Annotated in this window: 61 protein-coding genes and 1 pseudogene (1 of these 62 running past the window's edge); 36 read left to right on the plus strand and 26 right to left on the minus strand. The window is 72.2% G+C overall.

Translation table 11 applies throughout. The annotated features are described in order from the left end of the window. Positions 1-207 precede the first annotated feature (207 nt). Complete coding sequence (gene tnpA / locus Saso_RS37405) at positions 208-636, minus strand: IS200/IS605 family transposase (RefSeq protein ID WP_189927230.1); 429 nt, start codon at positions 634-636, stop codon at positions 208-210. Positions 637-659: 23 nt separating this feature from the next. Between tnpA and Saso_RS37410 the strand changes: the two genes are divergently transcribed. From Saso_RS37410 to Saso_RS37420, 3 genes and pseudogenes are all read left to right on the plus strand, one after another. Then, complete coding sequence (locus Saso_RS37410; RefSeq protein WP_189927231.1) at positions 660-1,982, plus strand: RNA-guided endonuclease InsQ/TnpB family protein; 1,323 nt, start codon at positions 660-662, stop codon at positions 1,980-1,982. A 38-nt stretch (positions 1,983-2,020) separates the two neighbouring features. Further along, positions 2,021-2,938: pseudogene (locus Saso_RS37415) on the plus strand (aldo/keto reductase); the annotation flags it as partial. Positions 2,939-3,830: 892 nt separating this feature from the next. Next, entirely contained in the window at positions 3,831-4,166 is a 336-nt protein-coding gene (locus Saso_RS37420; RefSeq protein WP_189927232.1) for a MerR family transcriptional regulator, read from the plus strand. Between the two features lie 89 nt (positions 4,167-4,255). Here Saso_RS37420 and Saso_RS37425 read toward each other — a convergent pair whose 3' ends face one another. Beyond that, entirely contained in the window at positions 4,256-4,459 is a 204-nt protein-coding gene (locus Saso_RS37425) for a hypothetical protein (RefSeq protein WP_189927233.1), read from the minus strand. 705 nt (positions 4,460-5,164) lie between these two features. On the opposite strand from Saso_RS37425, the gene Saso_RS37430 reads away from it, so the two are divergent. The 4 genes from Saso_RS37430 (at position 5,165) to Saso_RS37445 (ending at position 8,029) form a co-directional block, all read left to right on the plus strand. Beyond that, positions 5,165-5,368, plus strand: a complete 204-nt coding sequence (locus tag Saso_RS37430) for a cold-shock protein (RefSeq protein ID WP_189927234.1) — start codon at positions 5,165-5,167, stop codon at positions 5,366-5,368. A 328-nt stretch (positions 5,369-5,696) separates the two neighbouring features. Continuing rightward, positions 5,697-7,208: a DEAD/DEAH box helicase gene (locus Saso_RS37435; RefSeq protein ID WP_189927235.1), complete on the plus strand. Its 1,512-nt coding sequence runs from the start codon at positions 5,697-5,699 to the stop codon at positions 7,206-7,208. A gap of 52 nt (positions 7,209-7,260) precedes the next feature. Beyond that, positions 7,261-7,665, plus strand: coding sequence for a CBS domain-containing protein (locus tag Saso_RS37440; protein ID WP_189927236.1), 405 nt, complete (start codon positions 7,261-7,263; stop codon positions 7,663-7,665). 52 nt (positions 7,666-7,717) lie between these two features. After that, complete coding sequence (locus tag Saso_RS37445) at positions 7,718-8,029, plus strand: SCO5918 family protein (RefSeq protein ID WP_189927237.1); 312 nt, start codon at positions 7,718-7,720, stop codon at positions 8,027-8,029. 60 nt (positions 8,030-8,089) lie between these two features. Here the strand turns inward: Saso_RS37445 and Saso_RS37450 are convergent, their stop codons facing one another. Next, the gene (locus tag Saso_RS37450; protein ID WP_229901515.1) at positions 8,090-8,809 is read right to left on the minus strand and encodes an alpha/beta fold hydrolase; all 720 of its coding nucleotides are present in this window, start codon (positions 8,807-8,809) and stop codon (positions 8,090-8,092) included. 190 nt (positions 8,810-8,999) lie between these two features. Between Saso_RS37450 and Saso_RS37455 the strand changes: the two genes are divergently transcribed. From Saso_RS37455 to Saso_RS37475, 5 genes are all read left to right on the plus strand, one after another. Beyond that, positions 9,000-9,347 carry a GntR family transcriptional regulator gene (locus tag Saso_RS37455; protein ID WP_189927238.1) on the plus strand — a complete coding sequence of 116 codons (348 nt, stop codon included), beginning with the start codon at positions 9,000-9,002 and terminating at the stop codon, positions 9,345-9,347. Beyond that, positions 9,344-10,372, plus strand: a complete 1,029-nt coding sequence (locus Saso_RS37460) for a DUF1648 domain-containing protein (RefSeq protein ID WP_189927239.1) — start codon at positions 9,344-9,346, stop codon at positions 10,370-10,372. Before Saso_RS37455 ends, Saso_RS37460 begins: the two co-directional genes overlap by 4 nt. Positions 10,373-10,614: 242 nt before the next feature. Beyond that, positions 10,615-11,289 (plus strand): hypothetical protein, encoded by a 675-nt coding sequence (locus Saso_RS37465; RefSeq protein WP_189927240.1) that lies wholly within the window; start codon positions 10,615-10,617, stop codon positions 11,287-11,289. A gap of 183 nt (positions 11,290-11,472) precedes the next feature. Beyond that, the gene (locus Saso_RS37470; protein WP_189927241.1) at positions 11,473-12,003 is read left to right on the plus strand and encodes an SdpA family antimicrobial peptide system protein; all 531 of its coding nucleotides are present in this window, start codon (positions 11,473-11,475) and stop codon (positions 12,001-12,003) included. Then, positions 12,003-12,950 (plus strand): sporulation-delaying protein SdpB family protein, encoded by a 948-nt coding sequence (locus Saso_RS37475; protein WP_229901516.1) that lies wholly within the window; start codon positions 12,003-12,005, stop codon positions 12,948-12,950. The genes Saso_RS37470 and Saso_RS37475 overlap by 1 nt, the downstream gene beginning before the upstream one ends. 153 nt (positions 12,951-13,103) lie before the next feature. On the opposite strand, the gene Saso_RS37480 is transcribed toward Saso_RS37475, so the two are convergent. Further along, positions 13,104-13,871 carry a dienelactone hydrolase family protein gene (locus Saso_RS37480; RefSeq protein WP_189927242.1) on the minus strand — a complete coding sequence of 256 codons (768 nt, stop codon included), beginning with the start codon at positions 13,869-13,871 and terminating at the stop codon, positions 13,104-13,106. A 269-nt stretch (positions 13,872-14,140) separates the two neighbouring features. On the opposite strand from Saso_RS37480, the gene Saso_RS37485 reads away from it, so the two are divergent. After that, entirely contained in the window at positions 14,141-15,283 is a 1,143-nt protein-coding gene (locus Saso_RS37485) for a Fic family protein (protein ID WP_189927243.1), read from the plus strand. A 75-nt stretch (positions 15,284-15,358) separates the two neighbouring features. On the opposite strand, the gene Saso_RS37490 is transcribed toward Saso_RS37485, so the two are convergent. Next, a complete protein-coding gene (locus Saso_RS37490) occupies positions 15,359-15,649 on the minus strand; it encodes a hypothetical protein (protein WP_229901517.1) in 291 nt (96 codons plus the stop codon). Positions 15,650-16,050: 401 nt separating this feature from the next. Here Saso_RS37490 and Saso_RS37495 point away from each other — a divergent pair, with 401 nt between their 5' ends. Next, positions 16,051-16,902 (plus strand): SAM-dependent methyltransferase, encoded by an 852-nt coding sequence (locus Saso_RS37495; protein ID WP_189927245.1) that lies wholly within the window; start codon positions 16,051-16,053, stop codon positions 16,900-16,902. Between the two features lie 163 nt (positions 16,903-17,065). Here Saso_RS37495 and Saso_RS37500 read toward each other — a convergent pair whose 3' ends face one another. Beyond that, the gene (locus Saso_RS37500; RefSeq protein ID WP_189927246.1) at positions 17,066-17,656 is read right to left on the minus strand and encodes a TetR/AcrR family transcriptional regulator; all 591 of its coding nucleotides are present in this window, start codon (positions 17,654-17,656) and stop codon (positions 17,066-17,068) included. 83 nt (positions 17,657-17,739) lie between these two features. On the opposite strand from Saso_RS37500, the gene Saso_RS37505 reads away from it, so the two are divergent. The 7 genes from Saso_RS37505 to Saso_RS37535 all read left to right on the plus strand — a co-directional run bounded on the left by Saso_RS37505 (position 17,740) and on the right by Saso_RS37535 (position 25,239). Then, entirely contained in the window at positions 17,740-18,657 is a 918-nt protein-coding gene (locus tag Saso_RS37505; RefSeq protein WP_229901518.1) for an alpha/beta fold hydrolase, read from the plus strand. A gap of 245 nt (positions 18,658-18,902) precedes the next feature. Next, positions 18,903-20,213: an NAD(P)/FAD-dependent oxidoreductase gene (locus Saso_RS37510; protein WP_189927248.1), complete on the plus strand. Its 1,311-nt coding sequence runs from the start codon at positions 18,903-18,905 to the stop codon at positions 20,211-20,213. Next, the gene (locus Saso_RS37515) at positions 20,210-20,938 is read left to right on the plus strand and encodes a DUF1365 domain-containing protein (protein WP_189927249.1); all 729 of its coding nucleotides are present in this window, start codon (positions 20,210-20,212) and stop codon (positions 20,936-20,938) included. Before Saso_RS37510 ends, Saso_RS37515 begins: the two co-directional genes overlap by 4 nt. Before the next feature lie 269 nt (positions 20,939-21,207). Then, positions 21,208-22,398, plus strand: a complete 1,191-nt coding sequence (locus Saso_RS37520; RefSeq protein ID WP_359769389.1) for a cyclopropane-fatty-acyl-phospholipid synthase family protein — start codon at positions 21,208-21,210, stop codon at positions 22,396-22,398. Then, positions 22,395-23,708, plus strand: a complete 1,314-nt coding sequence (locus Saso_RS37525; RefSeq protein ID WP_189927250.1) for an SAM-dependent methyltransferase — start codon at positions 22,395-22,397, stop codon at positions 23,706-23,708. Before Saso_RS37520 ends, Saso_RS37525 begins: the two co-directional genes overlap by 4 nt. Beyond that, complete coding sequence (locus Saso_RS37530; RefSeq protein WP_189927251.1) at positions 23,705-24,529, plus strand: DUF1295 domain-containing protein; 825 nt, start codon at positions 23,705-23,707, stop codon at positions 24,527-24,529. The genes Saso_RS37525 and Saso_RS37530 overlap by 4 nt, the downstream gene beginning before the upstream one ends. Next, positions 24,526-25,239 carry an alpha/beta hydrolase gene (locus Saso_RS37535; RefSeq protein WP_229901519.1) on the plus strand — a complete coding sequence of 238 codons (714 nt, stop codon included), beginning with the start codon at positions 24,526-24,528 and terminating at the stop codon, positions 25,237-25,239. The genes Saso_RS37530 and Saso_RS37535 overlap by 4 nt, the downstream gene beginning before the upstream one ends. 42 nt (positions 25,240-25,281) lie before the next feature. Here Saso_RS37535 and Saso_RS37540 read toward each other — a convergent pair whose 3' ends face one another. From Saso_RS37540 to Saso_RS37565, 6 genes are all read right to left on the minus strand, one after another. Then, complete coding sequence (locus Saso_RS37540) at positions 25,282-25,872, minus strand: hypothetical protein (protein WP_189927252.1); 591 nt, start codon at positions 25,870-25,872, stop codon at positions 25,282-25,284. Next, positions 25,869-27,056, minus strand: coding sequence for a DUF6286 domain-containing Asp23/Gls24 family envelope stress response protein (locus tag Saso_RS37545; RefSeq protein WP_189927253.1), 1,188 nt, complete (start codon positions 27,054-27,056; stop codon positions 25,869-25,871). The genes Saso_RS37540 and Saso_RS37545 overlap by 4 nt, the downstream gene beginning before the upstream one ends. Further along, positions 27,053-27,238 carry a hypothetical protein gene (locus tag Saso_RS37550; protein WP_189927335.1) on the minus strand — a complete coding sequence of 62 codons (186 nt, stop codon included), beginning with the start codon at positions 27,236-27,238 and terminating at the stop codon, positions 27,053-27,055. The genes Saso_RS37545 and Saso_RS37550 overlap by 4 nt, the downstream gene beginning before the upstream one ends. Positions 27,239-27,288: 50 nt before the next feature. After that, positions 27,289-27,831 (minus strand): Asp23/Gls24 family envelope stress response protein, encoded by a 543-nt coding sequence (locus tag Saso_RS37555; protein ID WP_189927254.1) that lies wholly within the window; start codon positions 27,829-27,831, stop codon positions 27,289-27,291. Positions 27,832-28,036: 205 nt separating this feature from the next. Then, on the minus strand, positions 28,037-28,696 hold the full coding sequence (locus tag Saso_RS37560) for a fasciclin domain-containing protein (RefSeq protein WP_189927255.1): 660 nt from the start codon (positions 28,694-28,696) through the stop codon (positions 28,037-28,039). A gap of 73 nt (positions 28,697-28,769) precedes the next feature. After that, a complete protein-coding gene (locus Saso_RS37565; protein ID WP_189927256.1) occupies positions 28,770-30,464 on the minus strand; it encodes a molybdopterin-dependent oxidoreductase in 1,695 nt (564 codons plus the stop codon). A 243-nt stretch (positions 30,465-30,707) separates the two neighbouring features. On the opposite strand from Saso_RS37565, the gene Saso_RS37570 reads away from it, so the two are divergent. The 3 genes from Saso_RS37570 to Saso_RS37580 are packed head-to-tail and all read left to right on the plus strand — an operon-like array spanning position 30,708 to position 32,382. Continuing rightward, complete coding sequence (locus Saso_RS37570) at positions 30,708-31,364, plus strand: RNA polymerase sigma factor (RefSeq protein ID WP_372442553.1); 657 nt, start codon at positions 30,708-30,710, stop codon at positions 31,362-31,364. Further along, entirely contained in the window at positions 31,361-32,032 is a 672-nt protein-coding gene (locus Saso_RS37575) for an Asp23/Gls24 family envelope stress response protein (protein ID WP_189927257.1), read from the plus strand. The genes Saso_RS37570 and Saso_RS37575 overlap by 4 nt, the downstream gene beginning before the upstream one ends. Continuing rightward, the gene (locus Saso_RS37580) at positions 32,029-32,382 is read left to right on the plus strand and encodes a hypothetical protein (protein ID WP_189927258.1); all 354 of its coding nucleotides are present in this window, start codon (positions 32,029-32,031) and stop codon (positions 32,380-32,382) included. The genes Saso_RS37575 and Saso_RS37580 overlap by 4 nt, the downstream gene beginning before the upstream one ends. A gap of 87 nt (positions 32,383-32,469) precedes the next feature. Here Saso_RS37580 and Saso_RS37585 read toward each other — a convergent pair whose 3' ends face one another. The 3 genes from Saso_RS37585 to Saso_RS37595 form a co-directional block, all read right to left on the minus strand. Continuing rightward, a complete protein-coding gene (locus Saso_RS37585) occupies positions 32,470-33,225 on the minus strand; it encodes an anti-sigma factor (RefSeq protein ID WP_189927259.1) in 756 nt (251 codons plus the stop codon). Further along, positions 33,222-33,806, minus strand: coding sequence for a sigma-70 family RNA polymerase sigma factor (locus Saso_RS37590; RefSeq protein ID WP_189927326.1), 585 nt, complete (start codon positions 33,804-33,806; stop codon positions 33,222-33,224). Before Saso_RS37590 ends, Saso_RS37585 begins: the two co-directional genes overlap by 4 nt. Before the next feature lie 347 nt (positions 33,807-34,153). Then, positions 34,154-34,564, minus strand: coding sequence for an ATP-binding protein (locus Saso_RS37595; protein ID WP_189927327.1), 411 nt, complete (start codon positions 34,562-34,564; stop codon positions 34,154-34,156). A 265-nt stretch (positions 34,565-34,829) separates the two neighbouring features. Here Saso_RS37595 and Saso_RS37600 point away from each other — a divergent pair, with 265 nt between their 5' ends. Together Saso_RS37600 and Saso_RS37605 are read left to right on the plus strand one after the other, a co-directional pair. Further along, positions 34,830-35,198: an STAS domain-containing protein gene (locus tag Saso_RS37600; protein ID WP_189927260.1), complete on the plus strand. Its 369-nt coding sequence runs from the start codon at positions 34,830-34,832 to the stop codon at positions 35,196-35,198. 462 nt (positions 35,199-35,660) lie between these two features. Further along, on the plus strand, positions 35,661-37,391 hold the full coding sequence (locus tag Saso_RS37605) for a SpoIIE family protein phosphatase (RefSeq protein WP_189927261.1): 1,731 nt from the start codon (positions 35,661-35,663) through the stop codon (positions 37,389-37,391). A 106-nt stretch (positions 37,392-37,497) separates the two neighbouring features. Here Saso_RS37605 and Saso_RS37610 read toward each other — a convergent pair whose 3' ends face one another. After that, positions 37,498-37,902 (minus strand): DUF5994 family protein, encoded by a 405-nt coding sequence (locus Saso_RS37610; RefSeq protein WP_189927262.1) that lies wholly within the window; start codon positions 37,900-37,902, stop codon positions 37,498-37,500. Between the two features lie 551 nt (positions 37,903-38,453). Here Saso_RS37610 and Saso_RS37615 point away from each other — a divergent pair. Together Saso_RS37615 and Saso_RS37620 are read left to right on the plus strand one after the other, a co-directional pair. Beyond that, positions 38,454-38,798 (plus strand): hypothetical protein, encoded by a 345-nt coding sequence (locus Saso_RS37615; RefSeq protein WP_189927263.1) that lies wholly within the window; start codon positions 38,454-38,456, stop codon positions 38,796-38,798. Positions 38,799-39,366: 568 nt separating this feature from the next. Then, positions 39,367-39,816: a DUF5994 family protein gene (locus Saso_RS37620; RefSeq protein ID WP_189927264.1), complete on the plus strand. Its 450-nt coding sequence runs from the start codon at positions 39,367-39,369 to the stop codon at positions 39,814-39,816. A 380-nt stretch (positions 39,817-40,196) separates the two neighbouring features. Here the strand turns inward: Saso_RS37620 and Saso_RS37625 are convergent, their stop codons facing one another. Beyond that, positions 40,197-40,910, minus strand: a complete 714-nt coding sequence (locus tag Saso_RS37625) for a hypothetical protein (RefSeq protein ID WP_189927265.1) — start codon at positions 40,908-40,910, stop codon at positions 40,197-40,199. Positions 40,911-41,289: 379 nt separating this feature from the next. Then, positions 41,290-41,697, minus strand: coding sequence for an NUDIX hydrolase (locus tag Saso_RS37630; protein WP_189927266.1), 408 nt, complete (start codon positions 41,695-41,697; stop codon positions 41,290-41,292). 418 nt (positions 41,698-42,115) lie between these two features. Between Saso_RS37630 and Saso_RS37635 the strand changes: the two genes are divergently transcribed. The 3 genes from Saso_RS37635 to Saso_RS37640 all read left to right on the plus strand — a co-directional run bounded on the left by Saso_RS37635 (position 42,116) and on the right by Saso_RS37640 (position 43,264). Beyond that, positions 42,116-42,598: a hypothetical protein gene (locus Saso_RS37635; protein WP_189927267.1), complete on the plus strand. Its 483-nt coding sequence runs from the start codon at positions 42,116-42,118 to the stop codon at positions 42,596-42,598. Positions 42,599-42,705: 107 nt separating this feature from the next. Then, positions 42,706-42,828 carry a hypothetical protein gene (locus tag Saso_RS38870; protein ID WP_268253257.1) on the plus strand — a complete coding sequence of 41 codons (123 nt, stop codon included), beginning with the start codon at positions 42,706-42,708 and terminating at the stop codon, positions 42,826-42,828. 100 nt (positions 42,829-42,928) lie between these two features. After that, positions 42,929-43,264 carry a hypothetical protein gene (locus Saso_RS37640; protein WP_189927268.1) on the plus strand — a complete coding sequence of 112 codons (336 nt, stop codon included), beginning with the start codon at positions 42,929-42,931 and terminating at the stop codon, positions 43,262-43,264. Between the two features lie 89 nt (positions 43,265-43,353). Here Saso_RS37640 and Saso_RS37645 read toward each other — a convergent pair whose 3' ends face one another. Then, a complete protein-coding gene (locus tag Saso_RS37645) occupies positions 43,354-43,959 on the minus strand; it encodes a hypothetical protein (RefSeq protein ID WP_189927269.1) in 606 nt (201 codons plus the stop codon). Positions 43,960-44,254: 295 nt separating this feature from the next. On the opposite strand from Saso_RS37645, the gene Saso_RS37650 reads away from it, so the two are divergent. Both Saso_RS37650 and tnpB read left to right on the plus strand, forming a co-directional pair. Then, positions 44,255-44,830, plus strand: coding sequence for an IS607 family transposase (locus Saso_RS37650; RefSeq protein WP_189927270.1), 576 nt, complete (start codon positions 44,255-44,257; stop codon positions 44,828-44,830). After that, positions 44,827-46,284 (plus strand): IS607 family element RNA-guided endonuclease TnpB, encoded by a 1,458-nt coding sequence (tnpB, locus tag Saso_RS37655; RefSeq protein ID WP_189927271.1) that lies wholly within the window; start codon positions 44,827-44,829, stop codon positions 46,282-46,284. The genes Saso_RS37650 and tnpB overlap by 4 nt, the downstream gene beginning before the upstream one ends. Before the next feature lie 46 nt (positions 46,285-46,330). Here the strand turns inward: tnpB and Saso_RS37660 are convergent, their stop codons facing one another. The 7 genes from Saso_RS37660 to Saso_RS37690 all read right to left on the minus strand — a co-directional run bounded on the left by Saso_RS37660 (position 46,331) and on the right by Saso_RS37690 (position 51,998). After that, the gene (locus Saso_RS37660; RefSeq protein ID WP_189927272.1) at positions 46,331-46,747 is read right to left on the minus strand and encodes a hypothetical protein; all 417 of its coding nucleotides are present in this window, start codon (positions 46,745-46,747) and stop codon (positions 46,331-46,333) included. A 41-nt stretch (positions 46,748-46,788) separates the two neighbouring features. Continuing rightward, positions 46,789-47,127, minus strand: a complete 339-nt coding sequence (locus Saso_RS37665; protein ID WP_189927273.1) for a hypothetical protein — start codon at positions 47,125-47,127, stop codon at positions 46,789-46,791. A 230-nt stretch (positions 47,128-47,357) separates the two neighbouring features. Further along, positions 47,358-48,104, minus strand: coding sequence for a sigma factor-like helix-turn-helix DNA-binding protein (locus Saso_RS37670; RefSeq protein WP_189927274.1), 747 nt, complete (start codon positions 48,102-48,104; stop codon positions 47,358-47,360). 49 nt (positions 48,105-48,153) lie between these two features. Then, positions 48,154-48,510, minus strand: coding sequence for a hypothetical protein (locus Saso_RS37675; RefSeq protein ID WP_189927275.1), 357 nt, complete (start codon positions 48,508-48,510; stop codon positions 48,154-48,156). 179 nt (positions 48,511-48,689) lie between these two features. Continuing rightward, the gene (locus Saso_RS37680; RefSeq protein WP_189927276.1) at positions 48,690-50,003 is read right to left on the minus strand and encodes a cytochrome P450; all 1,314 of its coding nucleotides are present in this window, start codon (positions 50,001-50,003) and stop codon (positions 48,690-48,692) included. Next, a complete protein-coding gene (locus Saso_RS37685) occupies positions 49,984-50,898 on the minus strand; it encodes an aromatic prenyltransferase (protein ID WP_189927277.1) in 915 nt (304 codons plus the stop codon). Before Saso_RS37685 ends, Saso_RS37680 begins: the two co-directional genes overlap by 20 nt. Before the next feature lie 29 nt (positions 50,899-50,927). After that, positions 50,928-51,998, minus strand: coding sequence for a polyprenyl synthetase family protein (locus Saso_RS37690; protein ID WP_229901520.1), 1,071 nt, complete (start codon positions 51,996-51,998; stop codon positions 50,928-50,930). 248 nt (positions 51,999-52,246) lie between these two features. On the opposite strand from Saso_RS37690, the gene Saso_RS37695 reads away from it, so the two are divergent. The 3 genes from Saso_RS37695 to Saso_RS37705 all read left to right on the plus strand — a co-directional run. Then, complete coding sequence (locus Saso_RS37695) at positions 52,247-53,158, plus strand: aromatic prenyltransferase (RefSeq protein WP_229901521.1); 912 nt, start codon at positions 52,247-52,249, stop codon at positions 53,156-53,158. A 253-nt stretch (positions 53,159-53,411) separates the two neighbouring features. Beyond that, positions 53,412-53,879 (plus strand): TetR/AcrR family transcriptional regulator, encoded by a 468-nt coding sequence (locus Saso_RS37700; protein WP_189927279.1) that lies wholly within the window; start codon positions 53,412-53,414, stop codon positions 53,877-53,879. Between the two features lie 72 nt (positions 53,880-53,951). Next, positions 53,952-54,027, plus strand: partial view of a DHA2 family efflux MFS transporter permease subunit gene (locus tag Saso_RS37705; protein WP_189927280.1) — the 5' end (the start) only. It continues 1,481 nt past the right edge of the window; 76 of the gene's 1,557 nt are visible here — the first part of the coding sequence; the start codon lies at positions 53,952-53,954; the stop codon falls past the right edge of the window.

Raw genomic sequence — 54,027 nt, forward strand, 5'->3', positions numbered from 1 at the left:
CGCCCCCCTCCTCCCGCTCGTCGCTCTCGGCACCGGCGGCCCGCCGGTGGGCGCCCAGGGCCTCGGCTGCATGGGCTTCAGCGAGTTCTACCTTTGATCTTGCGCAGTGCTCCGCCCTTCAGGGCGATGGTGAAGGGCATCTCAGAACTGCTCTGACCTCGGCTGTGGGCACGGAGCCGCGCTGTTGACCGACGCCCGCGACGACCGTCACACGGGGCGCTGCTGGGTCTCGATGTACTGGCGAACGACGGTCAGTGGTGCCCCGCCATAGCTTCCGGCGAAGTAGGAGCCGGACCAGAAATGGCCACCCCACAGGTAGCGACGGACGTGAGCGTCGTACTCCTTGCGCAGGTAGCGGGAGGAGACGTCCTTGAGGGAGTTGACCAGCTTGGAGAGTTGGACTTTGGGCGGGTAGTGCACGAGCGGGTGGACGTGGTCCTCTTCGCCGTTGAACTGATTCAGTTCAGCCTCGAAGTCCTCGCAGACCTCTCGCATGATCTCTTCGCAGCGTGTCAGCATCTCGCCTGTCATGGCCCTGCGCCGGTACTTGGTGACGAACACCAAGTGGACATGAAGGGTGTAGACGACGTGACGGCCGGTGCGCACATCGGGATTTGGATTCCAGCACGGTGACATAGACCGGACGGTACGGTGATCGAATGGCTACGGAACGTGCACAGAAGGAGCGGCAGTTCGGGCACCGCGCCCGGCTGGCACTGACCCCTGCACAGATCCGGCTCATCGACGCCCAGGCGCACGCCGCCCGTACGACGTGGAACCTCCTGCATGACTGGTGGACGATGCTGCCGAAGGGCAAGCGCACGCTTGCCGCGGCGGACGCCGCGATCCGCCAGGCCCGCAGGGACATCGACTGGCTCGCGCCCCTTCCCGCCCAGGCCGCGCAGGCGGTGCTGAAGACCTATTTCCAGGCGTGGAAGAACTGCTGGGACGGCCGGGCCGAAGCGCCGAACTTCAAGGCCCGTTTGCGCACGGTGATGAGCGTGGACGTCCCGCAGGGCCGCCACCTCCAGACCAAGCGCGTGCACCGCCGCTGGGGCATGGTCAACATCCCCAAGGTCGGCCGTGTCCGCTTCCGCTGGACCAAAGACCTCCCCATCGGCGAGACCGCCGGCACCGACAGCAAGATCACCGGCGCCCGGCTGGTCAAGGACGCGCTCGGCTGGCACATCGCCTTCCGCGTCCAGACCCTCGCCACCGTGCCCGAGCCGCACCCCGGTCCCGAGGTCGGCATCGACGCCGGAATCAACATCCCCCTGGCCCTGTCCGACGGCCACCACCAGGACCACGGTCGCCCCGCCCGCCTCCCGGACGGCACAGCCGACCGGGACAAGTGGCTCAACCTCGATGAAAAGGCCAAGCTGCTCCGCCTGCAGCAGCGGGCCGCGCACCGCAAGACCTTGCGCAAGCCGGGTCGGAAAACCTCCAACCGGCTGAAGCGGACCTACGACCAGATCGCAAGCCTGCGCGCGACAGCCAAGCGCAGGGCGAGCAACTGGCAGCACCAGACCACCACCCATCTTGCCCGCACCTATGGCGTGATCGTGGTGGAAAAACTGGACATCCCGAACATGGTCAAGAGTGCCAGAGGCACCATCGACAACCCAGGGAAGAACGTCGCCCAAAAGTCCGGCCTCAACCGCTCCATCAGCCAAGAGGCGTGGGGACGCACCGTGGCGATGCTGACGTACAAGGCTGCCCGCCACGGGGGCACCCTGCACAAGGTTCCCGCCCCCGGCACCTCCCGGCGCTGCTCGATGTGCGGCATCACCACACCGGGCAGCCGGGAGTCCCAGGCCGTGTTCGTATGCAAGAACGAAGGCTGCGGATGGTCCGACAACGCCGACCACAACGCCGCACGGAACATCCTGCACCTGTACCGGATGGGCCACGTGCTCGTCCCGGCTGCCGGAAGGGCAGTCGTCAGGCGCCCCCGTGGCGTCAAGCCCGTCACCGCAAGGTAGGAGGGAATCTCCCGGCACCAGCCGGAAGAGCACTTCAAGGGCCCAGCGCGCAGGACCAGGCGCGGCAGATCCTGCGGGCCGCCCTCGACGCGGGCGTCACCCTGCTGGACACCGCCGACCTGTACGGGGACGGCGCGAACGAGGTGCTCCTCGGCCCCTTCGTCCGCGCCCACCGCGAACGGGTCGTCCTCGCCACGAAGTTCGGCATCGTGCGCGACACGGGCCGGCGGACCTGGGACCGGGTCCGCGGTGACCGCGCCTATGTCCGCCGGTGCGCGGAGGCGAGCCTGAAGCGCCTCGGCATCGACACGATCGACCTGTACTACGCGCACCGCCGCGATCCCTCGGTGCCACTGGAGGAGACCGTCGGCGCGATGACCGAGCTGGTCCGGGAGGGCAAGGTCCGCCACCTGGGGCTGTGCGAGGTGACCGGCCCCGAACTGCGCGCGGCGCACGCCGTCCACCCCATCACCGCGTTGCAGTCGGAGTGGTCGCTGTTCAGCCGTGACGTCGAGACGTCGGCGGTCCCCGCGGCCGCGGAACTCGGCGTGGCGTTCGTCGCGTACTCGCCCCTCGGCCGTGGCCTGCTCACCGGAGCGTTCCCCGGCAGCGGCGAACTGAGCCCCGACGACGCCCGGTTGACGATGCCGAGGTTCACCGGCGAGCAGGGGCGCGCCAATCGGGCGCTCGTGGAGAGGGTGCGCGCGGTCGCCGCGGACCACGCCGCGACCCCCGCGCAGGTCGCGCTGGCCTGGCTGCACCGGCAGTCCCTCGTCCACCGCCTGACCGTCGTGCCCATCCCCGGCTCCCGGCGGGCCGCCCGGCTGCGGGAGAACGCCGCGGCGGCGGCGCTCACCCTGTCCGAGGCCGGGCTGCGCGCGCTGGAACCGCTGGCCGCGCAGGTGGCCGGCGCCCGTTACGCGGACATGAGCTCCACCGCGGCCGCCCGCGAATGACCCCGGCCGCGGCGGCGCGGCCCGCTCTCCCCCCGCGCGCGGCGGCGTTCCCTGCGCCGCGGCCGCCGCGGGCAGGAGCGACGGCCGCCGGGGCCGGACGTCGTGCGTGCCCGCGCCCGTGCCGGTGCCGGCGGGCGGGAGCGTCCTGAGGACGGCCGCGCGGGGGCAATGCGCGTGCCCGCTGCTCCGTTCGCATCCGACTACCTCGCATCCGGACTAGTGAAAATCTATCTCGGCCGGAGTAGACATTGGGTGGCGAGCCAGTTATGGTTTCTCTCGTAGCCGAGATCAAGAGAGCCCGGCAGAGATGAACTGCCGGGCAGCAGTACCGCAGTTGCAGTGCGGTGCGGCGGTGGAGTTCCGAAGCCAGTGTTGTTGCAGGACGGCGACGGGACTGACGGCCGGACCGGGTGGCCCGCAGTGATCAGGGGCCGCCACGAGCAAGATCGCAGTACCCGCAGTGCAGCTTTCGAGTGGTACCCCGGTAAAGGCGTCCGACTGCGGGGCGCGCGTGCCGGGAGGTTCGGCAGTGGGGTGCCAAGCCAGAGCAGATGCAGGACGGGCGACGGGGCTGGCTGCCGAAGAGTGGCGCTGTTGCAGGCCACAGCAGTACCGGTTCGGCAAGTGACAGATCAGAGGGAAGAACGGAGGAGCCGAGCGCCATCAGGATCGCCCGGACGAGTGGATCCGTCCGGGTACCGCAGGACATCGATAGTGAGGTGGTCTCCGGTCACGCATCCGCGATCCCCGCATCCCGGGCAGTGTTCAGGCCGGGCGCGCGGCAACAGAAGGCCGGTGCATTACTGGGGCCGGCAGATGGTGTAGTAGTTCCTTCGGGGCCCTGGTGCGATATGGCACCAGGGCCCCTCCACGCGTTCCACAGAGAGGTGCAATGACAGCAGACGATTCCTTCGGGCGTCTCGATGACGACGACTACCCCGCCTACACCATGGGCCGGGCCGCAGAGATGCTCGGCACCACCCAGGGTTTCCTGCGCGCCGTGGGCGAAGCCCGCCTCATCACCCCGCTGCGCTCCGCCGGCGGACACCGCCGCTACTCCCGCTATCAGCTGCGCATCGCCGCCCGCGCCCGTGAACTCGTCGACCAGGGAACCCCGATCGAGGCCGCCTGCCGCATCATCATCCTCGAGGACCAACTCGAAGAAGCGCAGCGCATCAACGCCGAACACCGCCGCGCCGCCGAAGCGTCCGAAGCACCCACGGCCTGAGGCAGTGCGTGATCGCTTGCCTCAGATGGCTGCGCGGTGGGTGCGGCCTGACGGTCGGTGATCCGCACGGGCGACGAACCGGGGATCGCTCACGAACTCCCGCTGGAGGGAAGTCCGCCGTTTTCGAGAATGTCGTCCAGAGCGTCTCCCGCCGCTCGGTCGATCGCGGCCATGGCGCTCCGGTAGGCGTAGCCGTATTCGGTGTCCGACAGCGACTCGCAACCGGCAGGACGGGTCTTCGGCGGGTTTGTCGGCGACCAGTCCCCGGTGGCGACCGAGGTGATGCCTGCCATGCAGGCGCGGATCGCCTCGGCGTCAGCCGAGGGCACAGCGGTGGCCGTGCCTGCCGCCGCGGAGGAGGCCGCGGTGCTGTCCGCCGGGCTGCCGGAGTCCCCTGATCCGCCGGAACAAGCGGCAAGTGTCAGCAGCAGGGCTGCTGTTGATACAAGCGGCGCCGTGATCCTCATGGCCCCTGCCCCCAGGTGATGGTGAAGAAGACCTCACATAGTGACAGATTCGAGCTGATGGCGCACCGATGGGCGCCGACCGGTGGCGGGCTGCCAGTTCACTCGGACGACCGCGAACCGGACGTCATGCGACTACGCCGAAGCCCAGGCCACCGGGGTACGCCGGGCTGGAATTATCCACCGGGGCAGGCGCTCTTTGCGCGCTCGACGGGCGACTGCTGCTCCTGAAACGCTGCGCTTCGGGCCGGTCAATATCTATGGCCGCGAGGTGAGGGTTTGACGCGTCGCACGGAAAGTATTTTTGCTGCGATCAGCACGACGGGGTAATTTTCCGAACTCGGCCTGCCATCTCATGCTACTGTTGATCTCAGTTGCAGTTGTGGTTCCCAAAAAACTTCAAGCGCCTTCTTCGGCATCTTCAGCCGCTGGCGGCTTTTTCGGGGCCGGTCACTTTCCGGACGGGGCATCATCGCGGCGACCCGGCATCCGCGCATCGCGGGGGCCGGCGTACTGCCCAAGAGGAGATGTGACATGGCGTCAGGCACGGTGAAGTGGTTCAACGCGGCCAAGGGTTTCGGTTTCATCGAGCAGGACGGTGGGGGTGCCGACGTGTTCGCCCACTTCTCGAACATCGCTTCCCAGGGCTTCCGGGAGTTGCTCGAAGGTCAGAAGGTCACCTTCGACATCGCGGCGAGCCCGAAAGGCCCGACGGCCGAGAACATCGTCGTCGCCTGAGGTTGACGCGCACTTCGTGGCTGGGGCCCGCATCCCCCGGGGTGCGGGCCCCAGCCACGGACATTTCCCGCAGCGGTAGGTACCTGCGGGACAAAAAGTGTCCGCGGCTCCTCGACCAGGGACGCGCTCGCCTCGCTCAAGGCGTAAGCGGTAGGCGTCCGGGGTTTCGCGCCCATGTGGCTTCAGGAACCCTGCCGACGTAGCCCACGCCCGATCCGCTGCACTCTCCAGATTCCTTTTCGTATTCCATTCGGTCCGTTCTTGTGATTCCCCGCGCTGCTTTTGCGCGGGAATTCCTTGATGCGCGCCGTATCAAGGAAGGTTCTCAATGAACTCCGCACGCACCAATGACCGCTCTTCCCGTCGCAACCGCGGCGCCGGCCCTGTTTTCGGCTCCGGCGCCGGTTCGAAGCGGGGCAGCCGTTTCGGATCGCCGGCTCCCAGCCGCTCAGGGGGTCCGAGCCGTTCGGCCGGCTACGGTCGGCGGCCCGCAGTAGTGCAGGGCGAGTTCGCCCTGCCGGAGACGATCACTCCCGCACTGCCCGCGGTCGAGGCGTTCGCCGACCTCGACATGCCCAAGGAGCTGCTGGCGGCACTGGCCGCGCAGGGCGTCAGCGTCCCGTTCCCGATCCAGGGCGCGACCTTGCCCAACACCCTTGCGGGCCGCGACGCCCTGGGCCGCGGGCGCACCGGCTCCGGCAAGACCCTCGCCTTCGGCCTGGCCTTGTTGGCCCGCACCGCCGGACAGCGTGCGGAACCCCGTCAGCCGCTGGCTCTGGTCCTCGTACCGACGCGTGAGCTGGCTCAGCAGGTGACCGACGCGCTCAGCCCCTACGCCCGGTCGGTGCGGCTGCGTCTCGCCACGGTCGTCGGAGGAATGTCGATCGGCCGTCAGGCCCATGCGCTGCGCGCCGGCGCCGAGGTCGTCGTCGCGACGCCGGGCCGGCTCAAGGACCTCATCGACCGCGGTGAGTGCCGGCTGAACCAGGTCGCGATCACCGTCCTGGACGAGGCGGACCAGATGGCCGACATGGGCTTCATGCCCCAGGTCACCGCGCTTTTGGACCAGGTCCGCCCCGAGGGCCAGCGGATGCTGTTCTCCGCCACCCTCGACCGCAACGTGGATCTGCTGGTCCGCCGCTACCTCACGGACCCGGTCGTCCACTCCGTCGACCCCTCCGCGGGTGCGGTCAGCACGATGGAGCACCATGTGCTGCACGTCCACGGCGCGGACAAGCACTGGACGACGACGCAGATCGCGGCGCGCGAGGGCCGGGTGATCATGTTCCTGGACACCAAGCACGCCGTCGACCGGCTGACGCAGGATCTGCTCAACAGCGGAGTGCGGGCGGCCGCCCTGCACGGCGGCAAGTCACAGCCCCAGCGCACCCGCACCCTGACCCAGTTCAAGACCGGGCACGTCACCGTGCTCGTGGCCACGAACGTCGCCGCCCGCGGCATCCACGTCGACAACCTCGACCTCGTCGTCAACGTCGACCCGCCCACCGACCACAAGGACTACCTGCACCGCGGCGGACGCACCGCCCGCGCCGGCGAGTCCGGCCGGGTCGTCACCCTGGTCACCCCCAACCAGCGCCGCGATATGACCCGCCTCATGGCCACGGCCGGCATCACGCCCCGGACCACCCAGGTCCACTCGGGCGAAGAGGCACTCGGCCAGATCACCGGCGCCCGGACGCCCTCAGGCATCCCCGTGACGATCACTGCGCCGGTCGCCGAGCGGCGTCAGCGCAGCGTGCCGTCCCTCCGAGGCCGACGCAGCCCCGCCTCGGCCGCCCGGCGCAGGGCCCGGCAGTCCTCGGTCGACGCGGCGGCGTAAAGACTTCGTGTTCACGTTCAGGAGACTGGCCCACCTCTGCAGGAGGCACGTTTTGACGATGGTTCAGATGCAGTCCCGCCCGACGGGCACCGCCCCCGTTCCCAGGACCGTGGCCGACGCCATGGAGGCCGCCGGACCGCAGGTCTGCGACGACATGACCGTCGAGGTGGCCCTGTCCGTCATGGCAAGCGCCCGCACCGGGCACCTGCTCGTCTGCGACGACGACGGCGTGTGCACCGGACTTCTCACCCAGGCCCAGCTCAGCGCGGTCCGCGACAGCTCCGTGTACACGGACCGGGTCCAGCTGCGGGACATCCTCGTCGACCCGCGGCCCTTCACCTCGCCCATGACCACGATGGCCGAAGCCGAGCACTCGATGCGCTACCGCCGCCTCGATGCCCTGCCCGTGGTCGACGAACACGGCAACGCCCTGGGCGTCCTCGCCCTGACCCGCTGACCGCCTCGACCGCGGCAGGACCATCCCCTCGTCCTTCTTCCTGTGAGGCATCATGCGCTGCGTCATCGCCCGCTTCCCCTTCGACCTCACCAAGAGCGGCGTCCTGGAATCGATGAAAGGCGTCAAGCCCGAGGAAGCCTGCGGGCCGTCCGTGATCGTCGGTCGTCGCACCTACCCCGCCAAACAGGTCGGGCAGGTCGTCACCCGCCAGGACCGCCGCGACTTCAGCGCCGACGAGGTCCTGCGGGCCATGACCCAGCTCGGCTTCACCTGCCGCGACCATTCCCGAACCGTCGCACCCGCGCGCCCGCTCAGCACGTACCAGGAAGCTTCGGCGATGCTCGGGGCCACCGCAGCCGTCTGACCGTCGGGCAGGCGTGCGCCGCCGCCACCGTGCACTTCGGTGCCGGTGCCGGCGCGCGTGTCAGCGTCCCGCACCCGTACCGGTGCCGGTACCTGTGCCCGCACCCGTGCCGGTGGGCGGGAGCGTCCTGAGGACGGCCGCGAGGGCCCGGGGGGCGCGCCGGGCGATGTTGTGACCGACGGGGATCTCGTGCACCCGCCAGTCCGGGCTGCGGCGCAGCCGCTCGCTCACGGCCACGAACGGGCTGCCCGGCCACGCGCCCCCGCTGACGAACGTGCGGCCCACCGCGTGTCCGCGGCCGCCGCGCAGCCTGAGCGACTGGAGGAAGCTGGCCAGCGGGTGCGGCCGGGCGCGCGGGTCGGCGCCGTCGGGGACGGCCACCCAGCGGCCGTCGTCGCGGGCGCCGGCCAGGAACAGGTCCCGGAACCGGTCGCTGGTCAGGGACCAGCACGAATCGCCGTCCTGCGGGACGTAGGCGTCGATGAAGACGAGCTGGTCGAGGCGGTCACCGAGCCGGTCGGCGACACCGGCGACCACCATCCCGCCGTAGCTGTGCCCGCACAGCACGAGGGGTCCCGCCCCGGCGCGGCCGGCGATCTCGGCCACCTGCTCGATGTGGGTGTCGAGGTTCGGCGGCCGGTCCGCGTCGGGCGGCCCGTCCGCCTCCAGCCCCGCCAGGGTCACCGCCCGCACCCGATGACCGTCGCCGCGCAGCTCGTCGGCGACCGCGTCGAACACCCACCCGCCCTGCCAGCCACCGGGCACCATCACGAACTCCACCGCGTCATCGTAGGCGACCCGCGACCGGGCGCGGACGGGACGTGACGGCACGTCACCGGCCGCCTCGGGCCCGGCGCGTCCTCCCGCGGACCGGCCGGGGCCCTGCCCGCCGGCCGTCGTCCGGGGCGGTCGGCACATGGCCGGAAACAAGCGGCCACATGAACCAGTTGGTGCTAGCGTCATTAGCACCATGCTGCTGAGACTGGACACCGCGAGCACCCGCCCCCTGCACGAGCAGGTGGCCGGAGCGATCCGACGCGCCATCGCCGAAGGGGAATGCGGGCCGGGCGACCGGCTCCCCCCGGCCCGGGACCTGTCCCGGGCGCTGGACGTGAACGTCAACACCGTCCTGCGCGGACTGCGGGCACTGCGCGACGAAGGCGTGCTCGAGTTCCGGCGCGGGCGGGGCGTGACGGTGGCCGAGGGGGCCGCCGGGCGCTCCGCGCTGCTGGACCGCGTGCGCGCCCTGGTGGCCGACGCGGCGCACCTGGGCTACAGCAAGGCCGACGTCATCGACATGATCAGGGAGATTCCGTGACCGACCGTGGACGCAGGAGCACAGCTGCGTGGGGGGCCGTCGGCTGGTGCGCAGGGGTGCTGGTGCTGCTGGTGGCGCTGCCCGTGGCGGCGAGCGGCCGCCTGCCGGCGCGGCTCGCGACGCACTGGGACGCCGGGTCGGGCCGGCCCGACGGTTCCATGCCGCTGTGGGCCGCGGCGCTCTTCCCCGCGCTGGTGTGGGCCGTGCTGACCGCCGTCGTCGCACTCGCGCTGCGCCGGGCGGGCACCGGCGGCGACAACACCGGCGGCAGCAGTGGCGGCAGCGGCAGCGGCAGCGGTGGTGCGATACCGGGGTGGGCGGTGGCGACCCTCGGGTTCGGCGGCGTGGTGCTGCTCGGCGGGCAGGCCTCGATCGTGCGGGCCAACCTCGACCACGCGGACTGGCACGACGCCGACCCGGTGACGGGCTGGGTCGTGGGCACCCTCGTCGTCGCCGTCACGGTCGGCGCGATCGGCTTCCTGGCCGCCCGGCGGGCCCCCCGCCAGGCAGCACCGCCGGCCGGCACCCCCTCGCTGGAACTGCCCGCCGGGCAGCGGCTGGTGTGGCTCGCACAGACGTCGAACCCCTGGCTCCAGGCGGTCGCCGCCGTGACCGGGATCCTCGCCGTCGCCGTCACGATCGCCGTGCTGTCGGGCCTCGCGGACGCTCCCGTCGCCCTGGCCGCCACGCCGTTCGCGCTCGCCTGCGTCCTGGTGCTGGGCTGCTCCTCGGTGCAGGCGCGCGTCACCGAGCGCGGTCTGGACGTGACCTTCGGCCCCCTGGGCTGGCCCGGCCGCCACTGGCCCCTGGAGGACATCGAGTCGGCCCGCACCGAGGAGCGCACGCCCGCCCAGGTCGGCGGCTGGGGCTACCGGCTGAGCGGCCAGGGCACCACGGTGATGCTGCGCGCCGGCGAATGCCTCGTCATCCGCACCGTGCGGGGCAAGGACTTCGCCGTCAGCGTGGACGACGCCGGACACGCGGCCGCCCTTTTGAACTCCTTGGGTGCACGGCACACGAGGTGACGAAAGGTCCCGGCCGGTGACACCCCCGCACCGGCCGGGACCGAAGTCAAATAAATAAAGAAGACACCGAAATATATGCGCCACGAAACTCCCCGAAAACCGGCGATGTGACCCCCGACACACTTGATCGACTTTCCGTGCGGGGCATGTGAGGCTCTTCATCGCCGAGCCGGGGGGTAGGCGTGTGTGCTGACCACGCACCGTTTCTCCCCGGGTAATTCATCGATTCGAGGGGAAACGAATTGAACGTCAAGCAGCGCGGAATCCTGGCGGTGGCCGGTGTCACGGCCGCGGCCCTGTGCGTGACCGTCGCGCCGTCGGCGATGGCGGACTCCTCCGGCGTCTCCGCACGACCGGCGGCCGCCGCGTCCGCGGCGCCGGCGGTGTCGGCGAAGACCGACGGCGAGAACGTCTTCCGGGGCCTGTTCTTCGCCCAGGGCCAGGTGGGCCGTGACCTCGCCGACCTGGACCTGTTCGCGCAGGCCCGCCAGCACCTCGACAACGAGGACCTGGACGAGGTCCGGGCGTCCAACGCCGTCATCGAGCTGATCAACAAGCGCTCGGCGGGCTTCTTCGCCGACTTCGGCACCCGGGCCCGCAGCGGCGACCCGCGCCAGGTCGAGGCGGCCGTCGCCGATGCCCAGCACATGCTGCTCTCCGTCGCGCAGAACAAGTCCGCGACGCCGGTGGAGAACGGCCAGCTCTGCGGCGTGACGGTGGCGGTCGGCGCCGCGGTCGTGCACATCGCGGCCGTGATCACCGCCGCCGGCGCCGTCGTCACGGTCACCGTGGCCGTCGGCGCGAACTTCGTGAAGGGCAAGAACTGGTTCTGGAGCCCGCAGCCCACCACGGGTGACGGCACGCCGCTGTCGAAGGACGAGGCGGTCGCCCAGGTCACCCGGGCGCTGGCGGCCTGATCCGCCCCCGGGTGCGGGGAGGCTGCAGACTCCCCGCACCCGGGGCCCCGTCCTTCCGGCGTCACAGCGGCAGGGAAACCGACACCTCACATGAAAAAAGAACTCCGGCAACAACTCAGACAAGAATTCCAGCGTTTCCGCTCCGCATTCACGCGGCGCACCACAAAAGCGGTCTCCGTCTCCATGAGGTCGGTGATCGTCGTCTGCGCCGTCTGGGCGGTCGCCATCGCGTACGTGGTCCAGGAACAGCTCCCGAAGAACGTCCTTTCGCTGCCCGGCCAGACAAAGGCCCGGCACACCGTGACGAACATGGCCCCCCAGGGGTGGGCTTTCTTCACGAAATCACCGAGGGACGCGGAGATAGTCCCCTACAAAAAGAGCGCGGACGGCTGGGAACGGGCTTCCCTGACCCCGCATTCCTCACCCCACAACGCCTTCGGACTCGACCGGCGCTCCCGCGCCCAGGGAGTGGAGATCGCCCTGCTGCTCTCCGCCGCCCAGAAGGACGACTGGCACGCCTGCACGAGCGGGCGCACACGGTGCCTCGCCGGCTACGGCGCCCCCGCACGGCACCTGGACAACCGCTCCCCGCGCCCCACGCTGTGCGGAACCGTCGGCCTGCTCCAGGAGAAGCCGACGCCGTGGGCGTGGCGCGACCTCGTCGCCGAGGCGCACACCCCCGAGCAGGTCATGGTGCTGGAGGTGAGGTGCTGATGCGCTCGTACACCGTCCCGGTGCCCTGGGCCGCCGGATACGGCCTGGCCCGCACCCTTCTGGCCCTGGGCACCCTGGGCACCCTGGTCTTCAGCGACGCCTCGACCCTCTTCCGCGAGGTCTCCGGTGTCGGCCGGTACCCGCTGTGCCAGGGCGTCAACTCCGGCGGCGCCTTCTGCCTGGTCCCCGAGGGCCACTACGACGCCATGCGCTGGGCGTGCTGCCTGGTGCTGGTGGCCGCGGCGAGCGGCTGGCGGCCCCGTCTGACCGCGGTTCCCCACGCCTATGTGGCGTTCAGTGTCTTCACCGGGATCGCCATCCCCGACGGCGGCGACCAGATCACCTGGATCCTCACCCTGCTGATCGCCCTCGTGGCGGTCGCGGACCCCCGCCGCTGGCACTGGCGGCCCTGGCCCCGGCAGGAGGGCCCGCTGTCGCGGCAGCGCACCCGGTGGGCGCTGCTGGGCGTCAGCGCCCTGGTCGTCGCGCGCATCCAGATGTCGGTCCTGTACTTCCAGTCCTGCGTGGCCAAGCTCCCCCACGCCGAATGGGCCGACGGCAGCGCCCTGTACTACTGGGTCAACAACTACGACTTCGGGGCGCCGTACTGGCTGCGGCCCGCGCTCCAGGCCGTCGTCGACCACCCCCTGGGCGTCGCCGCCATGACCTGGGGCCCCCTCGTCCTGGAGATCGCCCTCGCCTGCGCCCTCCTGCTGCCGCAGAGGGTCCGCTGGATGCTGCTGCCGGCCGGTGTCCTGTTCCATCTGGGCATCGCCGTCGTCATGGGCCTGTGGAGCTTCGCCCTGGCCATGTGCGCCGGGCTCCTGCTCCTGCTGGCGCCCCTCGGCCACGACCCCGACCTCACCCGCCTGCTGCGCCGGACCCCGCGGGCGGCGGCCGCGCCCCCGAAGAAGGAGGACCCCCTCGAGGCACCCGCCCTGACCTGACGCGGCCCGACTCCCCCCGGCCCGCGGACGGCCCTCGGACGGCCCTCGGCGTGAACGGTACGGCCGGTGCGGGTGCGGCCGGGAGCTGCCCTGGACGGGCAGCGTCCCGGCCGTACCTGCTCTAGCGTGCGCCGCCGGCCGGGCGGGCGGGCCTCACTTCAGGTGCCGGGTCAGGAACCGGGACGCGGCCTCCCCCGCGGACTGCGGGACGCCGGTGTGCCCGCCCATGTGGGCGTGCAGGGACTTCTCCTCGGAGCCGAAGGCGTCGAAGAGGTCCAGGGCGGCCTGCCGGTCGTTGCCCTCGTCGTCCCACTGGAGCAGGACGTGCAGCGGAACGGTGACCGAGCGGGCCTCCTCGAACATGGCGCGGGGCACGAAACTCCCGGCGAAGAGAACCGCCGCGGCCAGGCGCGGCTCGACCGCCGCGAGGCGGACGCCGATGGAGATCACTCCCCCCGAGTACCCGACCGGGCCGCCGATGCCGGGCAGTTCCAGCAGGGCGTCGAGTGCGGCCCGGCATTCCGGGACCGCCTTGTCGACCAGCGGCAGGACGAGGGCGTCGACGATCTCGTCACCGACCGGCCCGCCGGCCTCCACCGCGCGGCGCAGGTCGGCGCGGGCCCGCTCGACGGCGTCCCAGCGGGGCCGCTCCCCGCTCCCGGGAAGCTCGACGGCGGCCGCGGCGAACCCGTCCGCGACGGCCTGCCGGGCGCGGGCCACCAGCCGGGGATACATCCGGTCCAGCCCGAGCGGCGGATGCCCGAGCAGGACCAACGGCACGGACGCGGACCCGGGCCCGGATACGGGTGCGGAATCGGGCGAGGGCGAGGGCGTCCACAGGATGCCGGGGATCTCGCCGAGGGTGAACCTGCGCTCGAGGACGCCGTCGAGTCGCTGTTCGGAAGTGAAACGAAGGGCCATGATCGTGCCTTTCGGGAGAGCTGCTGAACGGCGCTCCCGGACGACCTACCGCCCGGCCGTGACCCCGAAGGAGAGCACCCATGTCGAAACGTTCACGGGTACCACCTCCTCGTTCTCTCGCACGGCCTCCGCGAAGATAACAGCGCCCGCCACCCCCGCCAACCGATTTTCCGCACCGGCTCCCTGCTGTCGGCCGGTCCGGTGCGCAGCAGCCAAGACTGCACAAAGGCCAGATTGATGGAATGATACCCAGTCGGTATCATTCCATCATGCTTCATGGAACTCCGCCGCTCACCGCAGCCGATCAGCACGTCCTCGACGAGATCACCGCCATGCGCCACGATCTGCGGCATGTCGTTCAGCAGAGCCCCACGAAGTGGACGGCCGATCTCCGACGCTCGCTGACTGCGTCCGCCATCGCGGCGTCCAACACGATCGAGGGCTATCGGGTCGACCCCGTCGACGTGGCCGACCTGCTCGACGGGGAGCGGGACGCCGTGGACGCCAGCGAGGAGAACAAGGCAGAGACCCTCGCCTACCAGCAGACCATGACGTACATCCAGTCACTGTGGGATGTCCCGGACTTCACTTACTCCAAGGAACTGCTCAACGCCCTGCACTGGATGCTGCAGGGCCACCACCACCCCCATCGGCCGGCAGGCCGGTGGCGCCGCAAGGCCATCTTCATCACCGCAGTGGGAGACCCGCACGCCACCGAGTACGAAGGTCCTCATGAGGACGACGTCCCCGGGCTGATGGCCGAACTGATCGACTGGCTCAACCAGGGCGACCTTCAGGCAGATCCCCTGGTTCGCGCCGCCATGGCTCACCTGAACCTGGTGAAGATCCACCCGTGGACGGACGGCAACGGCCGCATGTCACGCAGCCTGCAGACGCTGCTCATCGCCCGCGAGGGAGTGCTGGCCCCGGAGTTCTCCTCGATCGAAGAATGGCTGGGGCTGCCCGGCAACACGTGGGAGTACTACAAAGTACTGCGCGAGGTGGGCGGCCCGGTGTACTCCCCCCAGCGCGATGCGCTGCCCTGGATACGCCTCAACCTGCGCGCCTATCACGAGCAGACACAGCGGGTACAGCATCGCGTGAAACGCTCCACCGACTGCTGGCTCACCCTCGCCGAACACACCGAGCGCTTCCACCTCGCCGAACGTCAGATCACCGCGCTGCACGAGGTCGCCATGGTCGGCCGCGTCCGGCGCTCACGTTACGAAAGGGCCGAAGCCCTCAGCAACCAGCAGGCGGTACGCGACATCCAGGCGCTGACCAAGGCCGGCCTGCTCACCCCCGTCGGCAACACCAAAGGCCGCTACTACACCGCCGGGCCCGCCTTCCCCGCGGACGTCCTGCGCATCGCGTCCCGGCGCCACACCATCACCGACCCCTACCAGCAGTAAGCGGCGTACGGCCGCCCGGCGCATCGAGCCACCGGCTACCAGGCGGCAGCGTCGGGCGGGCCCGGGGCGCAAAGCTCAGGAAGAGCCCGCGGTTTCGGGGTGGTCGGCTGTTTCGGGCGTCTCGTGGTGGGCCATGTCGAGGAAGCGGCGGATCGCCTCGATCGGCATGTCCAGTCCCTCGGACGCGGACTTCTCGTCCCCGAACACCTGCACCGCCTCGGCGACGGCCAGGGCGAGTTCGCCCTCTGCCTTGCGGACCTTGCCCTCGGCCTTGTCCACGGTGTCGACCACCGACAGCTGGCGGCGCTGCTTCTCCTGGAGTCTCTGCTTGCGGGACAGCGTCTTGTCAGCGTTCTGCACAGTCACGACGAAGATCATAATCAGCCCCGCGCGCGGCGGCGAAATCGGCAACTCGACCACGTGCGAGGGCCGTTCACGCCGGGCTGGACGAGGCGAAGTCCCGGCGCGGGGCGGCTGCGGGGCCGTCCGCCCGCCGTCGGGGTGCGGACGGCCGCGGGCCGCCGCCGGAGCCCGTCCAGCTACTTTCGGCCGCGATCTATCCCGGTGGCCGGTTTGTGGTGCATGGTGTGCCGGTGGGATACCGCTCCACCCCCGGGTGGATCCCTCTTGCTGGGCCCTGCCGTCCCGTGGGCGGCGGGGCCCGCCGCGCCTCCCGGCTCCCCACGGGAGGCATGCGGCTGCCCGGATTCGGCCGGTGCCCGCATCGCCCTCCCCCCTCAGCGAATCAGCTCATCTAGGCTGGCGCGATGACTGATGGGCAGGAGCGGGTGCGGCCGTCGGGAGTGTGGGCCACGGCGGTCGGGGTGGCCAGGGTGCGGGCGCGCGAGAGCGAGCGGGAGGACGCCCTGTTCCGCGATCCCCTGGCGCAGGCGTTCGCCACCGCAGGCGACCCGGGGGCCTCCTCGCCGCCGCCACCCGCTGACGAGGCCGCGCGGCGGCGCCGACTGGGCGTGGCGTTCTCCGTCGTCGTCAGGACGAGGTTCCTCGACGACCTGCTGCGGCAGGCCTGCGCGTCCGGGATCCGGCAGGTCGTGCTGCTCGGCGCCGGCATGGACAGCCGGGCCTTCCGGATGGACTGGCCCGGCGGCACCCGGCTGTTCGAGGTCGACACCGCCGCGCCCCTGGACTTCAAGGCGTCGGTGCTGCGCCAGGAGCGGGCCGTCGCACGCTGCGAGCGGATCGCCGTCGCGGTGGATCTGCGGGAGGACTGGCCGGGTGCGCTGGCCGCCGCGGGGCACGATCCGGCGGCGCCGACCGTGTGGATCGCCGAGGGGCTGCTGATCTATCTGCCCGAGGACGCGGTGGAGTTGCTGCTGGCGCGGATCGGTGCCCGGTCGGCGGCGGGCAGCCGGCTGGGGCTGACTCTGGGCTCGCGCGGTGTGATCGAGCGCTTCGGCGCGGATGCCGCGCCGGGCTCGGCGGCGTCGCTGTGGGTCTCGGAGATGCCCGACGACCCGGTGGCCTGGCTGGCCGGACACGGCTGGGAGGCCGCCGCACACACCCTGCGCGAGCGCGCCGCCGCCTACGGCCGCCCGGCCGGCACCCCGCCGCAGCACGACGAGGGCCCCGGCGGACTGATCTCGGCGGTGCGCCGGTAGAACGCCTGCCGCCTCCCCGGACGGCGGGTTCCGCAGGAGCGCACGGCGTGCGCCGCCGCGTACTCGCAGGGCGCGGCCGCCCCTCGCTTCACGGGACGCAGGTGGCCCACGGCGTGCGCAGATCCGCCGGCGACGAAGGCGTTCGCGCCCTCGGCCCTGACGGTCAGGCCGGTCGGTCGGGCAGAGCCTTGGCGTTCTCGGCGGCGGCTGCCGCGACGGTCGCCAGGTCCTCGCCCGGGAAGCCGGCGCGGCTGAGCACCGCCAGGGACTTGTTCGTCGCCAGCGCGCACAGGGCCAGCTTTGCCGCCTCCTGTTCACCGGCGCCCGCCGCCAGCAACGCCTCCTCCAGTCTCGCCCGCAGACCGTCCATCAGGGCGCGGACCATGGCCCGGCTCTCCTCGTCGAGCGCCGGGAACTGCGTCGCGGACACCGTGAGCAGGCAGCCGTCCGGGACCGCCGGGTCGGCGATGCGGTTCAGGGCGACCCGCAGGAAGGCCTCCACGACGGCGCCCGGGCCCGGGTGGGGTCCGGACAGCGCCTGCTCGTACAGCGGGTGGTAGGTCTGCGCGTACCGCGCGAGGCTCTTGCGGAAGAGGGCGCTCTTGCCGCCGAAGGTGCCGTAGAGCGAACCCCGGCCCAGGCCCGTGCCCTCGGTCAGGCGGTCGATCGAGGCCTCCGAATAGCCCCAGCGCCAAAAGACGTGCATCGCGCGTCGTAGCGCCTCGTCCACGTCGAACTGCTTGCGGCCTGCCATGGCCGTCACCCTACACATCTTGCACCGATCGTTCCAACATGCGTAGGGTCCACGGCATGACATCTTGCACCGATCGTTCCAAGATGAGTGCGGACGACGGCATCGCCGGCCTGGGCTCGCTGCGGCTGCCCGACGGGTTCACCGACGTCTTCACCAGCCGGCTCGTGGAGGTGAACGGGCTGCGGCTGCACGCGGTCACCGGCGGGGACGGCCCGGCGCTGCTACTGGTCGGCGGGTGGCCCCAGACCTGGTACGCCTGGCGGGAGGTGATGCCCGCGCTCGCCCGCCGGCACACCGTCGTCGCCGTCGACCCGCGCGGGGCCGGGCTCTCCGACAAGCCCGACGACGGCTACGACGCCGGCACACTGGCCGCCGACCTGGTGGCGTTGATGACCGCGCTCGGGCACGACCGGTTCGACGTGGCCGGCCACGACATCGGCACGTGGACCGCGTACGCCCTGGCCGCCGATCACCCCGGGCGGGTGGGCCGGCTCGCCGTCCTCGAGGCGGTCGTCCCCGGTCTCACACCGTCCCCGCCGCTGTTCGGGCCGGCCTCGGTCAACCTGAAGCTCTGGCAGTTCGGCTTCAACCGGCTCACCGGTCTCAACGAGGAACTGGTCCGGGGACGGGAACGGGTCTTCTTCGGCTGGCAGTTCGCCACCAAGGCCGCCACGCCGACCTCGATCCCCGCCTACGCCGTGGACGTCTACGTCGACGCGATCGCCGCCGATCCCCGCGCGCTGCGGGCGAGCTTCGCGTACTACCGGGCGCTGGAGGAGACGATCGCGCAGAACGAGCGGCGCGCCAGGACCCGGCTGACGCTGCCCGTGCTCGCCGTCGGCGGCGCGCTGTGGAGCGGGGCGAGTGCCGCCCGGACGATGCGCCTGGCGGCCGACGACGTCACGGAGGTCGTCCTCGACGACTGCGGCCACTACCCGGCCGAGGAGCAGCCGGAGCGGTGCGCCGGAATCCTGGAGGACTTCCTCGCGGCCGGCCGGTAGCGGCCGCGTGGGCCACCCGGCCGTGCGGCGGTGACTGCGCGGAAGCAAGCCGTACGTCATCCGGCGCCGGGTCGTAGGGACGAGATCGCCGCCGTGGCGCACGCGTGCGGCCGGGCGCCTCGTCGTCGCCGCACCCTCGTCGGCGGGGTGCCGCGTGGTACCGATCCGCTGAAGTGGCCAATCCACCGCCCGACCTGCTCCGGATTACGCGCAGACCGTGGAGCGCCAGGGCGGGAGGAGAGGCGATGGAACAAAGGCCGAAGGAGGGATCCGGGCGGCGGCACCGGCCCCGGCACGAGCGGCGGACGGCCGTGGTGGGCTCGGGGGTGGCGGGGCTGACAGCCGCCTACATCCTGGGACGGACCCGTCCCGTCACCCTGTACGAGGCCGACGGCCGGCTCGGCGGGCACGCGCACACCCACGAGCTGAGCTCGCCGTACGACGGGCGGGTGCACCGCGTCGACTCCGGGTTCATCGTGCACAACCGGCGCACCTACCCGCGCCTTCTGCGGCTCTTCGACGAACTCGGCGTCGCCACGCAGGAGTCGGAGATGAGCATGTCGGTGCGGTGCGAAGGGTGCGGGCTGGAGTACGCCGGGGCCCGCGGCCCGGCCGGGTTGTTCGCACAGCGCGGCAATCTGGTGCGCGGACGCTATCTGCGGATGCTGGCCGAGGTGCCCGCATTCCACCGGGCGGCCCGGCGGCTACTGTCCCGCGAACGCGAGGCAACACTCACCCTCGGGGAGTTTTTGCAGCGGGAGGGCTTCTCCGCCTACTTCCGCACCCACTTCGTGACACCGGTGGTCTCGGCCGTGTGGTCCTGCGACGCCGGGAGCGCTCAGCGCTACCCGGCCGCCTACCTGTTCCGCTTTCTGCACCACCACGGACTGCTCTCGGTGAGCGGCTCGCCGGTGTGGCGTACGGTCAGCGGCGGGTCGCGGGAGTACGTCGACCGGATCGCCAAACACCTCGGGGAGGTGCGTACCCAAGCCCCGGTTCGCGCCGTACGACGTCATGCGGACGGCGCCGACGTGACGACCGCGGACGGCACGACGGCGTCGTACGACGCGGTCGTGGTCGCGGTCCACCCCGACCAGGCGCTGCGACTGCTGGCCGACGCCACCGAGGCGGAGCGGGAGGTGCTGGGCGCGTTCCGTTACTCGCGCAACACCACGCTGCTGCACACCGACACCGGGCTGCTGCCGCGGGCCCGCGGTGCCCGCGCATCCTGGAACTACCTGATGCCGTCGTGCGAGGCCGGTGCCGACCGGGTCCGGGTCAGTTACGACATGAACCGGCTGCAACGCCTGGACGCCGCCGAGACGTACGTGGTCACCCTGGGCGGCGCGGACCGGGTCGACCCCGGCCGGGTGCTGGCCCGCATGGTGTACGAACACCCCGTCTACACCCCCGAGTCGGTGACTGCGCAGCGTCGGCTGCCCGAACTGAGGAGCTCCGTCTGCGCGTTCGCCGGCGCCTACCATGGGTGGGGCTTCCATGAGGACGGCTGCCGCTCCGGCGTCGAGGCCGCCGCGGCACTGGGGGCGCGCTGGTGAACACCGTGCCCGCCCTGTACTCCTGCCGGATCGCGCACGTGCGGAGCACCCCGCGGCGGTACGCGCTGCGGCATCGGACGTACCTATGGCTCATCGACCCCGAGCATCCTCCCCTACTGCCCCTGTGGCTGCGGCCGTTGGCCCGCTTCGATCCACGCGACCACTTCACCGGCGACCGGTCCTCCATCCGGGCGGGCCTGGATGCCTTTCTCGCAGCCCAGGGCGTCGACCTCGACGGCGGCCGGGTGCTGATGCTCACCCATGCGCGGGTGTGGGGGTACGTGTTCAACCCGCTCACCCTGTACTGGTGCCACGGCCCCGGCGGCGAGCTGCGCTGTGTCGTTGCTGAGGTGCACAACACCTACGGCGGACGGCACTGCTACCTGCTGCGCCCGGATCCGTCCTGGGCGGCCCGGGCCGACAAGGAGTTCCACGTATCGCCGTTCTTCCCCGTCGACGGGCACTACCGCATGCGGCTGCCGCCCCCCGGCGAGCGGCTCGATCTAACCGTTCACCTCAACCGTGAGGGCGGCCGGGCCCTCACGGCGACCGTACGCGGTGCCCGCCGCCCGGCGACCGTCCCGGTTCTGCTGCGGCTGGCGCTGCGCCATCCCTGGTCCACCCTCGCCGTGTCGGCCTCGATCCGCCTGCACGGCGTCCGCCTGTACCTGCGGGGCCTGCCCGTCCGGCCCCGCCCTGATCACCGCACGGAGAAGGCGACATGACGACAGCGTCCCGTATGACCCCTGAGGGACATGCCGTTCCCCTCGGCCCGACCACTGCCGAGGCGGGCGCCGCCGGTGAGGACGGCGCCGGTGAGGACGCCGCCGTGGCGGGGGCCGTCACCGGGCAGGCCGCTCGTGGGAGTTCGGCCCCGGGCAGGTGCCCCGCCCCCCGGAGCGGCACTGGTGGGGACGTTGCGCCGCCCGGGGCCGGGCGCCCCGCTCCGGCCGGCGGCCGCGGCGCGTCCGGCCGCTGGCCCGACGTCGTCACGGTGCCTACGGCATCACGCCTGCGCAGTGCGGTGACGGCCGCGCTCGTGCGGCGGGCCCTGCGGGGGCTGCCCCTACGGGCAGGGTTCGCCGATCGCGGCCCAGCGGGACTCGGCGGCCCGCTGCTGGAGGTGCGCGACCCGGCCGCCTTCCACGCCCGGATCGGCACCGGCGGGCTGGTCGGGTTCGGGGAGTCGTACATGGCGGGAGAGTGGGACGCACCCGACCTGGTCGCCGTGCTCACCGTGCTCGCGGGGAACGCCGCCAACCTGATCCCGGGTCCGCTGCAACGGCTGCGCGGTCTGTGGGCACTGCGCCACCCGCACGCGGAGCGCAACACTCCCGACGGCGCCCGCGCCAACATCAGCCGTCACTACGATCTCTCCAACGAGCTGTTCGCCCTCTTCCTCGACGACACTCTCAGCTATTCCTCGGCCGTCTTCCGCGGCTTCCCCGCGAGCTGGGAGCTGCTGGCCGCGGCCCAGCACCGCAAGATCGACCGGCTGCTCGACATGGCCGACGTAGGCGAGGGCACCCGGCTCCTCGAGATCGGTACCGGCTGGGGCGAGCTGGCCCTGCGCGCGGCGGCCCGCGGCGCCCGTGTCACCTCACTCACCCTGTCCCGGGAACAGCGGGACCTGGCCCTGGAACGGGTGCGCGCGGCGGGGCTGGAGGGTCGGGTCCGTATCGAACTGTGCGACTACCGCGAGGCACGCGGGCACTACGACGCCGTGGTCAGCGTGGAGATGGTCGAGGCGGTCGGCGCTGAGTTCTGGCCGGTGTATTTCCGCACGATCGACGAGCGGCTGGCACCGGGCGGCCGGGCGTCGCTCCAGGCCATCACCATGCCGCATGAGCGGATGCTCGCCGCCCGGGACACATTCACCTGGATCCACAAGTACGTCTTTCCCGGCGGTCTCATCCCGTCCACGACGGCGATCGAGGAGGCGGTGCGCGACCACACAGGGCTGCGGCTCGCCCGCCGCGACGCCTTCGGCTCCCACTACGCCGAGACGCTGCGGTTGTGGCGGGAGAGGTTCACCGAGCGCGCCGAGACGGTGGAGGCGCTCGGTTTCGACGACATCTTCCGCAGGCTGTGGACCTTCTACCTCGCCTACTCCGAGGCCGGCTTCCGGTCCGGGTATCTCGATGTGCAGCAGTACCTGTTCACCAAGGAGAACTCCGCGCGATGACCAGCATCCTTCCCGTGAAGGCCCCCGGCGCAGCCCACCTGCTCGCCCGCCTCGCCCAGGACACCCTCGGGGGCCCGCTGCCCCTGCGGCTTCGGGCCTGGGACGGCAGTGAAAGCGGCCCGGCAGACGCGCCCGTGGTCGTCCTGCGGTCCCGGCGCGCGCTGCGCCGGCTGCTGTGGCAGCCCGGCGAGCTCGCCCTGGCACAGGCGTACGTCACCGGCGAACTCGACGTCGACGGCGACCTCGCGCACGGGCTGAGGACGGTGTGGGCCGCGCAGCGGGAGCACGGCCTGCGCCCGCCCCGGCTCACTCCCGCCGACCGGGCCCGCGCCCTGGCCACCGTCGTACGGCTCGGCGCGGTAGGCCCGCGTCCAGCCGCGCCGGCCTCCCAGGCGCGGCTGCGTGGCGGTCTGCACAGCAGGGCTCGCGACCGGGCCGCGATCAGCCACCACTACGACCTGTCCAACGACTTCTACCGTCTCCTTCTCGACGAGACCATGGCCTATTCCTGCGGCTACTGGGCGAGTGACGACGAGGGCTTCGGACCCGCCGACGCCCAGCGGGCCAAACTGGAGCTGATCTGCCGCAAGCTGGCCCTGGCACCCAGGACCCGGCTGCTGGACATCGGCTGCGGCTGGGGTGCGCTCACCCTGTACGCGGCCGAACGGCACGGCGTCCAGGTCACCGCCGTCACCCTGGCCCGGGAGCAGGCGGCGTACGTGCGCGCACAGGTGCGCGAGCGTGGCCTGAGCGAGCTGGTCGAGGTGGTCTGCCAGGACTACCGGGACATCCAGGGCGGCGGGTACGACGCCGTCTCCACCATCGAGATGGGCGAGCACGTCGGCGACGCCGAGTACCCGGCGTTCGCGGCCGCCCTGCACCGGTTCGTCCGGCCGTGCGGGCGGGTGCTGGTGCAGCAGATGGCGCGGGGCCGCGACGCTCCTGGCGGCGGGGCGTTCATCGAGGCCTACATCGCCCCCGACATGCACATGCGTCCGCTCGGCGAGACGACGGCCATGCTGGAGGAGGCGGGCCTGGAGGTGCGGCACACCGAGTCGCTGCGCGAGCACTACGTCCGAACCGTCCAGGCGTGGCACCGCACACTGGAGGAGCGCTGGGAGCGGTTCGTGCGGCTGGTGGGCGAGGAGACGGCGCGCGTGTGGCGGCTGTACCTGGTCGGCGGGGCGCTGGCGTTCGAGGAAGGCCGGATGGGCGTCGACCAAATCCTGAGTGTACGGCCCGGTCCCGGAGGACACAGCGGTATGCCGCACACCACGCACGCCTGGTACGAAGGGCTGGGCCGGCCGTGAACGGCTTCCCCTGGAACGCGTTCGCGCTCAACCTCGCATGGTCCGCCGCCGCAGTCCTGACGGTCATGCTCCTCACCTTCGCGCTCGCCGTCCGCGCGGGCCTGCACCGGATCGTGGACATCGCCTGGGGGGTGGGCTTCACCGCGGTGGCCGTCGTGAGCTGTGCCGCCTCCGCCGGTCAGGGGGATCCCCTACGACGGCTGCTGGTGACCGTTGCGACGGCGCTCTGGGGGATGCGGCTGGCCGTGCACATCGCACGGCGCGGCCGTGGCCACGGTGAGGACCCGCGCTACGAGGCGATGCTGGCGAAGGCGCCCGGCAGCCGGAACACCTACGCGCTGCGGATGGTCTACCTGCTCCAAGGCGCCCTGGTGTGGCTGGTCTCCCTGCCCGTACAGGCCGCGCAGTACATCTCCGGTCCGCCGTCGTTCCTCGTCCAAGCCGGGAGCGTGCTGTGGGCGGTCGGGTTCGGCTTCGAGGCGGTCGGGGATGCCCAGCTCGCCCGGTTCAGGGCCGATCCCGCGAACCGGGGCCGGATCATGGACCAGGGGCTGTGGTCGTGGACCCGGCACCCCAACTACTTCGGCGACTTCTGCGTGTGGTGGGGCCTGTTCCTCCTGGCCTGCGACGCGCCGCAGGCCGCCGCCGTGTCCGTCGTCTCCCCGCTGGTGATGAGCCTGCTGCTGATACGGGGAAGCGGGAAGCGGCTGCTGGAACGGCACATGGCGGACCGGCCCGGCTATGCCGAGTACATGGCCCGCACCAGCGGCTTCTTCCCCCGCCCGGCCAGGCGGCGGACCGCCGGGAGGGGGCTGCGGTGACACGGGACAGCGGGCAGCAGACCGGAACGGGCACCCGTGCACTGCTACTGCCCCGCTCGCTTCCTTCCTGGCCCCGCGCGGCCGTCCTGGTGCTGCACGGCGGGCAGGCGTCGAGCGAACGCCCCACCAGCCCCTGGCAGCCGGCCGCGCTGCGGATGCGTCCGCTCGTGCGGGCGGTGACCGCCGCACTCCCCCACGAGGACGTTCTGGTCGCCCAGGTCCGCTACCGGCTGCGCGGCTGGAACGCCGAACGGGCCGACCCGCTGAGGGATACCCGGCGGGCCCTGGACGAACTCCGTGAACTGACCGGTCCCCTGCCCACGGTCCTGCTCGGACACTCCATGGGCGGCAGGGCGGCCCTGCGCGCTGCCGGCCACCCGCAGGTCTGCGCGGTCCTCGCCCTGGCACCATGGTGGCCTGCGGGGGAACCGGTCGCACAGACGGCGGGCCGGCGCGTCATCGCCCTGCACGGAAACCGCGACCGGATCACCTCGGCCGCGGAGACAGCGGACTGCGTACGCCGGGCGCGGGAGGCGGCGGCGCGGCCCGCCATGGCCGTCGTCGGCGACGGCGACCACGCGATGCTGCGCCGCCACCGCTTCTGGCACCGCACCGCGTCGGCCGTCGTCGCCCATCTCCTCGACCCCGACGGCGTCCCCGACCCGCTGCCCGAGGAGAGCTACGGAGGTGGGCACTTTCCCGTGCTCTGACCGGTCCGCCACGGCCCCGGCCGGCGTCGGCGGTGCCCCGCTTCAGCGCAGACGGGTGGGGCGGTGCGGGGCGGCGGTGCTCAGCCGGATCCGGGTGCGGGCCGTGCAGGGCGCCGCGCTCTTCTCGGCCTCCGCCGTCAGCGCGCACAGGGCGGGCAGGACGGCGTCCGGGGAGGCGCCCGGTCGCAGCCAGATCCGCAGGCCGATCTCCAGCCGCCGCCCGGGAAGGCACAGCACGCGGCTGCGGCTGCGGGCGACGCCGGGAAGGGCCGCCACGCGGGTCGACAGCGCCTCGGCCAGTGCCTGCGGGCGCACCGTGCCGCCGGGCAGGGCGAGGGCGAGCGGTCGGGCGGGGCCGGGACGCAACCGTGCGAGGGACCAGTAGGCGAGCAGCACGCTCAGGGTGATGGCGGCGGCCATGAGCGTGGGGGTCCACCAGGCCTCGGCGCGCAGCTGGGCCAGCCGGTCGCGGTCCAGCAGGACGGAGCCGGGGGCCGCGGCGGGCCACCAGGACGGCAATCTGCCCGTGACGGCCCGGTCCGTGGCGGCGAGCCAGGAGCCGGCCAGGGCCAGGACGAGCCCGGCCAGGCCGAGGACCGTCCGGTTGACGGCACTGCGGACACGGCGCGTCACCGCTCACCTCCGACGGCACGGGCGCGCCCCGGCACCGAAGACCCGGGCACGGACGGCGGGGTCGTCTCGTCCAGCGCGGACGGCGATGTCGCCGTGCCGGGTACGGACGGCGGTGTCGCCGTGTCCGGTACGGACGGCGCCGTCGTGGCGTCCGGCGCGGGCGGCGCGGTCTCCGTGTCCGGCACGGGCGGCGGGGTCGTCGTGTCCGGCGTGGGTGGGTGCCACAGGGATTGCGGTGTGACGACGATCCGCAGGCGTGGGGTGCGGCGCAGGCGGCAGGCGGCCAGCGCGTCGCGGGCGGCGGCCGTGACGGCGGCGTGCGCGGCGGCGCGGTCGCCGAAGGCGAGGGGGGCCCGGACGACGGCCCGTCGGCGGGATGCCCTCACCCGTACAGCGGTGACGCCCTCGACGTCCCCCACCGCGTCCCGGAGCAGGGCTTCGACCGCCGAGCGGTCCATGGCCGCCTCGACGCGGGGCGCCGGGGCGAGGAGGGTGGAGCGGCGGCGCCTGCCCGGGGTGAGGGCGAGCACGGCCATCCACACGCCGGCAAGGGCGAGCAGCGCGCCTCCGGCGACGACGGCCGGGTCGCCGGGTCCGTGCCCGGACAGCCAGTGCACGGCGCCGGTGCGCCAGGCGGCGGGTGCCTGGTGGGCGGTGTGCACCCGGACCAGGTCGAGGGCCAGCGCGCCGGTGCCCACCGCGGCGGCCGCGGTGAGCAGGGTGACCGGCACCCGGCGCCCGGACCACCGGCGGCGGGGCGTGCGGGTGCCGGGCCCGGCGCCGGCGGACGGCGGCAGCGGGGGGTGCGGCAGGAGAGACGGGGCGAGCGCGGTGACGGTGACGCGCGCGTCGGCCACGTCCAGTCCCGTCAGCTGCCCGGTGCGCTGCGCCACGTGCCGCTGGAGGTTCTTGACGGTCTCGGCCAGGGGGGCCGGGTAGGGCAGGGTCACCCCGAGCGCCAGCTGCGCGCTGTTGCCGTGCACGGACGCCGCGACCCGGGCGGCCGGCACGGGACGGCCGGTCCGGTCGGGGCGGTCGGGGCCGTCGGTCCGTGCGGTCCGGGAGGAGCGGGCGCCGGGGGCGCCGCCCGGGCGGGGCAGCGTCTCGGCGGCCGCGCGTTCGGCGATCCTGCGTACCGCCCGCGGTGAGACGGTGGTGGTGCCGCGGGCGGCCGCGGCGGTCATCGGCGGCTCCGCTCGAACGCGTCGCGTACGTCCTGGACGCCGCCTCCGCCCTCGATCCAGCGGCCCAGCGCCCAGCCCAGGCCGCCGAGCGCGGCCACCAGCAGGAAGGCGCCGAACCCGCCGAAGAAACCGGCGAACGCCAGGGCCATTCCCGCGATCATCCCTACGAACGGTGTGCTCATGCCCTGTCCACCTCTCACCCGGAACAGCTCCCGTCTTCTCCCCGGCCCCGCTACGCCACGCGGGAGGCGGCCGCGGCCGTGGACTCGTCCTCGTCCTCGGGCAGGTGGACGTCGTTGACGGTGATGTTGACCTCGACGACCTCCAGCCCGGTGATCCGCTCCACCGCGGAGACGACGTTCTCCCGCACGTCCCGGGCCACGTCCGTGATGGCGGCGCCGTACTCGACGACCAGGTCCAGGTCGATGGCCGTCTGCCGCTCGCCCACCTCGACCTTCACCCCGCGCCCCACGTTGGGCCGGCCGCCGGGCACGCGGTCGCGCACCGCGCCGATGGTGCGCGACAGGCCGCCGCCCATGTCGTACACGCCGGGGATCTCCCGGGCGGCGATGCCGGCCACCTTCACGACGACGACGTCGGCGATCGAGGTCCGGCCGCGGTCGGCGGCCGGCTGGTCGGCGCCCGTCGTGCCGTCGGACACGGCGGTGGTGGTGCGGGGGGCACCGGTGCGCTGCGGGACCGAGGGGGCGGACGGAGTGGAGGGGGTGGAGGGGGTGGACACGTCCTTGGCGGTGGGTGCGGTCTGCGTGGTCATGGCACGTCCCTTTCTGCCTCGATGTGCGGGTGCTTCCTGAGGGGCTCTCACTGCGTTGGACCCGCCCCGGCCGCGGCTGTGACGCGGGAATCGCAAAAAAATGCTGCGGGGCGCCCACCGAGGTGAGGCGCCCCGCAGCCGAGTCGCGGTGACGAACCGCGGTGACCAGGTGCGTGACCAGGTCACCAGATGCGGTGACGAACCGTCAGCCGGCCGGCATCAGGACGGTGTCGATGATGTAGACGTTGGCGTTGGCGGTCTTGACGTTGCCGCAGACGACCTTGGCGGAGTCGTTGACCGTGTAGGACTCGCCGGAGCCGGAGGTGGTGAGCTTGGACTTCTCCAGGGTGTCGAAGGAGCCCTTCTCCAGGTCCTTGGGAGCCAGCTTCTGGCCGACGACGTGGTAGGTGAGGATCTTCGTCAGCTGGGCCTTGTCGGCCAGGACCTTGTCCAGGGTCGCCTTGGGGATCTTGGCGAAGGCGTCGTTGGTCGGGGCGAACACGGTGATGTTCTGGGCGTTGTTGAGGGTGTCGACCAGTCCGGCCTTCTTCACCGCCGTCACCAGCGTGGACAGGGCGGGGTTGTTGGAGGCCGCCGTGGCGACCGGGTCCTGGGCCATGCCGTCGAAGGAGCCGGCACCGCTCGCGGGCACCGCCGAACAGGCCGGGCCGAACGGCTTGTCCGCCATGGCGGTGCTGCCGGAGTCACCCATGCCGCTGTCGGAGGCGGCCGCGGGGGCCGACGCCTTGGAGGAGGTGTCCGACTTGGCGGAGTCGCTGCCGCTGTCGGAGCAGGCGCTCAGCGCCAGGGGCAGGACGGCCGCGGCGGCCAGGGTCACGGCGGTGCGGCGGATACGGGTGTTCATGGTGTTTCTCCAATGAGGGGTTAGGTGCGGCTGAGCCGCGTTCATGAGGGGGTGTGGGTTGGCTTGGGGGGGGTCAGTCGACGGTGACGACGACGGAGTGCCGTCCGCTCGCGCCGTCGGGGACGGTCCGGGTGCGTCTGTCGGTCTGCACCTGGCCGGTGCGGTCGGTGGCGCGGACGGTGAGGGTGTGTCCTCCCGCGGTGGCCTGCCAGGGAAAGGACCACTGGCGCCAGGTGTCGCGGGTGTCCTCTGCGGCGAGGCGGGCCTCCTGCCAGGGGCCGTCGTCGACGCGGACCTCGACCTTGTCGATGCCGCGGTGCTGGGCCCAGGCGACCCCGGCGACCATGACCGTGCCCGCCCGGGGACGGGCGAACGGCTTGGGGGTGTCGATGCGGGACTGGGTCTTCACCGGCGCCCTGCGGGCCCAGCCCCGCTTGACCCAGTAGGGGTCGTAGGCGTCGAACGTGGTGAGTTCGAGGTCCTCGATCCACTTGCACGCGGAGACGTAGCCGTACAGGCCGGGCACGACCATGCGGACCGGGAAGCCGTGCGCGAACGGCAGCGGTTCACCGTTCATGCCGACGGCGAGGAGGGAGTCCCGGCCGTCCATGACGTCCTCCAGCGGACTGCCGATCGTCATGCCGTCCACCGAGCGGGCGACCAGCTGATCGGCGGGCCCGCCCCGCGAGGGGGGTACGACTCCGCACTCGGCCAGCAGGCCGGCGAGGCGGACGCCGATCCAGCGGGCGTTGCCGACATAGGGGCCGCCGACCTCGTTGGAGACGCAGGTGAGCGTGATGTCCCGCTCGACCAGCTCACGGCGCAGCAGGTCGTCGAAGGACAGCGTCAGAGGCCGGGCGACTCCCTTGCCGTGGATGCGCAGCCGCCAGGCGCCGGCGTCCACCTTCGGCACCACCAGGGCGGTGTCGACGCGGTAGAAGTCGCCGTTCGGGGTGGTGAAGGGGCTGATGCCGGGGATCCGCAGCCCGGCGCCCCCGGGTACGGCCAGGGCGGCGGAGGCGGGCCGAGGCAGGACGAGCCGCTCACGTGAGGCGGCCGCGCTGTGCCCGCGGGAGGCGTTCCACGTCCGGCCGAGCACGGCGGCCCCGGTCGAGGCCGCGGCGGCGGCCGTCGCCGCGATCACGAACCCGCGACGGTCCCACTCCGCACCGGACCGCACCCCGCCGGGCCGCGCCGCGTCCGTGGCGGCGGGCGCGTCCGCCGCCGTGGGTACATCTGCGGCCGTGGCCGCGGCTGTGTCCACAGGCACGTCCGTGGCCGCGTGCGTCGTGTGTTCCCTCAGGGCGAGGCGGCCCGTCAGGACGTACAGCAGGACGGCTCCGGCGACGGCTCCGACGACCGACGGCAGCGCGTCGGCCGCTCCGGTCGAGTCGGGCCTGCCGGTCGCCGCGACCGCGCCGACGGCCCCGAACAGCAGCACGCCCGCCGCCCCGGTCCGCCGCCACCGCAGCGCGACGACTCCCAGCGCCAGCGCGCACAGCGCCAGCACCGCGAGGATCCCCAGCTGGAGGACCAGCTTGTCGTCCGTGCCGAAACGGCGGACCGCCCAGTCCTTGACCGCCGCGGGCGTCCGGTCGATCGCCGCGCCGCCCACCGCGACGACCGGGCCGGCCTGCGGGCGCACCGCCACCGACACCAGCTCCGCGACGGCGAGCGCGGCGAAACCCGCGAGCGCGCCACTGCACGCGCCCAGCAGCGGCCGTACCGCGCCGCGCCGGCCATGGGGTTCCTTCTCGTTCTCCGTCACGCGGGGAATCCGGTCCCGGCGGCCCGGCGGATTGGTCGTATCCACGATCGGATGAATCTCTTTTTCCGCCCAATCCGCGGAGGTCGCGGCTACGGATCAAAAGGAAAAAGGGGTGAATCAGCAGCGCGTTCCCGCCCGGTCCGGCATCCGATCGGGGCTCCTTCGCCGAATGTCTGTGTGTCCGCGTCACAAGAGCGGCGCGGGGGTGTCCAACCCTTGGGAACCGACGAGAGGAGCCGCCGAGTGGCGGTGGCCCGCACACCGAACGCATCACCGGACACCCGGACCGGCCCGGACACCCGGGCCGACACGGACGCCTGCTCCGATCCGGAGACCCGCTCCGACGCGGACGCCCGGGCGGCCGCGGAGGACGCCCTGCTGGCGGTCCGTGCCGCCGAAGGCGACGAGGAGGCGTTCGCCGTGCTCGTACGGCGCCACGCGCCGGCACTGACCCGGCTCGCGACGCGCCTGCTCGGCACCCGCACCGAGGCCGAGGACGCCGTCCAGGACGCCTTCATCAGCGCCTGGCGGCGGCTGCCGGAGTTCCAGGGACGCTCCTCCTTCGGCACCTGGCTGTACCGGATCGTCACCAACCGCTGTCTGAACGTGCTGCGGGCCAGGAGACCCGCGGCCCCGCTGGAGGCGGCGGGCGACGTCCCCGCGGCCGAGCACACCACGTCACCGGCCCGGATCACCGAGGCCCGCGACGCGGTCCGCGAACTGCGCGAGGCCCTCGACCTGCTGTCGGCCGAACAGCGGGCCTGCTGGGTGCTGCGGGAACTGGACGGCCGGTCCTACGAGTTCGTCGCCGACGCGGTGGGCATCAGCCAGGATGCCGTCCGTGCCCGCGTGTTCCGCGCACGCCGTTGTCTGACACAAGCACTGGGGGCCTGGCGATGACCGACCGCACCGACCCGCCGAACGGCGCTTACGCCCACGGTGACGACGACGAACTCCTGCCGTGCGGACGGCTGCTGTCCCGGGTGTGGGACGACTGGGAACGGCAGGCCGACGACACCCACCTGCGCTCCTGCCCGCACTGCCGTCAGGCGGTCTCCGGACTGGACCGGCTGGAGTGCGTGGTGCGGGGCCTGGACGAGGAGACGGCCCCGCCCTCCCCCCAGGACACCGAGTCGCTGACCCGGCGGATCATGGACGTCGTCCGTCTCGAACTGCGTCCGGGCCGCCCGGTGCCGCTCGGCGGACCCGCCGAGGACCTGTGGATCATGGAGGCGGTCGCGGCCCGCACCCTGCGGGCGGCCGCGGAGACGGTACCGGGCGTCCGGGCCGGCTCCTGCCGCCTCCTCGCCCCGGACCCCGACGGCCCCGCGGACGCCCCCACGACCGCGGACGGCTCCTCGGAGGGGGCCGGCGCGGCGGTCGGCGTCCGTCTCGACATCCACGCCCCGGCCGGCGCCCCGCTGCTCCCCCTCACCGAGCGGGTGCGGGAACGGGTGCGTGAGGCCGCGGACCGGGAACTGGGCGTGCCCCTGGCGGCCGTCGACATCCGTGTCACCGACCTCGTCCCCGCATCGGCCGGCGACGGCCAGGAAGGTCGTACGCCATGACCGCGCCCCTGACGAGCAGTGCTCGTACGGCACTGGCCGAGAAGGTCGCCGCGACGGTGGAGAGCGTGCCGGGGGTGGCCTTCCTGCGGCCGGGACTGGCCGACCGGCTGCGCTCCACGCTGCCGCGGTCCACGCCGGCCGCAGGGGCGGCGCCCCCGGCGGGCGTACGGCTGACGCGGCCGCGGGAGGACGGCCCCTGGCATGTGGAGATCCATGTCGTCGCGCTGCGGCAGGCCCGGACGGTGGAGGTGGCCCGGGCCGTGCGGGACGCCGTCGAGCTGCGCCTGGCCGTGCTGCTGCCCGCCCCGCCCGCGCCGACCGTCGCGGTGACGGTCACGGGCCTGGTCTGACGCCCCCGCTCCCCCGCCCCCGTCCCCCCTCCCCCACGGCACATGGCCGGGGGTGAAGACCGTGCGGGAGGGGCGGGGGGAGCGGGTTCAGAGGGGGAAGGGCATCAGCGCGAGCGGTGCGGAGGTGGGCTGCGGCGAGCCGCCGGCGGGCTCGACGGTCACGCCCATGCCGGACGCCCCGTCGAGGGCGCCGCGCAGCAGCACGCTCTGGTTGCTGCGGCCGGGGTCCATCAGGCCGGCGGAGCGCATGGTGCCGCCGTCGTCGAACCACAGCTGGTAGACCTTGCCGCCGGGCGGTCGGCTCATCCCGGAGACCACGAAGACGGCCCGGTCCAGGCTGCGTGAGACGACGACGGTGCCGGTGGCGCCTGAGGACAGCTCGCCGCTGCGGGTGCGGGCGTCCGGCGCCGCGAGCACGGCGGCGATCTCGTCCGCCCCGCGTTCGGCGCGGCGCGCCTGGCTCACCGCGTCCTCGGCCCGCTGGTGCTGCCAGACGGTGGCCCCGCCGAGCGCCGCGGCCGCCGCCAGACAGGCGGCGAGCGCCCACCGGGACAGCAGGCCGGCCCGCAGCCGGGCACCGCCCGAGCGGCCCGGCTGCTGCGTGCCGGGGGCCTCCTGGCGCACGGTGGTGATCCGGCGCAGGACCCGCTCGCGCAGTACGGGAAGAGGGGTCGTGGACACGGCCAGGCCCAGCCGGGCCGCGGTCGCGGACAGTTCGGCGCTCTCCTGCGCGCACGGCTCGCAGTGCGCGAGGTGACGCTCGAACGCCTCGTGCTCGTCGTCGGACAGCGCGTGCAGGGCGTAGGCCCCGGTCAGGCTGTGCAGTTCGGCGGTGGTGTTCACGCGGTCACCCCCAGGCAGTCGCGCAGCCGGATGAGTCCGTCCCGCAGCCGGGTCTTGACGGTCCCCAGCGGCAGGGACAGCGCCCCGGCCACCTGGGGGTAGGTCAGTCCGCGGTAGTACGCCAGGGTGACCGCCTGGCGCTGGATCTCGGTCAGGGTGCGCAGGCAGCGCCGTACCTGTTCGCGCTCCAGTCTCGCCTCGACCTGTTCGGTCACCTCGTCGAACTCGGGTGTCCGCTCCAGCAGGGCGGCCTTGTGGTCGCGGACCACCGCGGCCTCCACCGAGCGCACCCGGTCCACCGCGCGGCGGTGCGCCAGGGTGAGGACCCAGTTGATGGCCGTCCCCCGCTCGGCGCGGTAACGGGGAGCGGTGCGCCACACCTCCACCAGCACCTCCTGTGCGACTTCCTCCGACTGTGCCCGGTCCCGCACGACGGCCTGCACGACACCCAGGACCGGGCCCGCGACGGCGTCGTAGACGCGGGCGAAGGCGTCCTCGTCGCCCAGCGCCACCTGCCCCATCAGCTCCTGGAGATCGGGCGCCTTCGATGGGTTCCTGCCGATATGAATAGCTTCCTTCACCGAAGGCCTCCGCGGTCGGGACATGTCCGGGCGTAATCCGTTCCTGCCGAGCGGGCGGATTGGTTGCGGCGGCGAAGAAATCACAGACGACCGAGGGTGACGGCGGTCGGCACCGTCGGCGGGACGCCTTCCTGGAGATCTCCGAAGCCGGCAAGCGAACCGGACGGGCGCACGCTTCGCACGCTTCACCGACAGGCCGCGCCGGTCCTGCCCGTGACGGCGGCGGCGATGCGGACGGAGGCATCCGCCCCGGGGCGTCCTTGGCAGCACACCGCGCCGGGCGCCCGGGTCCGGTGCCTCGGAGGATCCTGACCTTGCTGATGCGCACCGCGTCCGCGCACCTGTCGTCACGGGCTGGAATCAATGGTGTCCACGAGGGCGACGCGTGCGGTGATGCGTTTACCGACCGGCTCCCGCTCGACCGACAGCGCCACCGTGACCGCCTTGACGATTTCCAGGCCGTGCTGGCCGATCCTGCCGGGATCCGCCGCACGGGCAACCGGTGATGCGGGGTGACTGTCCCACACCACGACCTCCACGTCGAAGGTGGTGACGCGCAGCTCCATCAGGACGGGACCGGGAGCGTACTTGAGGGCGTTGGTGACCAACTCGCTGACCACCAACTGGGTGAGATCCCTCGTACGTGCGAGCACAGGCAGGTGATGTTCGAGGCGAGCCCGGTCGAGAAAGGAGACGGCATGGCGGCGGGCGTCTGCGATGCATCCGGCCCCTCCGTCCCATGCATAACCGGCGCGCATCAGGCACTCCTCAGCGCCCGTACCGGCACCGTCCTCGGGATGGAACTCCACGTAGCACCCTCACTCCCCGCTCACGCCCGCCAGTACCCGGGACAGCGGCATGAATGCCGCCAGAGGGGTGCCATTGGGCACATCAGGCTGATTGCACCCCAGCGCCCCCGGCACCGGCAGCGACGCACGCCCGCGTGCATCCGGCCGTCCCGCCGAAGCGGAATCACCCCCAGACGCCGCGGCCGGGCAGGCCCCGAGCAGAGTCGAGGAGACGGTGACCGACAGCCACAAGGACGACACACCCGACCAGTGCCGTATCACCTGTGCTGTGGTTGAGGGTGTCCGTGTGGTGACCGCGCAAGGCGAGATCGACCATGACGCCACACGCGCCTTCAATAAATCCCTGCTGTCCGCGAACGGCACCCTTGCGCACCGGCGAATCGTGGCCGACCTCAGCGGTGTGACCTTCATGGACGCGAGCGGCGTCAACGTCCTCATTGCCGCCTACCGGCAGGTGACGGGCACGGAGGGGTGGTTGCGCATCGCGGGTGCCCAGCCCTCGGTCCTGCGCGTCCTGCAGACGGTCGGTGTCGACGCGTTCATCCCCTGCCTTCCCACCACCGAGCAGGCCTTGAACAGCTGACCGCCGTCGCCGCTCGGCCGGGAGAGCCCGTCGCCGGCCGAGGCTTCCGAGGGGGTGGGCGCGAGGTCTCCTCGAGCGCCGGGCCGGCCCGCCCCGCCGGGCCGGTCGTACTACCCGGCGAAGCACCCCCACGACGACAGGATGTTTCGGCCATAAGATGACAAGTAGGCCGGTCAAGGCCGTCCCGCGCCCACGGAGCGCGCACAGCGGAGCAGAACGCGAGCGTCAGCTCGCCCGGGCGTCAAACGCGCGCAACGGAAGAGGTGATCGCGATGACGGCGCGCTCGGCTCGTCCTGGTGGCAGTGGTGCCGCACCTCACCGGCGCGGCGCACGGCCTCGGCCGTCTCCCGGCCATCGGTATCGCGCGCTTCGCCACCGGCAGGCCCTTCTTCGCGGCAGGCCTCTCCCCTCACTCCCGACGACGTCCCGCCCGCCGCCGGCCGCTACGAACGGAGGGCGCCATGGCGGAGGACCTGGGAGGTGAACGGTGGTCGGGACCGACGGCCGGTCCGGGTTTCTGGTCGCGGATCGTCGAGCAGTTGGACACCGCCCTGATCGTGGTGGATCCCGCCGGATCGATCCTCGCCGTCAACCCGGCCGCCGAACGGCTGCTGGGCCGGGCCGCCGGCACGATGCGCGGAAAGGACGCCCACGAACTGCTGCACCGCGACCCGGAGGGGAGCAGGCTCCCGCGGCAGCCCTGCCCGCTGCTCCGGTCACTGACCGAGGGAGCCGCCGCGCGTGGGGAGGGCGACAGCTTTCTGCGCGGGGACGGCCGCCAGATCGCCATCTCCTGGTCCGCCTCCCCCTTGCTGACCGACGGCTGCCTCACGGGCATGGCCGTGCTCTTCACGGACTTCACGGGCGACCACGGCGCACGCCGTGAGCGTGCCGCCTACACGAGCGCTCTGGAAGACATCAATGAGCGGCTGACGCTGGTCGCGGAGATCACCGACGTGCTGGGCCAGACCCTGGAGGCCGACGAAGCGCTGGCACGGCTGGGCCGCCTGCTGGTTCCCCGTCTCGCCGACTGGGCGGCGGTGGACCTGCGGACCTCTTCCGGGCAGGTCCACCGGGTGGCGGTGACGGGTCCGGCGGGCCGGGACGCCGGACTGGAGGGCGGGTGCGAGCATCTGCCCGAGGTGGCGGAGGAAGACCGCTCGCCACTCGTCCAGGTACTCAACGGCGGTTCTGCGGTTCTGTGGGAGGAGAGGGAGGAGCAGGCGCACACTGCGGCTCCCCCCGGCTCTCCCCTGGCCGCGCTCCACGGCGCCTTCCTGCGCACGGTGCGCGCGGCATCGGTCATCACGGTGCCGCTGGGCTCGAGACGGCAGATCACCGGCGCGCTGACCCTGGTGCGCACCGACCCGGCGCACCCCTTCAGCCCCGCCGACCTGGACGTGGCGAGCGACATCGGCCGCCGGGTCGGCCTGGTCGTGGACAACGCCCGCCGCTACGGCCGCCAGCGTGCCGTCGCCGAGGCGATGCAGCGCAATCTGCTCGCCCCGCTGCCGCAGCCGGGCCTCCTGCGGCTGGCCGCCCGCTACCAGCCCGCCCCGGTCGGCTCCCAGGTCGGCGGCGACTGGTACGACGCGTTCGAGCTGAAGGACGGCGTCCTCGCACTGGTCATCGGGGACGTCGTGGGCCACGACCTGGCCGCGGCGGCCGGGATGGCACAGCTGCACGGCATCCTGCGGTCCCTGGCCTGGGACCACACCGAACCGCCCGGCGCCGTCGTGGACCGCCTCGACGACGCCATGCCCGCCATCACGACCGTCCAGATGGCCACGCTCGTCCTCGCCCGGGTCGAAGGCGACCCGCGCACCGGCCCCTGGACACTGCGATGGACCAACGCAGGACATCCCCCGCCCCTGCTCCTGACGCCCGGCGGACAGGCGCAGTACCTCACAGCCGGACAGGGACTCGTCCTCGGCGCTCCCCCGGGCACGGACGCGATCAGACCCGACGCCGTGCTGCCGCTTCCGCCGGCCTCCACGCTCCTCCTCTACACCGACGGTCTGATCGAGATCCCCGGCAGCGACCTCGACACCGGCATGGCCCTGCTGCGACGCCACGCCCTCGCGCTCGCCCACGCACCACTGGACACACTGTGCGAGGAACTGCTCGCACGGACGCCCCCCGGCAGCACGGACGACGTGGCCCTGCTGGCCCTGCGTCTGCCGACGCTGTGACAGGGCAGCGAGGCGGCGAGCCCCTCCACGGCCGGGTCGCGCGCAACGAGGACCACGGCAGCGTCACCCGCCGACCACACAGCCGCGCCCCCGCCCTCTCGATTGGTCAACCGTCCGCCGGGATGCCCGCCGCGGCCGCCATGAGCGGTTCCGCGGCTTGCGGCGTGGTGTCCGGGGGCACGACCAGCAGGTCCCAGCGTCCCCGGCCGGGGGCAAGCAGGACAGCGGTGTGCGGGGCGGACGCCGCCGAATTCCTGCGCAGCCGTACGACCTGGCCGGCCACGAACATCCGCCCGGGCCCTGCGGACCATGTCGCCCCGTTGACCGTGACACCGGCGACATCGCCCCACTCACGCGGCAACCCGGCCAGCAGGATCGGGAGTTCGGCAAGGAGGTCGTAGGAGCGCGGCCACCACGCCCCGTCGATGAACCGGGGCAGGCCGCCACGGGGTGCCAGGCGCAGGCGCAGGACGGGGTGGGAGGGAAGCGGGGGGTGCAGGGCGATGGTCATGGGCCGGGCTCCTGTCGACTGACGTGCGCGAGTGGGTGGTTGGCGTCAGACACGACGGGCCGTGCCGACCGCGGCCGGCACCGTGCGCCACCGGACCCGTTCTCCCTCGGTAAGGGCCGACGCCACTCCGGCACATCGCCCCCCAGCGCCGGGTGAGCGGGCGTCGTCGCGCCTGGGACGGCGCGGCGGCCTGCGGCGGGTGCCGACGGCGGCGTAAGGGGTCCGACCGGCATACAGGAGGCTCCTCGACCGCTGCGCGGACCGCTCGGACGAAGGTGCGGCCGGGGTCACGGGCTGCCCCTGGTGAGTGGTGCGCCGAGGCCGCCCGGAAGGGCGGGCACAGGACACCGTTGCCCTTGCAACCGTACTCCCCCGCGGAAGGTGACGTCCGGATCGCACCGACCGGCACCCCGGCGGGTGGCCTCGCACCGGCAACCGCGTTGACACGGACCTTCGCCGGACGTTGACTGGCAGCACGGCGCGGGGTGGTACCCCGGCACGACGGGGTCTTCGGACGGTACCCCGACACAACGGAAGCGGTACACACGACGATGTACGACCAGACACGCGCCCAGCAGCCCGCGGACCGGCCCTCGGACTCGGCCGGACAGGGCGGCACGGGCCCGCAGGCCCTGCTCCCCTCGGACGGGAGGGCGGAGATCGCGCGGCGCCTCGGACATGCCGTCAACACCTTCGCCGACAGCCCCCGCGAGGCTCTGGAGGAGGCCGAGGGCGCATTCGACGCGGCCACTGCCCAGCTTGCGGACGCCCTTGCCGAGCGGCGCCGGGTCCTGCGCGCGGGCTGGGCGGACCTGGACCCCGAGACCCGGTCCGCTGAACTGCGGTTCGCGCTGCGGGAGTACCGGGAGATCACCGGGCGACTGCTGCGCGTATAGACGACCACGGATCCACCCGTCAGCTCGCTCTGCCGCGGGAGCGTTCCCGGCATCGTCGGATCCGGCGGCCGCCGCCGGATCACCGGACCTGGACGACGGCCGTCGGGGACTCCCTCACGCGGCCGCCCCCCTCTGGGCGCGCGGTCTGACGGGAGCCGGGTGCCCCGCGCAGGCGTGCGACGCCACGCGGAAGGTGACCGCACGGGTCTCACGACGAGACGAGGGGAAGAACGGGCTGAACACAGGGACGGCCGGAACGGGCAGGAGAACCGACTGCGCTGCAGAGGCCGGGAACCGGTCCTTGCCCGGGTCATGGGCACGGGCAGCCGTCAGGGCTGCCGAACAGTGTGCGTTCGCCGCGCGTTTCCCGCGGGCGGCCGGACGCCGCAACCTTACGGGCACCCGCCCCGGGTGAGAACCCTCCCGCACGCCCCGTCCGCCGGACCGGGGCGCGGAGTAGCGTGGAGCGCACCGGGAATCGTCCGTACGCCGGCCGTCCGCCGACGCCGCTCCCGGCGCACCACGACACCGGGGCGCCGCACGGCGCCCCGGGGACAGGGACCGCGACATGAGCGCGCCCACCCCGCAACACATCTCACCGGACCGGGAACCCCCGGCGTTCGCTCCCCCGGCCCGAGTCGCCCTGCGTCCGCCGACCTTCCCGCCCGGCCCGGTGAGCGGCGCGTGGTGGCCCCACTCCGCGGACCTGGCGGCCGAACTGCCCGCACTCGTCGAGGCGTTCGACGCGTCATGGGGGCGCGTGACGCGGATGACCGCACACCGCGAAACCTGGCGCCATGCATCGTGCGACCTGCCCGTCGCCGGTCACACCGTGCGGGCCGCCTGGCTCACCTCCGGGTTCGACCCGCATGCCGTACGGCTCTTCGCCTACGGCGTCGGACGCCGGGACCTGCTGGTCGTACCGCCCGAGACCGCACGGGCCACCGCCCTGCGGCTGATGAGCGCCGCGGCCGACCCCGCACACCACCTGACCGCCAGCGAGCTGCTCGCCCTGTGACGGGCCGCCTGTGACGGGCCGCCGTCGTTGCCCGTCCACGGGAGCCGTCCGGCCCACGAACGGGCCGCTCAGCCGCCGAGGCGGCCGCCCACGCTCACGGTCGGCTCCTTGTCCTCGGCCCCGCCCACGGACAGGATGCGGGCAGCGCCGGGGACGGTCGGGCTGTGGCAGATCCGGAACCGACCGCGGACCGGGGTGACGGCCGGCAGCGCATCACGACACAGCTCTGCCGCCCGTATCCCCGGCCGGACGGCAGAGTGGGCGGACGAATGGAATGCCGGCTCCGGTCCGAACCCACACGCGACGCGACCTCCACCCGCCGGGTCCCCACCGCGCCCTCGGCGAACAACCGGCCGGCCGCCCGGCACGCCGACCGGCCTTCAGACGAGCACCAGAAGGCGGCGGGAAGCGGAACGCGACGGCCTGCGGGAATCGGCGGGGAGACAGCGCCAGCCCCAGGACAGCAGTGCCCGGTAGGCGTCCGCGTCGCCGCGGTCGACCAGGGTGACGCCGAGATCGCCCCTGCGCTCGCCGAGCAGTCCTCTCTGCAGCCGCCGGGCAAGGTTCCATTCGCGGCTCTGGTCGTGGGTACGTACCCGGTGCTCGACGAGGATGTCGGCGACCACGAAGAGTCTTCCCGACGCGGCCGGGCGGAACAGACTCTCCGGGAGGTACCTTTCGAGCCCCTGCCACCAAGGCCCGTCGCCGCGCAGCGGGAAGCCGAAGGCACATGCCGTGATGACCCTGGTGCCCGACGGACCGGCGGACTCCGCCACGAGCAGCTCGAACCCCGGGCACCGCACGAGCCCCGCGAGCCGCTGCTGGAAGGCGACACACCGGTCCACGTCAGCCCGCGGGAGTTCCGGCGGATCCAGGATCCCCGGCTCGCACGACGAGGTGCGCGCGTACAACTCCCCGAGCTCCCCCATGCGGTCGTCGACCTGACACCGGGACAGCGGCCGGACGATCTGCCCCTCCTGGGGCGACGTGCGCTGCCGCCGCGCCCTCGGCTGCCGCTCCTCGGCAGAGCCCCCGTGGGCACCGGGTGGACGGGAACGGGTGATCGCCGGGTGGCCCGGCATGCGCGCGGTCATGGGACGAACCTTGCTCCGGATCCGGTAGGAGTCCGGCCGGTGTCGTCGTTCGCCGAGAACGGCACAGGCTCCTGAGCCGGCACACGAGGAACTCCCGGTGCCATCGAGCTTACGCCCGCCGTGGTGGAGGAAGGGGGTTTGCGCCGCCACGGCCGGGACCCGTCAGGCGCGCCCGCACCTCGTCGAAGCACTGTGCGGCCGTGAGCCCGGGACCCGGTACCCACCCTCGCCCAGACAGTGCTTGTCATGTCACTCATCAGTGTCCTGCGTGACGATCCCCCTCACTCTCCCGCCCGGGCCGGGCATCGCCATCGAGGGGTAGCGGGCCGGCTGCGGACGCGCTGGTCGCCGCACTCCGTTGCGCTACGGCGGTCCGGAGTCAGCAGAGCCGCCCGGCCTCGTGCAGTGCGTCGAAGGCCATCTCGTCGACGGCCGAGACGCGGGCCCGGTCGGCGTAGCGGAACCACGCCTTCTCGGCGATCTCCCTCGACGGGGTCAGCTCGCCGCGGTGATGGGCGGTATAGCAGATCATCCTGAAAGGGCCGTGTTCCGGATGGCCCTCGCCGATCTCGAAGGTGCCGACGTGCACCATGGAACCGGGGTCGATCGTCGCCCGCAGTTCCTCGTCGATCTCCCGCACCAGGGTCTCGCGGTCGGACTCGCCCGGCTCACGGTGACCGCCCGGGAGGTAGAAGCGGTCCCTGCCGTGACTACGCGTCACCAGCAGCCGGTCGTCCCGGATCAGGATCCACGCGACCTTCTCCGGCACACCGTCGTCCATCGCCATGGCCCGGGACCGTACCGGAGTGCATGGTCCGCGTCAGCGCCGTCCGCACACCGGCGCGTCGCCGCTCACTCATCGAGGAGGAGGTCAGGCGGGCCGGGCACGAAACGGCGAACATCGCGTGCGCTCGGGCGTTGTCCGGCGCCGGCTTCGTCCCGGCCGAGGGTCCACCGCGCCATACCCTGCAGGACGGACGCGAGATCGAATCCCGCTGGCTGCACCACCTGGCTCCGTACCCGACCTCCCACTGCCGCGGCTCCGGGCTGCCCGTACCGAGGACACTGGCGGGGAGGGCTACGGGAGAGGGCCTTTGACGATCGGCAGGCATCGAAGACAGGTGATCTGGAGAGAAACTGAGGCTGTCTCAGGCGGCCGGTCGGCGCCTTCGGGTGCTCAGGGGGCAACTGTGGAGAGCGTGACCATGTCGGCTGTGATCGCGGCCGTTGCGGCGGTGGTCGGGGGCCTGCTGACCGCGTTCGCCACGAGGTCCGTGGAGCGGCTACGGCTCCGGGCCGGTTTGCTGGAGAAGGCTCAGGAGCGGCGTCTGGCCGGTATCGAGGGCTTCATGCTGGCGACGATCCTGTGGATGGACTGGCTCACGTACATCCAGGAGACGGGCTGGACGGACAAGCAGGAGGAGCTGAACCGCCGCGTCCGAGCCCGCGACGAAGCGTATCGGCGGATGCTGCTGCTGGCTTCGGAGGAGTTGTACCGGTGGCTGAAGGACACCTACCTGCCCGCGGAGCACCTGGTGCGGCAGACCTACGTGCGTCAGCTGCGCGGCGGCATGGAGATCGACGCGGAAGCGCTGGCCGCTCGGCGCGCGTTCAACGCCCTGCTGAGGGACGACCTCGTGGACAAGGTGCGCCCGGAGATCCACAAGCTGCGTGAGCCCCTTGCGTGAGCTGTCCGGCACGAGTCGTGCGTCGTCGCACCGCTCCAAGGCCAGGCCCACGGGGCCTTCTTCGAGCCCGTTGCTCTTCTCCAGACGGAGATGAGCACCGTCCGGTGATGTCAGCTGCGGAGCTCGCCATTCATCAGATCCGGGTGGGGACGGAGTTCCAGCGCCCCGGGCGGCAGCGCCGCAAGGATCTCGGGCAGCTCGGCGACATAGGGGCGGAGGTATGCCAGTAGGCGCCTCTCTCGGTTGAAGGGCCGGTGCTGCACGAGACGGAAATCCGAGACGGGCGAGGGGGCTGTGCTGGATAGCATCTTCGCTGTCGAAGGAGTGTTCATGGCGCTGGCGCGCAAGGGATCACGGCAGATCGTTGTCGAGGGCACGGTCTACCGCTGGCAGCTGCGCCGCAGGCCGACGTACCCCCAGGGCCTTGTCTGGTCGCCGTGCACCTTCGCGGTCGAGCATGCGGACAGGCCGGGCACGACCCTCGTGGTCACCACCGGCCAGCCGCATCCGGGCAACTGGATCGGGCGCGAGGCGGGGCCTGTGCTGCCGTCCGCTGTCGCTGCGGCTGTTCGCGCGGCCTTGCGGGCAGGGTGGACGCCGACCGCTGTGGGCTCTGCTTTCCGCCTTGACCGGTCGGCCGGTTTCACGCCCTCGTCCTCACGGTGAGATGAGCCCCGCTTGGAGCGTACTCGGCCATGGGCAACGGTGTTGACCGTGATCGACTCCCCCGCCCCGGCACGCACGGGCTGTGTTTGTCAGCCGCCGGTGGCTCCGGGGCGGGGGTCGGCCGACCGGATGCAGTCGCGTAGGACGGCGAAAGACACCGGTGGGCCGGACAGTGCGCGAACCGAGCCCAGGCTGACGCTGTCCGAGTCCAGGGCGGCGACCAGGGGGGCGGAAAGAACGTAGAACTCCCACTGCGCCATGTCGAGCGGCTCATAGAGCGCGTGTTCACGGGCGGTCTGGACGGCGAAGACGTAGACGTCGGCGTTGTACGACTTCGCCGCCGCGTAACCGCCGCCGGGTGACCATGTGCGAGCGCGGATCCCGCTGAAGCGGATCTGCGACGGTGCGCGCTGTTCCCAGGCTTGCAGGTAGGCGCCGGCCTTGACTTCGATGCGCAGGCCGTCGTCGGTTTCGACGTCGTGGCTGACCCATTCCTCGCGGGGCTTGTGCGAGCCGACTGCCCTATGGACCAGGAACTCGGCGAACAGGCCACGCGTGTTGTTCACCCGGAGGTCCGGCATGGCGAACCGCCAGAAGTCGGCCACGCTTGCGTCCGGGACGCCGATGACTGCCTCGTCACCGCGCAGCGGTGGCATGGACCGTGGGGTCAAGGACATACGGATGGGCTGCTGCATGGGCCGCAGTCTTCCAGCGTGGGCGAGGATCTCTGCGCGGCTGGTGGCAGGGACCCCCGGACGGGTGACAGCTGCCGCACGCGGTTCCCTGCGGCTTCTAGCACAGGTGCATGGGTGCGGGTCAGTCAGGCGCGTCCGGCATCAGTGGATCGGGGGTCGTGGAGGTGGTCAGGGTGTGGGCTGCGGTGTGGAGGGCGGTTTCCCATTGCGGGAGTTCGTGCCGGGGGAAAGCTGCTACAGATTTTCTAGTCATTCATAGTCGTCTGTAGTCGTGCATCTTGAATATCTTGGTCTTGTGAAGCTTTCGGAGTGGGCGCGGCAGCAGGGCGTGAGCTACCAGACCGCCTGGCGATGGGTGAAGGACGGGAAGATGCCCGTTCCGGTCCGCCAGGCGCCGTCCGGTACGTGGCTGGTCGCTGAGCCCGCTCCGGCCGTCTCTGCGGCCTCGGGGCGGGTGGTGGCGTACTGCCGTGTCTCTTCAGCCGACCAGAAAGCCGACTTGGATCGGCAGGCGTCACGGGTGGTGGACGGGGCGAACGGGCTCGGCCTGCCGATCGCCGAGGTCGTCACCGAGGTCGGGTCAGGACTGAACGGGCGCCGCCGCAAGCTGCACCGCCTGCTGTCCGACCCGCAGGCGGCTGTGATCGTGGTTGAGCACCGCGACCGGCTGGCCCGGTTCGGCGTCGAGCATCTGGAGGCCGTCCTCTCGGCGTCCGGGCGGCGTCTGGTCGTCATCGACTCCACCGAGACCACCGATGACCTGGTGCGCGACATCACCGAGGTGCTGACCTCGATGTGCGCCCGCCTGTACGGGCGGCGGGCGGCGAAGAACCGGGCCGCCCGCGCGGTGGCCGTGGCGACCGCCGAGTGAAGAAGTTCCGGCCGCAGCCCGGGTTCGTGGTGCAGGCGTTCCGGTTCGCCCTGGACCCAAACGCCGTCCAGGAGGCCGCGCTGCGCTCGCACTGCGGCGCCGCGCGTGCCGCGTACAACTGGGCTGTCGCCTGGGTCGAGGCGTCGTGGTGGCAGCGCCGCGCGGAGGAGTCGTACGGGATCGCCGAGGACGGGCTGACGCGGTGGCGGCCGTGGTCGTTGCCCGCGCTGCGGAAGGCGTTCAACGAGGCCAAGCACACCGACCCGCGGTTCGCCGCCTGGTGGGAGGAGAATTCGAAGGAGGCGTACTCCACCGGCCTCGCGAACGCCGCGGCAGCGTTCGACAACTACGCGAAGTCCAAGCGCGGACAGCGCAAGGGCAAGCGAGTCGGTATGCCGCGTTTCAAGTCGAAGCGGAAAGCGCGTCTGTCCTGCCGCTTCACCACCGGCGTGATCCGTATCGACACCGACGGCCGGCATGTGACGCTGCCCCGGCTCGGCGCGATCCGTGTCCACGAGCCCACCGTGAAGCTCCTCGACCGCGTCCGGGCCGGGACCGCCCGCATCCTGTCCGCGACAGTCCGCCACGAACGCGGACGCTGGTCCGTCTCCCTCCAGACCGAGGTCAAGCGCGACCTCACACGGGTCGCCCGGCCGGACACGGCGGTCGGGATCGATCTCGGGGTGAAGACCCTCGCGGTCATGGCCGACAGCACCGGCGAGATCCGCACCGTCGCCAACCCCGGGCACTACGACGCCGCGCGCAAGCAGCTGCGCCGCGCCTCCCGCACCGTGTCCCGCCGCCAGGGCCCCGACCGGCGCACCGGGCAGAAGCCGTCCAGGCGGTGGGAGAAGGCCAACGCCCAGCGGAACAAGGTCCACCATCGCGTGGCGAACCTCCGCCAAGACGCCCTGCACAAACTCACCACGAGCGTGGCCGCCGAGTACGGCACCGTTGTGGTCGAGGACCTCAACGTCGCCGGGATGCTCCGTAACCGGCGCCTGGCCCGCCGGATCGCCGATGCCGCATTCGGGGAGATCCGACGCCAACTCGACTACAAGACCCGCCGGCGCCACGCCACCCGCCTCGTGGTCGCCAACCGCTGGTACCCCTCCTCCAAAACCTGCTCCGGGTGCGGCGCGGTGAAAGCCAAGCTGGCGCTGCACGTCCGGACGTTCGAATGCGACGCCTGCGGTCTGGTCATCGACCGGGACGACAACGCCGCGCTCAACCTCGCCGCTCTCGCGGCAGCCTGCGTGACTGGTACCGGAGTGGCCGGAGACCAGGACACCGCCCCGGCGGTGTCGAAACCTCGTGGAGCCGACCGGAAGACCCGCGCCACCCGCCCCCGCCACAAGGCGGAAGCGGGGCGGGCAGGTGGCGCAGCCCTGCCGCACCAGCGGCAGGAGGAAACGAGAGACCGTCCTCAAACCGAAGCTCTCATGCTTTGGTGATGTGACGGACCTTCCGGGCCGAAACGCCCGGAATGCTGAGACCTGACTACGGTCTCGACAACGGCATCCATGGGCTGTAGTGCGCCGCGACGGAGAGGAACAGGGTCTCCTGCGGGGTGCGGGCGGCGACCGTCATCGACAGCCGGCCGGCCACCTCCCTGGGGCTCAGCTCGCCCTTGGTGAGAGCGGTCGCGAGGTCGACGAGGAGGAGGCGGCCGGCCGTTTCCTCGTCTGGCAGGGGGATGCCGAGTTCGTGCAGGGCCTGGACGTACCGTTCGCGGATCTCGTCCGCGTCGCTCCCGCGGGGCAGGCCGGCCAGTTCGCGCAGGGCGGGGCTGTCCCGTCCGTCGACGAGTGCGTGAGCGGCAAGCATCGGCAGCTCCTCGGGCGGGAGCACCTCCGCCACGTACCGCCACGTGCTCTGCCGCAAACGGTCCATGTGGTCCCGGTCCATGTGGTCCATGGGGTCATCGTGCGGGCAGCGGGACCTTGCGGGCCACCTGATCAGCGTTGTCCCTGGGCCGCTGCTTCGCGTTGGAGCTGGACCGCGGCCAGGAGGCTCAGCTTCGGTTCCGCCTTGCGCAGGGCCCTGACCGCCGCGACGGAGGTGATGTCCCCCTGGAAGCCGACGGCGGCCAGGCGGGCGTGGACCCACCGGGCGCGCAGCCCGCTCTCGTCGGCGGCGGCGCTGGACTCCACGAGGGCGGCGGCGCGCTCGAGTCCCGCGCGTTCCTCGGGCGTCGCCTCGGCCAGTGCCTGGCGCAGCGCCGCGGCGACCACGTCCGTGTCGCGGATCGTCAGCACGAAGTTGTGCTTCTTGTTCAGCCCCGTGATTCCCGTCATGGGTTCGATCCTGGCCGTCAGCTCTGCTGTGTGCCAAGGAAGTTGAGGAGCTTCAGAGGATCGGGGCCGGCCGCGGCGGCGGGCTGGGGCGTGCCCGCCGTCGGGGGATGGTGAGCGGCGGGCACGCCCGGGAGGGGGACTTGCGGGCTCCATCCTAGGAAGGGGCGGAAGCGCAAGTCCCGTGCGGGCGGCGGAACTTCGAGTTCAGATGGAGCGCTGCTGTATGCCGGTCAGGGGGCCGCGGCGGGGGTCTGTTCGGCCGGGCTGCCGGCCGCGGGGAGGTCGGCTGCGGGGGTGCCGGGGTCGTTCACCCAGCGGACCTTGTGGATGCGGCCGTCGACGACGTCGAGGACCAGGGTGCTCAGGACGTGGCCGTTGCGGTCGCGGAAGACCACGCCGGAGCGGGAGCCGACGTGGCGCGGCTCCATGGTGACGTCGAAGCGGGTCAGTGCGGGGCCGATCGCGCCGAGTACCCGGGCCACGTGCTCGGCGCCGACGATGCGCCCGGGCCAGGCCTGGGCCCTGCTGCCGCCGTTGCCGGCCGTCACGGAGGCGGCGAGCTGCCGGCAGACGGCCTGCGAGCAGCCCAGGGCCGACGCGATCTGCGCCAGGCCGCATCCGAAGACCTCGCGCAGGACGAACACGGCGCGCTCGAGCGGGGCGAGCCGCTCCAGCAGCATCACCGCCGCCGTCGCGTGCGGCTCGGTCCCTTCCGCCGGCTGGTCCGCAGCGGGCTGCTGCGGGGCCGGCTGCTGCGGGGCCGGCTGCTGCGGGGCGGGGCGCAGCAAGCCGGCTGCGATGCGGGTGACCTCGGCCGACAGGAACCTGCGGCGCGAGGCGGGTTCCGCGGGGGCGTCCTCGTAGCGCAGCCAGGCCTGGTGGACCGCGTCCTCGGCCTCCTCGGTGCTGCCCAGGATGCGGTGGGCGATGGCGAACAGTACGGGCCGCAGCTCGGCGAACTCCTCGGTTCGGCTCACGTGGGCTCCTTGTCGTCCGGGCCGGCCTCGGGCGGGCGGCGGGGCGGGCTCATGCCGCGGTTCCGAGGTCGTCAGTGGTGCCGAGGTCCTGCGCGGTGCCGAGGTCCTGCGCGTCCCGCTGTTCGCCGCCGCCCGGCTGCCGGTGTCGGTGCTCGTGGGCGTAGACGGCGAGGAACGTGGCGAGGGTGCGTACCGAGCCGGCGTGCGGTCCCAGCCCGGTGAGGGGGATGCTGCGTCCGAGGCCGGCCGACAGCGCGCTGTGGGCGAGCAGGGCCGCGGCGGCCAGTTCGCCGGGCGGGCGGCGGGCCGGGCCGGCACCGGCCATGCACAGGGCTTCGGCCCAGGCCTGGGAGGTGATCTCGGCCTGGCGTGCGTGTGGCCCGGAGGCGGGCGTGGCGGCGCTCATGGGCTTCCCCTCGTTCGGTCGGCTCCGGTGGTCTCCCGTGCGGTGCGGTGCGGTGCGGTGCAGTTCGGTGCGCTGTGGTGCGGTGCCGTGCGGCATGTGGTGCGGGTCGTGCGGTGTGACGCGTGTGCGGTGGCCCCTGGGGGCCGGTTCAGCGGGGGTGGGTCGTCGTGGTCCGGGGGTCATCGTGGTTCGGGGGTCATGAGCAGGCGTTGGGGGTGCAGGGTGGTGTGGGGGGCGGCGCGCACCCGGCTGCCGGGTCCGGCGCTCAGGCGCCATTCGCGGGCCACCGCCCCGAGCAGGGTCTCGAGTTCCTTCCAGGCGAACGTCTCTCCGACGCATCCGCGTGCTCCGGCGCCGAAGGGGATGTAGGAGGCGTCCTGGGCGCTCGGGCGGAGGGTGAGCCAGCGGTCCGGGTCGAGGCGGTGGGGGTCGGGGTAGCGGTCGGGGTCGCGGTGCAGCAGGTAGGAACTGAACATCACGTGGGTGTCGGCGGGGAGGGTGTGCTCGCCGAGGGTGACCGGGGTGAGGGTCTTGCGGCAGGTGATCCACACGGGCGGGTAGAGCCGCAGGACCTCCATCAGGAACCGCAGGGCGTAGCCGGGCGGGCCGTGGCCGTGGCCGGGTCGGGCGCCCGCGGCGGGGCCGGTGCCGGTGTCCGGGTCCGTGCTCTCGGTGTGTGCCAGGTCCTTGAGGACCTTCTCCTCGACGAGGGGGTCCTGGGCGAGGAGGTGGAGGGCCCAGGACATCACCGAGGCCGTGGTGACGGTGGCCGCGGTGAGCATCATGACGGCCTCGTCGCAGATCTGTCCGGCGTCCAGTGCGGTGGTGCCGTCGGGGCCGGTGTCGGTCAGCAGGGCGGAGAGGTAGCCGGCCGTGGGGTGCGCGGGGTCGCGGCGGCCGGCGAGGGGGGCGAGCAGCGCGCGGAAGTCGGTGAAGGCGCGGGCCAGCCGTCCGGCGGGCTGCGGTGAGCGGGCCGCCGCGCCGTACAGGGGTTTTCTGATCATTTCCCAGGACAGGGCGGCGAGGTGCTCGCCGAGCGTGCCGGAGGTCTCCTCGGGCAGGGTGCCGAAGAGGGTGCTCAGCGCGATGCCGCTGGCGGCCCGGCACATCTCGGCCTGGATGTCGAGTGGCCGTCCGGGCCGCCAGGGGGCCACGGTGCTGCGGGCGATGTCCTGCATGAGCGGGGTGTGGCCGGCGACCGCCGCGGTGCGCAGGTAGGGGTGGGCCAGTCGCCGGTAGTGGCGGTGCAGGGTGTCGTCGGGGGCGAGCAGTCCCGCGCGGCTGAGGATCCTGGCCTTCTGGAAGAGCTCGCCCTTGCCGTAGTGCTTGCCGTCCTTGACCAGGATGCGGCGTACCAGGGCGGGGTCGGTGACGAACTGGGCGGGCATGCCGTCCACGGACACGGTGCGCAGGCGGTGGCCGCGCAGGTCGCGTTCCATCCGGCTGAAGCGGAACGGCGCGGGGCCGCCCGCGTCACGCGGCGTCGGCGCCATGGTCGATGGACGGCATGAGGTCCAGCCGGCTGCGTGCCTGGAAGCGGTAGTAGGACTGGAGTTTGTAGTACTCCTCGCCCGAGGAGGTCATGGCGGCGTAGACCATCTTGGGGTCGTCGCCGCCGTAGGCGACGCTGTCGAGGAAGTGCTCGATCTTGGGGCCGAGCCGGGCGGGCAGGGCGAGCGGGTCGTGGGTCTTCACGCTGAAGGCGATGCGTTCGATCTTCGGGGAGTCCCAGTTCAGGGTGACGTAGAAGCCGAAGGACTTCTCGCAGAAGCGGAGCATCTGCTCGCTGGGGTCGGGCATGCCGGTGGCGCGGTGCATCGCGAGGACTTCGGCGGGGCGGCGCAGGTGGTCGGGGAAGTTGGTGAAGTACAGGTTGACGGTGTTGCTGCGGTAGTCGATGGCGACGACGTCGACCTTGTCGGCGAGGCCGCGGTCGGCGAAGAAGGCGAAGTTCTCGGCGAGGCTGGGCGGCATGGAGGGCAGGTCGCGCAGTTCGGCCAGGCTCTGGCGGTGGCCGCCGGGGAAGTACACCCAGATCTTGCGGAAGCCGCCGACGATGCCGAAGTCGATGCCGTAGCTGTCGATGGGGCACCGGCTGCGGATGTCGCCGAGCAGGCTCTCGGCGGGGCGGCCGGTGGGGGTGACGAAGCCGTGCTCGCGGGCCCGCTCGTAGGGGTCGACGGTGCGCGGGATGGTGAAGCGGCAGTCGAACTCGCCTTCGTGGCGGGCGTTGGTCGCCACCCGGAAGGCGATGATGGCCTGCGGGATGACGTCCTCGAAGGCTTCCAGGACGGGCCAGACCTTCTCGCGTGAGCAGGTCACGTCGATGAGTGCCGCCGACTGTTCGACACCGGTGAAGAGGTCCGCCAGCTGCGTGGTGGTCGTCATTGTTCCTCCAACTGCCGTACGGGGGCGGGTCACTTGTCGCGGTAGGCCACGCGCAGGGCCATGTTGGTCAGTTCGCCGCGCCAGGCGGGGTCGAGGGGGGCGTCGGCGAGGGCCGCGCAGCCCTGGTCGACCAGGGTGGCGATGTGGCGTTCGACGTCCTCGGGGACGCCGGTGTCCAGCAGGCGGCCGCGGATCTCCTCGGGGGTGTGTCCGGGCTCGGTGATGAGGTCGCGGATGCGGGCATCGCGCTGCATGGCCCAGCCCAGCAGGAGGGTCATCTTGTGCTGGCTGAAGTCGAGGCCGGCGGTCTTGCCGGTCCGGGCGGCGTCGCCGAACGCGTCGAGGAGGTCGTCGCGGAGCTGGAACGCCTCGCCGACCGCTTCGCCGTACTGGGTGAGGGCGGGGGCGAGGTCGGGGCGTCCGGCGGCGCCGGCGCCGACGACCAGGGGGCGGTGGATGGTGTAGCGGCCGGACTTGATCAGTGCGATGAGCCGGGACAGGTCGGGGTCGATGCTGAACTCGGCGGCCGCGGCGACGTCCATGTACTGGCCGATCATGACTTCGGAGCGCAGCCGGTGCCATTCGGCGAATCCGCCGGAGGGGCCGTTCGACATGAGTTCGTCGGAGTAGACCAGTGCGAGGTCGCCGACGAGGAGGGCGACGCCCTCGCCGAAGCGGCGGGACTCGCCCTGCCAGCCGCGGGTGCGGTGCAAGGTGGCGTGCAGGAGGTGGACGGCGGGCTTGCCGCGCCGGGTGTGGGAGTCGTCCAGGACGTCGTCGTGGACGAGGGCGGAGACGTGCAGCAGTTCCAGGGCCGCGGCCGCGTCGATGACGGCGGCGTCGTCGGGGTCGCCGCCCGCGGCGAGGTAGCCGGTGAGGCAGAACGCCGGGCGGATGAGCTTGCCGCCGGCCCGTACGAGGTCGGACAGTGCGTCGATGGCGACGACGGCGTGTTCGTGCACCGCCGCGTAGCGGTCGCGTTCGGCGGCGAGGAAGTCGCTCATCCGGTGCTGGACGCGGCCGAGCAGGTCCTCGACGGTGCGCCGCGCGTGGGCGGCATCCTGGTCGGTGGCGGCCCGGCGGGTCACGGCAGTGGTCACGACGCATCTCCTTGGACGGGGCTTTGTGCGCTTCGGCGGGTGACGCGGAGAAAGTGGCGGGGTCAGAATGCGCGGCGCGAATGCAGCAGAGGTGGAGCCCGGTTGGAGCGAAAGTCGAGCGGCACGGCGCGGAACAGGTGTGCGGGGAAATCGGCGGGGGTCCGGTCGGGCGCCAAGACGGCGCCAAGAGGGGTGGGTCAGGGTGGTGGCGTATGCCGCAGACACCGGCTGACCCTTTGGAGGAGCTCATGCCAGAACCCGCTGGATTGGATAAGGTCTATTCGGCGGTTGAGGAAACGGCCCGGCTGCTGGACGTTCCTTGTTCGCCCGACCAGGTCGCCCCGGCCCTGAAGGCCTTCGGGGACGAACTCCCCGGTTCCCACATCGTTTTCAGCATGGCGGCCGGTGAACGGCACCGCGGGGAAGTCGACTTCGATTTCTCGCTGACTCCCGAGGGCGGCGATCCGTATGCCACCGCGCTGGCGCACGGTCTCATCGAGGAGACGGACCACCCCGTCGGCGCACTGCTGGCGGAGGTCCAGGCGCGCTGTGCGATAGCCAGTTACGGTGTCGAGTACGGCATCGTCGGCGGGTTCAAGAAGTCGTACGCGTTCTTCCCGCTGGACGACTTCCCGCCGCTGGTGAAGTTCGCGGGCATCCCGTCGGTGCCGTCCGCGCTCGGCGAGCACCTGGACACGCTGACGCGGCTGGGCTGGGACGACAAGGTGTCGGCGATCGGCGTCAACTACCACAAGCGCACGCTGAACGTGTATCTCGCCGCGGCGCAGGTGCCGGCGCAGAACAAGGTGGCGCTGCTGCGTGCGTTCGGGTTCCCGCAGCCGGACGCGCAGGTCATGGAGTTCCTCGAGCGGTCGTTCTCGCTGTATCCGACGTTCAACTGGGACTCCTCCGCCGTCGAGCGGATCTGCTTCTCGGTGAAGACCCAGGACCCCGGTGAGCTGCCCGCGCCGTTCGACGCGGACGTGGACCGGTTCGCCCGTGGCGTGCCCCATGTGTACGAGGGGGGACGCGAGTTCGTCTCCGCCGTCGCGCTGGCGCCGTCGGGCGAGGCGTACTACAAGCTCGCCGCCTACTACCAGAAGGCGCGCCAGTCGTCGAACGCCGCGTTCGCGGCCAAGCAGGACGACGCCGCGTCATAACCCCGCCCCCGTGCGCCGTCCGGCCGGCGGCCGGGGCCGGGAAGTGGTCGGCCGGGGCCGGGAGGTCGTCGGCCGCGCGCCCGGTTCGTCGTATTCCGGGCGGCGACGTCGTGTGCCGGTATTGCGTCACCAGTGATTCCAGCTGTCGCACGAGCGGGCTTCGATCCCCGATCAAGCGCCTGTCGAGCCGGATACGAGCGGGGCGGGCGACCATACCGCGAAAAGCCAAGGTTTCCCCCTGGAGGGTCAGTACATGTCTACAGCAACCGAAGTGGAAGAAGCGTCGGCCATCATCACCGCGTACGGGCAGGCTTTCGCGGAGGCCGGTGCGGCCGCTTATCACGGGCCGCGCGAGAAGCTCGCCGAGAACATCGTGCGCCTCACTCTGGAATTCTTCGAGGACCCCAAGTGGCAGCCGCAGCTCCTTACGGCCCTGCGTACCGCGACCGCCAGCAAGGAGGGCGCGGAGCCGATGCGCAACCTCTTCTCCGCGCAGGTCTTCGCGCAGGCGGGCGTGGCGCTCGAGGAGGACCCGCTGAGCATCGACGAGCTCGCGGGCAAGCTCAGCATCAAGCCGATCCACATCAACGCGTCGGCCGCGCAGCTGTGGGGTGTGTTCCTCCTGCGGTACGTCCTGCGCGTGGAGCCGATCGCGTCGGCGTCGGTGGACGAGATCGTCACGCTCCTGGCGCCCACGGTCGAGCGCTACATCGTCGGCTGACGGTCGCAGCGACCGGCGCACCAACCAGCGGAAGGAACCGTCCAGCCCCGGACCGGGAGGACAACTAACGTCATGAGTACCCTCAACGAATCACGAGACCAGGCCGGCGGCACCACCGCCGGCGACCCCCGGCGCTGGAAGGCGCTGG

This window comes from Streptomyces asoensis (assembly GCF_016860545.1).
GTDB lineage: Bacteria > Actinomycetota > Actinomycetes > Streptomycetales > Streptomycetaceae > Streptomyces > Streptomyces asoensis.

What these genes read in the sequence shown, in the direction of transcription:
- tnpA (WP_189927230.1), bottom strand. Translation starts at nt 636, where the DNA reads ATGTCACCGTGCTGGAATCCAAATCCCGATGTGCGCACCGGCCGTCAC.
- Saso_RS37410 (WP_189927231.1), top strand. Translation starts at nt 660, where the DNA reads ATGGCTACGGAACGTGCACAGAAGGAGCGGCAGTTCGGGCACCGCGCC.
- Saso_RS37420 (WP_189927232.1), top strand. Translation starts at nt 3,831, where the DNA reads ATGACAGCAGACGATTCCTTCGGGCGTCTCGATGACGACGACTACCCC.
- Saso_RS37425 (WP_189927233.1), bottom strand. Translation starts at nt 4,459, where the DNA reads ATGGCAGGCATCACCTCGGTCGCCACCGGGGACTGGTCGCCGACAAAC.
- Saso_RS37430 (WP_189927234.1), top strand. Translation starts at nt 5,165, where the DNA reads ATGGCGTCAGGCACGGTGAAGTGGTTCAACGCGGCCAAGGGTTTCGGT.
- Saso_RS37435 (WP_189927235.1), top strand. Translation starts at nt 5,697, where the DNA reads ATGAACTCCGCACGCACCAATGACCGCTCTTCCCGTCGCAACCGCGGC.
- Saso_RS37445 (WP_189927237.1), top strand. Translation starts at nt 7,718, where the DNA reads ATGCGCTGCGTCATCGCCCGCTTCCCCTTCGACCTCACCAAGAGCGGC.
- Saso_RS37455 (WP_189927238.1), top strand. Translation starts at nt 9,000, where the DNA reads ATGCTGCTGAGACTGGACACCGCGAGCACCCGCCCCCTGCACGAGCAG.
- Saso_RS37470 (WP_189927241.1), top strand. Translation starts at nt 11,473, where the DNA reads ATGAGGTCGGTGATCGTCGTCTGCGCCGTCTGGGCGGTCGCCATCGCG.
- Saso_RS37475 (WP_229901516.1), top strand. Translation starts at nt 12,003, where the DNA reads ATGCGCTCGTACACCGTCCCGGTGCCCTGGGCCGCCGGATACGGCCTG.
- Saso_RS37480 (WP_189927242.1), bottom strand. Translation starts at nt 13,871, where the DNA reads ATGGCCCTTCGTTTCACTTCCGAACAGCGACTCGACGGCGTCCTCGAG.
- Saso_RS37485 (WP_189927243.1), top strand. Translation starts at nt 14,141, where the DNA reads ATGCTTCATGGAACTCCGCCGCTCACCGCAGCCGATCAGCACGTCCTC.
- Saso_RS37495 (WP_189927245.1), top strand. Translation starts at nt 16,051, where the DNA reads ATGACTGATGGGCAGGAGCGGGTGCGGCCGTCGGGAGTGTGGGCCACG.
- Saso_RS37500 (WP_189927246.1), bottom strand. Translation starts at nt 17,656, where the DNA reads ATGGCAGGCCGCAAGCAGTTCGACGTGGACGAGGCGCTACGACGCGCG.
- Saso_RS37505 (WP_229901518.1), top strand. Translation starts at nt 17,740, where the DNA reads ATGAGTGCGGACGACGGCATCGCCGGCCTGGGCTCGCTGCGGCTGCCC.
- Saso_RS37510 (WP_189927248.1), top strand. Translation starts at nt 18,903, where the DNA reads ATGGAACAAAGGCCGAAGGAGGGATCCGGGCGGCGGCACCGGCCCCGG.
- Saso_RS37525 (WP_189927250.1), top strand. Translation starts at nt 22,395, where the DNA reads ATGACCAGCATCCTTCCCGTGAAGGCCCCCGGCGCAGCCCACCTGCTC.
- Saso_RS37545 (WP_189927253.1), bottom strand. Translation starts at nt 27,056, where the DNA reads ATGACCGCCGCGGCCGCCCGCGGCACCACCACCGTCTCACCGCGGGCG.
- Saso_RS37550 (WP_189927335.1), bottom strand. Translation starts at nt 27,238, where the DNA reads ATGAGCACACCGTTCGTAGGGATGATCGCGGGAATGGCCCTGGCGTTC.
- Saso_RS37555 (WP_189927254.1), bottom strand. Translation starts at nt 27,831, where the DNA reads ATGACCACGCAGACCGCACCCACCGCCAAGGACGTGTCCACCCCCTCC.
- Saso_RS37560 (WP_189927255.1), bottom strand. Translation starts at nt 28,696, where the DNA reads ATGAACACCCGTATCCGCCGCACCGCCGTGACCCTGGCCGCCGCGGCC.
- Saso_RS37575 (WP_189927257.1), top strand. Translation starts at nt 31,361, where the DNA reads ATGACCGACCGCACCGACCCGCCGAACGGCGCTTACGCCCACGGTGAC.
- Saso_RS37580 (WP_189927258.1), top strand. Translation starts at nt 32,029, where the DNA reads ATGACCGCGCCCCTGACGAGCAGTGCTCGTACGGCACTGGCCGAGAAG.
- Saso_RS37595 (WP_189927327.1), bottom strand. Translation starts at nt 34,564, where the DNA reads ATGCGCGCCGGTTATGCATGGGACGGAGGGGCCGGATGCATCGCAGAC.
- Saso_RS37605 (WP_189927261.1), top strand. Translation starts at nt 35,661, where the DNA reads ATGGCGGAGGACCTGGGAGGTGAACGGTGGTCGGGACCGACGGCCGGT.
- Saso_RS37610 (WP_189927262.1), bottom strand. Translation starts at nt 37,902, where the DNA reads ATGACCATCGCCCTGCACCCCCCGCTTCCCTCCCACCCCGTCCTGCGC.
- Saso_RS37615 (WP_189927263.1), top strand. Translation starts at nt 38,454, where the DNA reads ATGTACGACCAGACACGCGCCCAGCAGCCCGCGGACCGGCCCTCGGAC.
- Saso_RS37620 (WP_189927264.1), top strand. Translation starts at nt 39,367, where the DNA reads ATGAGCGCGCCCACCCCGCAACACATCTCACCGGACCGGGAACCCCCG.
- Saso_RS37625 (WP_189927265.1), bottom strand. Translation starts at nt 40,910, where the DNA reads ATGACCGCGCGCATGCCGGGCCACCCGGCGATCACCCGTTCCCGTCCA.
- Saso_RS37630 (WP_189927266.1), bottom strand. Translation starts at nt 41,697, where the DNA reads ATGGCGATGGACGACGGTGTGCCGGAGAAGGTCGCGTGGATCCTGATC.
- Saso_RS37635 (WP_189927267.1), top strand. Translation starts at nt 42,116, where the DNA reads ATGTCGGCTGTGATCGCGGCCGTTGCGGCGGTGGTCGGGGGCCTGCTG.
- Saso_RS38870 (WP_268253257.1), top strand. Translation starts at nt 42,706, where the DNA reads ATGTCAGCTGCGGAGCTCGCCATTCATCAGATCCGGGTGGGGACGGAG.
- Saso_RS37640 (WP_189927268.1), top strand. Translation starts at nt 42,929, where the DNA reads ATGGCGCTGGCGCGCAAGGGATCACGGCAGATCGTTGTCGAGGGCACG.
- Saso_RS37645 (WP_189927269.1), bottom strand. Translation starts at nt 43,959, where the DNA reads ATGCAGCAGCCCATCCGTATGTCCTTGACCCCACGGTCCATGCCACCG.
- Saso_RS37660 (WP_189927272.1), bottom strand. Translation starts at nt 46,747, where the DNA reads ATGGACCACATGGACCGGGACCACATGGACCGTTTGCGGCAGAGCACG.
- Saso_RS37665 (WP_189927273.1), bottom strand. Translation starts at nt 47,127, where the DNA reads ATGACGGGAATCACGGGGCTGAACAAGAAGCACAACTTCGTGCTGACG.
- Saso_RS37675 (WP_189927275.1), bottom strand. Translation starts at nt 48,510, where the DNA reads ATGAGCGCCGCCACGCCCGCCTCCGGGCCACACGCACGCCAGGCCGAG.
- Saso_RS37680 (WP_189927276.1), bottom strand. Translation starts at nt 50,003, where the DNA reads ATGGCGCCGACGCCGCGTGACGCGGGCGGCCCCGCGCCGTTCCGCTTC.
- Saso_RS37685 (WP_189927277.1), bottom strand. Translation starts at nt 50,898, where the DNA reads ATGACGACCACCACGCAGCTGGCGGACCTCTTCACCGGTGTCGAACAG.
- Saso_RS37695 (WP_229901521.1), top strand. Translation starts at nt 52,247, where the DNA reads ATGCCAGAACCCGCTGGATTGGATAAGGTCTATTCGGCGGTTGAGGAA.
- Saso_RS37700 (WP_189927279.1), top strand. Translation starts at nt 53,412, where the DNA reads ATGTCTACAGCAACCGAAGTGGAAGAAGCGTCGGCCATCATCACCGCG.